At 38.8% G+C, this 57,671-nt stretch carries 60 protein-coding genes, 2 tRNA genes, 1 pseudogene, 2 riboswitches and 1 other annotated feature (2 of these 66 cut by a window edge); of the genes and pseudogenes, 46 read left to right on the top strand and 17 right to left on the bottom strand.

Going from position 1 to position 57,671, the window contains the following annotated elements; genetic code table 11:
- From cooS to GH808_RS03170, 20 genes are all read left to right on the top strand, one after another.
- Positions 1-1,099, top strand: partial view of an anaerobic carbon-monoxide dehydrogenase catalytic subunit gene (gene cooS, locus GH808_RS03265; protein WP_186841361.1) — the 3' portion only. Its footprint begins 800 nt before the window's first position; the window shows 1,099 of its 1,899 coding nt (coding positions 801-1,899); the start codon falls outside the window, past its left edge; it ends in the stop codon at positions 1,097-1,099.
- A gap of 28 nt (positions 1,100-1,127) precedes the next feature.
- Complete coding sequence (locus GH808_RS03260) at positions 1,128-1,913, top strand: ATP-binding protein (protein ID WP_186841360.1); 786 nt, start codon at positions 1,128-1,130, stop codon at positions 1,911-1,913.
- A 55-nt stretch (positions 1,914-1,968) separates the two neighbouring features.
- Positions 1,969-4,137, top strand: a complete 2,169-nt coding sequence (gene acsB, locus GH808_RS03255) for an acetyl-CoA decarbonylase/synthase complex subunit alpha/beta (RefSeq protein ID WP_186841456.1) — start codon at positions 1,969-1,971, stop codon at positions 4,135-4,137.
- A 168-nt stretch (positions 4,138-4,305) separates the two neighbouring features.
- Positions 4,306-4,875: a DUF8180 domain-containing protein gene (locus GH808_RS03250; protein ID WP_186841359.1), complete on the top strand. Its 570-nt coding sequence runs from the start codon at positions 4,306-4,308 to the stop codon at positions 4,873-4,875.
- Between the two features lie 175 nt (positions 4,876-5,050).
- The gene (gene acsB / locus GH808_RS03245; RefSeq protein WP_186841358.1) at positions 5,051-7,186 is read left to right on the top strand and encodes an acetyl-CoA decarbonylase/synthase complex subunit alpha/beta; all 2,136 of its coding nucleotides are present in this window, start codon (positions 5,051-5,053) and stop codon (positions 7,184-7,186) included.
- A gap of 115 nt (positions 7,187-7,301) precedes the next feature.
- A complete protein-coding gene (locus GH808_RS03240) occupies positions 7,302-7,499 on the top strand; it encodes a CooT family nickel-binding protein (protein ID WP_186841357.1) in 198 nt (65 codons plus the stop codon).
- A 3-nt stretch (positions 7,500-7,502) separates the two neighbouring features.
- On the top strand, positions 7,503-7,925 hold the full coding sequence (locus tag GH808_RS03235; protein ID WP_186841356.1) for a DUF3842 family protein: 423 nt from the start codon (positions 7,503-7,505) through the stop codon (positions 7,923-7,925).
- A complete protein-coding gene (locus tag GH808_RS03230; protein WP_186841355.1) occupies positions 7,926-8,150 on the top strand; it encodes a DUF8180 domain-containing protein in 225 nt (74 codons plus the stop codon).
- A gap of 175 nt (positions 8,151-8,325) precedes the next feature.
- A tRNA-Arg gene (locus tag GH808_RS03225) sits at positions 8,326-8,402 on the top strand.
- Positions 8,403-8,565: 163 nt separating this feature from the next.
- The gene (locus tag GH808_RS03220) at positions 8,566-8,751 is read left to right on the top strand and encodes a hypothetical protein (protein WP_186841354.1); all 186 of its coding nucleotides are present in this window, start codon (positions 8,566-8,568) and stop codon (positions 8,749-8,751) included.
- 34 nt (positions 8,752-8,785) lie between these two features.
- Positions 8,786-9,283, top strand: coding sequence for a GNAT family N-acetyltransferase (locus GH808_RS03215; RefSeq protein WP_207722244.1), 498 nt, complete (start codon positions 8,786-8,788; stop codon positions 9,281-9,283).
- Between the two features lie 234 nt (positions 9,284-9,517).
- On the top strand, positions 9,518-9,667 hold the full coding sequence (rpmG, locus tag GH808_RS03210; RefSeq protein WP_186841353.1) for a 50S ribosomal protein L33: 150 nt from the start codon (positions 9,518-9,520) through the stop codon (positions 9,665-9,667).
- Positions 9,668-9,685: 18 nt separating this feature from the next.
- Positions 9,686-10,066, top strand: coding sequence for a preprotein translocase subunit SecE (gene secE, locus GH808_RS03205; RefSeq protein ID WP_186841352.1), 381 nt, complete (start codon positions 9,686-9,688; stop codon positions 10,064-10,066).
- Positions 10,067-10,079: 13 nt separating this feature from the next.
- Positions 10,080-10,634 (top strand): transcription termination/antitermination protein NusG, encoded by a 555-nt coding sequence (gene nusG / locus GH808_RS03200; RefSeq protein WP_186841351.1) that lies wholly within the window; start codon positions 10,080-10,082, stop codon positions 10,632-10,634.
- Between the two features lie 70 nt (positions 10,635-10,704).
- Positions 10,705-11,130 (top strand): 50S ribosomal protein L11, encoded by a 426-nt coding sequence (gene rplK / locus GH808_RS03195; RefSeq protein ID WP_186841350.1) that lies wholly within the window; start codon positions 10,705-10,707, stop codon positions 11,128-11,130.
- 61 nt (positions 11,131-11,191) lie between these two features.
- On the top strand, positions 11,192-11,881 hold the full coding sequence (gene rplA / locus GH808_RS03190; protein WP_186841349.1) for a 50S ribosomal protein L1: 690 nt from the start codon (positions 11,192-11,194) through the stop codon (positions 11,879-11,881).
- 72 nt (positions 11,882-11,953) lie between these two features.
- Positions 11,954-12,072 (top strand) — a sequence feature (ribosomal protein L10 leader region).
- A 24-nt stretch (positions 12,073-12,096) separates the two neighbouring features.
- Positions 12,097-12,618, top strand: a complete 522-nt coding sequence (gene rplJ, locus GH808_RS03185) for a 50S ribosomal protein L10 (RefSeq protein ID WP_186841348.1) — start codon at positions 12,097-12,099, stop codon at positions 12,616-12,618.
- A 53-nt stretch (positions 12,619-12,671) separates the two neighbouring features.
- The gene (gene rplL / locus GH808_RS03180) at positions 12,672-13,055 is read left to right on the top strand and encodes a 50S ribosomal protein L7/L12 (protein ID WP_186841347.1); all 384 of its coding nucleotides are present in this window, start codon (positions 12,672-12,674) and stop codon (positions 13,053-13,055) included.
- 129 nt (positions 13,056-13,184) lie between these two features.
- The gene (proS, locus tag GH808_RS03175; protein ID WP_186841346.1) at positions 13,185-14,636 is read left to right on the top strand and encodes a proline--tRNA ligase; all 1,452 of its coding nucleotides are present in this window, start codon (positions 13,185-13,187) and stop codon (positions 14,634-14,636) included.
- Between the two features lie 20 nt (positions 14,637-14,656).
- Positions 14,657-15,235: a hypothetical protein gene (locus GH808_RS03170; RefSeq protein WP_186841345.1), complete on the top strand. Its 579-nt coding sequence runs from the start codon at positions 14,657-14,659 to the stop codon at positions 15,233-15,235.
- Between the two features lie 203 nt (positions 15,236-15,438).
- On the opposite strand, the gene folK is transcribed toward GH808_RS03170, so the two are convergent.
- From folK to folE, 4 genes are all read right to left on the bottom strand, one after another.
- On the bottom strand, positions 15,439-16,257 hold the full coding sequence (gene folK, locus GH808_RS03165; RefSeq protein ID WP_186841344.1) for a 2-amino-4-hydroxy-6-hydroxymethyldihydropteridine diphosphokinase: 819 nt from the start codon (positions 16,255-16,257) through the stop codon (positions 15,439-15,441).
- Positions 16,239-17,066, bottom strand: coding sequence for a dihydropteroate synthase (folP, locus tag GH808_RS03160; protein ID WP_186841343.1), 828 nt, complete (start codon positions 17,064-17,066; stop codon positions 16,239-16,241). Before folP ends, folK begins: the two co-directional genes overlap by 19 nt.
- Before the next feature lie 114 nt (positions 17,067-17,180).
- Complete coding sequence (locus GH808_RS03155; protein WP_186841342.1) at positions 17,181-17,663, bottom strand: HD domain-containing protein; 483 nt, start codon at positions 17,661-17,663, stop codon at positions 17,181-17,183.
- A 10-nt stretch (positions 17,664-17,673) separates the two neighbouring features.
- Positions 17,674-18,231, bottom strand: a complete 558-nt coding sequence (folE, locus tag GH808_RS03150; RefSeq protein WP_311135747.1) for a GTP cyclohydrolase I FolE — start codon at positions 18,229-18,231, stop codon at positions 17,674-17,676.
- A 140-nt stretch (positions 18,232-18,371) separates the two neighbouring features.
- A riboswitch (THF riboswitch) is annotated at positions 18,372-18,464 on the bottom strand.
- Between the two features lie 326 nt (positions 18,465-18,790).
- Between folE and GH808_RS03145 the strand changes: the two genes are divergently transcribed.
- The 3 genes from GH808_RS03145 to GH808_RS03135 are packed head-to-tail and all read left to right on the top strand — an operon-like array spanning position 18,791 to position 21,102.
- On the top strand, positions 18,791-19,078 hold the full coding sequence (locus GH808_RS03145; protein ID WP_186841340.1) for a MoaD-like domain-containing protein: 288 nt from the start codon (positions 18,791-18,793) through the stop codon (positions 19,076-19,078).
- Entirely contained in the window at positions 19,078-20,376 is a 1,299-nt protein-coding gene (locus GH808_RS03140; RefSeq protein WP_243166087.1) for a hypothetical protein, read from the top strand. Before GH808_RS03145 ends, GH808_RS03140 begins: the two co-directional genes overlap by 1 nt.
- A gap of 6 nt (positions 20,377-20,382) precedes the next feature.
- Positions 20,383-21,102, top strand: a complete 720-nt coding sequence (locus GH808_RS03135; protein ID WP_186841339.1) for a zinc ribbon domain-containing protein — start codon at positions 20,383-20,385, stop codon at positions 21,100-21,102.
- 178 nt (positions 21,103-21,280) lie between these two features.
- Here GH808_RS03135 and GH808_RS03130 read toward each other — a convergent pair whose 3' ends face one another.
- Entirely contained in the window at positions 21,281-21,814 is a 534-nt protein-coding gene (locus GH808_RS03130; protein ID WP_186841338.1) for a M48 family metallopeptidase, read from the bottom strand.
- A 206-nt stretch (positions 21,815-22,020) separates the two neighbouring features.
- Here GH808_RS03130 and thyX point away from each other — a divergent pair, with 206 nt between their 5' ends.
- Together thyX and GH808_RS03120 are read left to right on the top strand one after the other, a co-directional pair.
- On the top strand, positions 22,021-22,791 hold the full coding sequence (gene thyX / locus GH808_RS03125; protein WP_186841337.1) for an FAD-dependent thymidylate synthase: 771 nt from the start codon (positions 22,021-22,023) through the stop codon (positions 22,789-22,791).
- Positions 22,792-22,812: 21 nt separating this feature from the next.
- On the top strand, positions 22,813-23,652 hold the full coding sequence (locus GH808_RS03120) for a hypothetical protein (RefSeq protein ID WP_186841336.1): 840 nt from the start codon (positions 22,813-22,815) through the stop codon (positions 23,650-23,652).
- Between the two features lie 21 nt (positions 23,653-23,673).
- Here the strand turns inward: GH808_RS03120 and GH808_RS03115 are convergent, their stop codons facing one another.
- The 5 genes from GH808_RS03115 to GH808_RS03095 form a co-directional block, all read right to left on the bottom strand.
- On the bottom strand, positions 23,674-24,153 hold the full coding sequence (locus GH808_RS03115; protein ID WP_186841335.1) for an S-ribosylhomocysteine lyase: 480 nt from the start codon (positions 24,151-24,153) through the stop codon (positions 23,674-23,676).
- Positions 24,150-24,695 (bottom strand): Holliday junction resolvase RecU, encoded by a 546-nt coding sequence (locus GH808_RS03110; RefSeq protein ID WP_186841334.1) that lies wholly within the window; start codon positions 24,693-24,695, stop codon positions 24,150-24,152. Before GH808_RS03110 ends, GH808_RS03115 begins: the two co-directional genes overlap by 4 nt.
- 2 nt (positions 24,696-24,697) lie before the next feature.
- On the bottom strand, positions 24,698-25,678 hold the full coding sequence (locus tag GH808_RS03105; RefSeq protein WP_186841333.1) for an RluA family pseudouridine synthase: 981 nt from the start codon (positions 25,676-25,678) through the stop codon (positions 24,698-24,700).
- Between the two features lie 172 nt (positions 25,679-25,850).
- Positions 25,851-26,780 carry a class II fructose-1,6-bisphosphate aldolase gene (gene fba, locus GH808_RS03100; RefSeq protein WP_186841332.1) on the bottom strand — a complete coding sequence of 310 codons (930 nt, stop codon included), beginning with the start codon at positions 26,778-26,780 and terminating at the stop codon, positions 25,851-25,853.
- 212 nt (positions 26,781-26,992) lie between these two features.
- Positions 26,993-27,751: a folate family ECF transporter S component gene (locus tag GH808_RS03095; RefSeq protein WP_186841331.1), complete on the bottom strand. Its 759-nt coding sequence runs from the start codon at positions 27,749-27,751 to the stop codon at positions 26,993-26,995.
- 53 nt (positions 27,752-27,804) lie between these two features.
- Positions 27,805-27,898: riboswitch (THF riboswitch) on the bottom strand.
- 312 nt (positions 27,899-28,210) lie between these two features.
- On the opposite strand from GH808_RS03095, the gene GH808_RS03090 reads away from it, so the two are divergent.
- Both GH808_RS03090 and GH808_RS03085 read left to right on the top strand, forming a co-directional pair.
- On the top strand, positions 28,211-28,369 hold the full coding sequence (locus tag GH808_RS03090; protein ID WP_186841330.1) for a hypothetical protein: 159 nt from the start codon (positions 28,211-28,213) through the stop codon (positions 28,367-28,369).
- An 86-nt stretch (positions 28,370-28,455) separates the two neighbouring features.
- A tRNA-Thr gene (locus GH808_RS03085) sits at positions 28,456-28,531 on the top strand.
- A gap of 409 nt (positions 28,532-28,940) precedes the next feature.
- Here the strand turns inward: GH808_RS03085 and GH808_RS03080 are convergent.
- Together GH808_RS03080 and GH808_RS03075 are read right to left on the bottom strand one after the other, a co-directional pair.
- Positions 28,941-29,765: a flavodoxin family protein gene (locus tag GH808_RS03080; protein WP_083439578.1), complete on the bottom strand. Its 825-nt coding sequence runs from the start codon at positions 29,763-29,765 to the stop codon at positions 28,941-28,943.
- Between the two features lie 69 nt (positions 29,766-29,834).
- Positions 29,835-30,140, bottom strand: a complete 306-nt coding sequence (locus GH808_RS03075) for a pyridoxamine 5'-phosphate oxidase family protein (protein WP_050741026.1) — start codon at positions 30,138-30,140, stop codon at positions 29,835-29,837.
- Positions 30,141-30,264: 124 nt separating this feature from the next.
- Between GH808_RS03075 and GH808_RS03070 the strand changes: the two genes are divergently transcribed.
- Entirely contained in the window at positions 30,265-30,627 is a 363-nt protein-coding gene (locus GH808_RS03070; RefSeq protein ID WP_050741025.1) for a winged helix-turn-helix transcriptional regulator, read from the top strand.
- 100 nt (positions 30,628-30,727) lie between these two features.
- Here the strand turns inward: GH808_RS03070 and GH808_RS03065 are convergent, their stop codons facing one another.
- Positions 30,728-31,291 carry a DUF1638 domain-containing protein gene (locus GH808_RS03065; RefSeq protein ID WP_050741024.1) on the bottom strand — a complete coding sequence of 188 codons (564 nt, stop codon included), beginning with the start codon at positions 31,289-31,291 and terminating at the stop codon, positions 30,728-30,730.
- Between the two features lie 192 nt (positions 31,292-31,483).
- Between GH808_RS03065 and GH808_RS03060 the strand changes: the two genes are divergently transcribed.
- The 7 genes and pseudogenes from GH808_RS03060 (at position 31,484) to GH808_RS03030 (ending at position 37,181) form a co-directional block, all read left to right on the top strand.
- Positions 31,484-31,783: a ComEC/Rec2 family competence protein gene (locus GH808_RS03060; protein WP_050741023.1), complete on the top strand. Its 300-nt coding sequence runs from the start codon at positions 31,484-31,486 to the stop codon at positions 31,781-31,783.
- Between the two features lie 297 nt (positions 31,784-32,080).
- Positions 32,081-32,412, top strand: a pseudogene (locus tag GH808_RS03055) (CGGC domain-containing protein).
- A gap of 882 nt (positions 32,413-33,294) precedes the next feature.
- A complete protein-coding gene (locus tag GH808_RS03050) occupies positions 33,295-33,894 on the top strand; it encodes a type IV toxin-antitoxin system AbiEi family antitoxin domain-containing protein (RefSeq protein ID WP_115028155.1) in 600 nt (199 codons plus the stop codon).
- Positions 33,891-34,736 (top strand): nucleotidyl transferase AbiEii/AbiGii toxin family protein, encoded by an 846-nt coding sequence (locus GH808_RS03045; RefSeq protein WP_115028163.1) that lies wholly within the window; start codon positions 33,891-33,893, stop codon positions 34,734-34,736. The genes GH808_RS03050 and GH808_RS03045 overlap by 4 nt, the downstream gene beginning before the upstream one ends.
- Positions 34,737-35,249: 513 nt before the next feature.
- Positions 35,250-35,810, top strand: coding sequence for a DinB/UmuC family translesion DNA polymerase (locus GH808_RS03040; protein WP_050741984.1), 561 nt, complete (start codon positions 35,250-35,252; stop codon positions 35,808-35,810).
- Positions 35,811-35,824: 14 nt separating this feature from the next.
- Positions 35,825-36,067, top strand: a complete 243-nt coding sequence (locus GH808_RS03035; RefSeq protein WP_050741983.1) for a hypothetical protein — start codon at positions 35,825-35,827, stop codon at positions 36,065-36,067.
- A gap of 163 nt (positions 36,068-36,230) precedes the next feature.
- A complete protein-coding gene (locus GH808_RS03030) occupies positions 36,231-37,181 on the top strand; it encodes a hypothetical protein (protein ID WP_050741982.1) in 951 nt (316 codons plus the stop codon).
- A gap of 578 nt (positions 37,182-37,759) precedes the next feature.
- Here the strand turns inward: GH808_RS03030 and GH808_RS15755 are convergent.
- Entirely contained in the window at positions 37,760-37,909 is a 150-nt protein-coding gene (locus tag GH808_RS15755) for a helix-turn-helix domain-containing protein (RefSeq protein ID WP_420797518.1), read from the bottom strand.
- 192 nt (positions 37,910-38,101) lie between these two features.
- Between GH808_RS15755 and GH808_RS03020 the strand changes: the two genes are divergently transcribed.
- From GH808_RS03020 to GH808_RS15675, 6 genes are all read left to right on the top strand, one after another.
- Entirely contained in the window at positions 38,102-39,217 is a 1,116-nt protein-coding gene (locus tag GH808_RS03020) for a hypothetical protein (RefSeq protein ID WP_050741980.1), read from the top strand.
- A 480-nt stretch (positions 39,218-39,697) separates the two neighbouring features.
- Complete coding sequence (locus GH808_RS03015; RefSeq protein ID WP_050741979.1) at positions 39,698-40,921, top strand: hypothetical protein; 1,224 nt, start codon at positions 39,698-39,700, stop codon at positions 40,919-40,921.
- Between the two features lie 232 nt (positions 40,922-41,153).
- Entirely contained in the window at positions 41,154-41,297 is a 144-nt protein-coding gene (locus tag GH808_RS03010) for a hypothetical protein (protein ID WP_160316230.1), read from the top strand.
- A gap of 208 nt (positions 41,298-41,505) precedes the next feature.
- Positions 41,506-43,581: an ATP-dependent nuclease gene (locus tag GH808_RS03005; protein WP_050741978.1), complete on the top strand. Its 2,076-nt coding sequence runs from the start codon at positions 41,506-41,508 to the stop codon at positions 43,579-43,581.
- Positions 43,566-45,506, top strand: coding sequence for a UvrD-helicase domain-containing protein (locus GH808_RS03000; RefSeq protein ID WP_162800382.1), 1,941 nt, complete (start codon positions 43,566-43,568; stop codon positions 45,504-45,506). Before GH808_RS03005 ends, GH808_RS03000 begins: the two co-directional genes overlap by 16 nt.
- 92 nt (positions 45,507-45,598) lie before the next feature.
- Positions 45,599-47,419, top strand: coding sequence for a YecA family protein (locus GH808_RS15675; RefSeq protein ID WP_050740633.1), 1,821 nt, complete (start codon positions 45,599-45,601; stop codon positions 47,417-47,419).
- Between the two features lie 706 nt (positions 47,420-48,125).
- On the opposite strand, the gene GH808_RS02990 is transcribed toward GH808_RS15675, so the two are convergent.
- On the bottom strand, positions 48,126-48,740 hold the full coding sequence (locus GH808_RS02990) for a site-specific integrase (RefSeq protein WP_311135746.1): 615 nt from the start codon (positions 48,738-48,740) through the stop codon (positions 48,126-48,128).
- A 2,447-nt stretch (positions 48,741-51,187) separates the two neighbouring features.
- Positions 51,188-51,433: a hypothetical protein gene (locus GH808_RS02985; RefSeq protein WP_186841329.1), complete on the bottom strand. Its 246-nt coding sequence runs from the start codon at positions 51,431-51,433 to the stop codon at positions 51,188-51,190.
- A gap of 493 nt (positions 51,434-51,926) precedes the next feature.
- Here GH808_RS02985 and GH808_RS02980 point away from each other — a divergent pair, with 493 nt between their 5' ends.
- Together GH808_RS02980 and GH808_RS15750 are read left to right on the top strand one after the other, a co-directional pair.
- Positions 51,927-52,481 (top strand): hypothetical protein, encoded by a 555-nt coding sequence (locus GH808_RS02980; protein ID WP_186841328.1) that lies wholly within the window; start codon positions 51,927-51,929, stop codon positions 52,479-52,481.
- 371 nt (positions 52,482-52,852) lie between these two features.
- Positions 52,853-53,110 (top strand): integrase core domain-containing protein, encoded by a 258-nt coding sequence (locus tag GH808_RS15750; protein ID WP_186841327.1) that lies wholly within the window; start codon positions 52,853-52,855, stop codon positions 53,108-53,110.
- 138 nt (positions 53,111-53,248) lie between these two features.
- Here GH808_RS15750 and GH808_RS02970 read toward each other — a convergent pair whose 3' ends face one another.
- On the bottom strand, positions 53,249-54,700 hold the full coding sequence (locus GH808_RS02970; protein ID WP_186841326.1) for a PucR family transcriptional regulator: 1,452 nt from the start codon (positions 54,698-54,700) through the stop codon (positions 53,249-53,251).
- Between the two features lie 308 nt (positions 54,701-55,008).
- On the opposite strand from GH808_RS02970, the gene GH808_RS02965 reads away from it, so the two are divergent.
- From GH808_RS02965 to GH808_RS02955, 3 genes are all read left to right on the top strand, one after another.
- Positions 55,009-56,211, top strand: coding sequence for an IS110 family RNA-guided transposase (locus GH808_RS02965; RefSeq protein WP_186841452.1), 1,203 nt, complete (start codon positions 55,009-55,011; stop codon positions 56,209-56,211).
- A gap of 383 nt (positions 56,212-56,594) precedes the next feature.
- A complete protein-coding gene (locus GH808_RS02960) occupies positions 56,595-57,572 on the top strand; it encodes a uroporphyrinogen decarboxylase family protein (RefSeq protein ID WP_186841325.1) in 978 nt (325 codons plus the stop codon).
- A 75-nt stretch (positions 57,573-57,647) separates the two neighbouring features.
- A protein-coding gene (locus GH808_RS02955; protein WP_186841324.1) for a methyltetrahydrofolate cobalamin methyltransferase crosses the window boundary here: on the top strand, positions 57,648-57,671 show its beginning. Its footprint extends 774 nt past the window's final position; the window shows 24 of its 798 coding nt (coding positions 1-24); it begins with the start codon at positions 57,648-57,650; the stop codon falls past the right edge of the window.

Raw genomic sequence — 57,671 nt, 5'->3', positions numbered from 1 at the left:
GGTTGTTCTGGCTGCTGAAAACCCAGAAATGATTGAACTGGCCAAAGCAAAAGGTGCTAAAGGCATCAACATCGTTGGTATGTGCTGTACAGGTAATGAAATGACCATGAGACATGGTATCAAAATTGCCGGTAACTTCTACCAACAGGAACTGTGCATCATTACTGGTGCAATTGAAGCAGCTGTCGTCGATGTTCAGTGTATCTTCCCGGCACTTCCTGCATTAGCTAAAAAATACCATACCCGTTTCATCAGTACTTCTGAAAAAGCAAAGATTTCTGGCGATCTGTACATTCAATTCTCGGAAGCAACCGGTCTTGAAAATGCTAACGAAATCGTAAAAATTGCTGTTGAAAACTTTGTCAACAGAGATGCTTCAAAAGTTGAAATCCCTGATGTTAAATGCGATACAATGGTCGGCTATTCAGTAGAAGCCATCATCGATCATCTGGATAAAGTTGTTAATACCAATACAACCGATAAAACAGGAACCGTTAAACCATTAACCGATGTTATCTATGCTGGCGTTATTCGTGGCGCTGCCGGCGTTGTTGGTTGTAACAACCCGAAACAGGTACATGATTTGGCTCACGTTACTGTTATGAAAGAACTGATCAAACGCGACGTCATCTGTGTTACTACTGGCTGTGCCGCTCAGGCTGCTGCAAAAGCTGGCTTGTTACAGTTAGAAGCGAAAGAAATGTGCGGACGTGGTCTGAAAGAAGTTTGCGAACGTGTCAACATTCCACCAGTTCTTCATATGGGATCCTGTGTTGATATCAGCCGTATCCTTGATTTGGTTAACTTATGTGCACTTGAAAAAGATGTTGATACAGCTTTATTGCCAGTCGTTGGTATCGCACCAGAATGGATGTCAGAAAAAGCTGTATCAATCGCTAACTACGTTGTCGGTTCTGGTATTAATACTTACCTTGGCGTTATTCCACAAGTTTTGGGTTCACCAAACTTCACAAAATTATTGACAGAAGATTGTCAGGAATTCATTGGCGCTCATTTTGTATTTGAAAAAGATCCAATCGTCATGGTTGACAAAATCATGGAAGATTTAGAAGCGAAACGTACTGCTTTAGGAATCTAATTACTAAAAGATAGACAGGTGATAAAAAATGAAAATAGCATTAACAGGAAAAGGCGGTGTTGGGAAAACAACCATCGCAGCCAGTTTAAGCCGATATTTTGCCGACGAAGGATATAATGTACTGACAGTTGATGCTGATCCCGATGCTAATCTTGGCCTTGCCCTCGGCATGAGCGAAGAGATGATTGATACGATCGTACCGATTTCAGAAATGAAGGATCTTTGTGAAGAGCGAACAGCGGCCGATACCGGTTCTTTTGGTTCAATGTTTAGAATGAATCCGGAAGTTGCTGATATACCGGAACGCTATGCCAAAGAGTACAATGGCGTTAAGCTTTTAACCATGGGGACAGTTGACACAGGGGGATCCGGTTGTGTCTGTCCGGAACATGTTTTGTTAAAAACACTGATGAACCATCTGGTACTCTATCAAAAAGACGTCGTTGTAATGGATATGGAAGCGGGAATCGAGCATTTGGGCAGAGGAACTGCCGGCGCAGTCGATGCATTCATCGTTGTCGTTGAACCGGGAGTCCGCAGCATTCAGACCTTTCATAAAGTTAAATCGATGGCGATGGATATTGGTGTCAAACAAGTTTATGTTATTGGAAACAAAATCCGGAATGACGGAGATATCGCCTTTCTTAAAGAGAAAATCGGAGTAGAAAACATCATTGGTTTTTTAAATTACCGTGATGCCATTTCCGAATCTGATCGAAACAATAAATCACCCTATGACGACCCTGTTATGAAAGCAGACATTGCCGTTCTTGGCAAAAGAATTCAGGAAATCGTTCAGGAAAAAAAGAAGTAGAGTCAAAAATCTAATGTTAATTGAACCAATTTAAGGAGGAAAAAGTCATATGAATATGAATCTTTTAGATATTATTTACGACGGTCAGGCCCAATATCTTCAACGTGCTGAAGAAATGGTTGCTAAGGTCGTTGCTGAAAAGGGCAAAGAAACACCCGTTAAATTTCCAGGTACTGCTTACGCATTACCCTGCATCTATGCCATCACCGGCAAAAAAATCACCAATGTAGGTGAATTGGAAGATGCCTTGGCACTGGCAAAAGAATTCATTCATCCAGCCAAGAATTTACAAGCTGGTTTGGATGCTGGTACCGCTTCTGCAATGCTTGCAGAAATTATCGAAGCAGTTAAATTTGTATACGATCCAGTTCCATACAAAGGTCGTGATGCAGAAGATTTAAATACTGCTGATGTTCGTACATTAGGTCACTTGCCAGATGCTGAAGTTCGTTCTTTCGGTGTTGCGCTGGTTACTCAGGATATTCCTGGTGTTGCTGTTCTTATCGGTGAAGCTCCAGATGCTGAAACACTGGCAAATGTTGTTAAAGATTACCAGCAAAAAGGTTTGTTGACCTTCATGGTTGGTAAAGTAATTGATCAGGCAATTGAACAAAATATCAAAATGGGTGTCGACCTTCGAGTTATTCCTCTGGGATATGAAATCGAATCAGTCATCCATGTTGTATCGGTAGCTATTCGTGCCAGCTTGATCTTCGGTGCTACAGCTCCTGGCGATTTCCTTGCTCACAGAACTTATACAAAAGACCGTGTTAAAGCATTCGTTAACGTATTTGGCGGATGGGACAACAAAATCATCGCTGCTGGTGCTGCTGCCATCGAATTAGGCTTCCCGGCAACTGTTGATAAATACATCAACGAAGTACCAACATTATTATTATATCAACCAGATTACGAAAAAGTTGTTGCTACTTCTTTAGAAGCTCGCGGCATCAAAATCAAAGTTACCGAAATCAATTGTCCGGTATCTGTATCGTCAGCATTTGAAGGTGAACGTGTTCGTAAAGATACCATGTTTGCTGAATTCGGCGGTAACAGAACACCAGCTTGGGAACTTGTAACAAGCGTTGATTTAGCAGATATTGAAGATCACAAGATCACCGTTGTTGGACCAGATATCGACGATGCTATGTTCGAAGAAGGAAAAACGGTTCGTTTACCTTTAGGCGTACTTGTTGAAGTTGCTGGTAAAGATATGCAGGCAGATTTTGAAACGGTTCTTGAAAGACGTATTCACTACTTCTTGAACTATATTGAAGGTGCAATGCATGTTGGACAAAGAAACAGCTCTTGGATTCGTTTAACAAAAGAAGCATTTGGAAAAGGTTTCCGTTTGAACCATATCGGTGAAGTACTGTATGCAAAAATGAGAGACGATTTTGACAAAGTTGTTGATAAATGTCAGGTTACCATCTATACAAAACAAGAAGATGTTGACAGACTTTATGCAGAACGGGCTAAACCAGTTTACGATAAACGTGATACTCGAATGGCTGCTTTGACAGATGATAGTGTAGAGGAATTCTATACGTGTTTATTATGTCAATCATTTGCTCCAAGCCATGTTTGTATCGTTACACCAGAACGTTTAGGTCTTTGCGGTGCGGTTTCCTGGTTGGATGCTAAAGCAACCAAACAATTGGATCCGACCGGACCAAACCAACCAGTTGTTAAAGGAACTGCAATTGACGAACGTCTGGGAATCTGGGAATCAGTAAATGAAGCTGTTGCTACCAACTCACAAGGTGCAGTTGAATCTGTAACACTTTACTCAATCCTTGAAGATCCAATGACATCCTGCGGTTGCTTCGAATGTATCTGTGGTATTATGCCAGAAGCAAACGGCGTTGTTATCGTAAACCGTGAACATGCCGAAACAACACCAGTTGGTATGACATTCGGTGAATTGGCTTCCATGACAGGTGGTGGGGTTCAGACTCCAGGCTTCATGGGTCATGGCCGACAATTACTCGGTTCCAAAAAATTCATGTCTGCTGAAGGCGGCCTGGAAAGAATCGTCTGGATGCCAAAAGCATTAAAAGATGATGTTGCAGAACGTATGAATAAAGCAGTTAAAGAAATGACTGGCATTGAAAACTTCGCAGACATGGTTTGTGATGAAACAATTGCGGTTGAATCAGAAGCAGTATTAGCTTTCTTAGAAGAAAAAGGACATCCAGCTTTAGCTATGGATCCAATTATGTAATTAAATTTTAACAAGTGTTAAAATAAAAAGCCTGAAGGCAGAGCACATTCGTGCTCTGCCTTTTTTTATAGGATTAACTTAACGTGAAAATGCAGATAGTGCGTATATTTTTCAAATTAAAAATGGTATAATTAAGGTTATAAAATAAAAAAAACAGGAGGAAATGAAATGTCAGAAGATAAAGAACAACACAGCCACGGCGAGCATCACGAACATGCCGCAGGCCATCCCCATGAAGGATGCGCCGGGCACGAACATAAACACGATCATGACCATGGAAGTGAAGAAGGTCATGAACATGCTCACGAACATAGTCACGAACATGAACATTCCCATAGTCATCCCCACAGCGATGACCATGAACATGGCCATGCTCACCCCCATGGGGAAGAACACGAGCATGAACACACCCATCAACATGCGCATCCCCACCCCCATACCCATGAACATCCCCATCCCCATGAACACGGCGAAGGACACAGCCACGACCATGGTGATGCACATGCCCACACGCATGAAACAAATCCGGAGGTTGGCGACAAGGATCTGGAAATCATCACGATTCTGCTGGATCATTGGGTCTCGCATAACCAGGACCATGCTGCCGAGTACAAAACCTGGGTTGATAAAATGAATAAACTGGGCAAAAACGAAGTGGCAAAAGCACTGAGCGAGGCCATTGAGCTTGTCGCAGAAGCGGACAAACATTTAATTGAAGCAAAAAAAAGCCTGATTTAATTGCGGCGCCGAAAATGCTGGATTTAGAACATAAATCCGGCATTTTTTATTTGATACTTGTATATACTTGTCTAATAGTATATAATATAACAAAAAAAGTCTCAATATGAGAAAATGATGTTATTAAGATGCCTGAAGGCACCAAAATTCTTTAGAAAAGGAAGAGTGAATTGTTATGAGTTTGACAGATCTAATTTATGCTGGTTCAAATGCGGTAGCAGGTTTAACTGAAGGGGCAGTAAAAGAGGCCATAGAAAAGTATGGCGAGGGTCATCCCGTGCTTTATCCGGACACCGCATATTGTTTGCCGATTATTTATGCAGCAACAGGAGTTAAAATCAAGACTTTAGGTGATTTGCCGGCCGCAGTTGGTATTTTAAAAAGCTTGATTACAAATAAAGAAGATTTAGGTGAAGCGTTAAATGCCGGCCTTGCAACAGCGGTTGGTGCTGAAATCATCGAAGCTCTCCGCTATCTGGATGGCGATCCTTATGCTCAGGATTCTGGGATTGGTTTTGTACCTGATCCGATCATTCGTTCGCTGGGCGTGCCACTGGTTACCGGCGATATTCCCGGAATTGCCGTTCTGTTAGGCGAAGCATCTGATCCCAAAGAGTTAGCTGCCATTGTCAAAGACTATCAGGAAAAAGGCTTGTTGACATTCATGGTGGGAAACATTATCGAACAAGCTGCTGGAGCAGGCGTTAAAATGGGGCTTGATTACCGTGTGATTCCATTAGGACACGAAGTAACATCAGTTATCCATGTTGTGTCTGTTGCTATTCGTGCCGCTCTAATTTTCGGTGGTATTGAACCCGGAAAATTACCAGAATTCCTTGCTTATACTAAAGAACGGGTACCGGCTTTTGTTAACACCTTCGGTCCCATCGATGAAGTGGTCGTATCGGTTGGTGCCGGTGCCATTGCCTTGGGCTTCCCGGTTATTGCCGATGTAGAAGTGCCTGAAGTGCCGGGCGCATTGCTGACACAGGCTGATCATGCCAAAACAGTTGAGACTTCGCTGGAAACACGCGGAATTAAAATAAAAGTGACAAAAATTGATGTGCCAGTATCAGTTTCTTCTGCTTTTGAAGGCGAACGCGTGCGTAAAGATACCATGTTTGCTGAATTCGGCGGCAACAAAACAGCAGCCTGGGAACTGGTAACCACTGGGGATCTGGCAACGATTGAAGACCATAAAATCACCGTTGTCGGACCCGATATCGATGATGCGATGTTTGATGGTGTCGATGTTGTTCGTTTGCCATTAGGCGTTCTCGTTGAGGTCGCCGGTAAAGAAATGCAGTCAGACTTTGAAACCGTTCTGGAGCGACGTATTCACTATTTCATGAACTATATTGAAGGGGCTATGCATGTCGGACAAAGAAATACGGCGTGGATCCGTTTGACCAAAGAAGCCTTTGAAAAAGGCTTCCGTCTGAAACATATCGGAGAAGTGCTGTATGCAAAAATGCGTGCCGATTTTGATACTGTTGTCGATAAATGTCAGGTTACCATCTATACCAAAAAAGAAGATGTTGACAAAATTTATGAAGAACGCGTTAAACCAATCTATGCTCAGCGTGATGATCGCATGAGCGCTTTGACAGATGAAAGTGTTGATGAATTCTACACCTGTTTATTATGTCAGTCATTTGCGCCAAGCCATGTCTGCATCGTTACCCCGGAACGTTTAGGCCTCTGCGGCGCGGTCTCCTGGCTGGATGCGAAAGCAACCAAACAATTGGATCCGACCGGACCAAATCAGCCGGTTGTAAAAGGACAAGCAGTTGACGAACGACTTGGCATCTGGACTTCAGTTAACGAAGCAGTTGCCACCAATTCCCAGGGTGCAGTTGAAAAAGTTACACTGTACTCAATCCTTGAAGATCCGATGACTTCCTGTGGCTGTTTCGAATGTATCTGTGGCATCATGCCGGAAGCAAACGGTGTTATTATCGTCAACCGTGAATTCCCGGATGCTTCACCAGTTGGGATGACCTTCGGAGAATTGGCTTCCATGACTGGTGGTGGGGTTCAGACTCCCGGCTTCATGGGTCATGGCCGTCAACTGATCGGTTCCAAAAAATTCATGTCAGCCGAAGGCGGTTTGGAAAGAATCGTCTGGATGCCGAAGGAATTAAAAGATGACGTGGCAGAACGATTGAATAAAGCCGTTAAAGAAATGACCGGTATTGAGAACTTCGCCGATATGGTTTGTGATGAAACAATCGCCATTGATTCGGAAGCGGTTCTGGCATTCCTGGAAGAAAAAGGGCATCCGGCACTGGCTATGGATCCCATTATGTAATACTTAATTTAAAAAGAAAATAACGGATAAAATAGAGAAGCAGTCGCCCCTTAACTTGTGTTAAGGGGCTTTCTGTGTTAAAATAATATCAGTTAGAAGAAAGGAGACTAAGAATATGTGTGAATCTTCAGCTTATATGGTTACTCCTGAAGGAGAAACAAAAATAATGGACTATGTTGTCGATATTGTTCCAAATGATGACGGCAGTTTAACCCTGTCAGATTTATTGGGCGGGACAAAGATTGTCGAGGGCAGACTCAAAGAAGTAAAATTGCTGGCCCATAAAATTATCATTGAAGGTAATGTGGTTTAATTTATGAATATCGTTGTGCTAGACGGTATGGGAGGCGGCATCGGATCGCGAATTGTTGGAATTTTAAAAGAAGAAATGCCATCATATATTGAAGTATATGGATTGGGCACGAACTCCCTGGCGACAGCCTCTATGTTAAAAAAAGGTGCCAATAAAGGCGCTACCGGAGAAAATGCGATTGCCGTGACGGTTGCGAAGGCGGATTTCATTGTCGGATCAATTGCCATGACCATTCCCAATTCCATGATGGGAGAGATTACGCCGAAGATGGTTGAAGCCGTTGGAAACAGTGAAGGAATAAAAATCTATATCCCGATTTTGCCGGAAAATCATCATATTGTGTCATTGGAACAAAAGCCACTAATGCTCCAGATTAGAGAAGCAGTTGACTTTATCAAAAAAGAACTGAACCTGGGAGATGAGTAAATGGATGATCAATTAAATATTCAAAAAGCCGAAGAAATTTTCGTCGTGCTTCTTGCTCATTGGATTAATCATACTGGCGATCATATCGATGGTTATCTGGAGTGGGCAGAAAAGCTCAAAGGCACATCAAAAGATGCGGTTTCCGAAGAACTGTTTCTGGCGATTGAAAAAATGCGGGATGTCCAGAAGAAAATGATGGAAACAAAAATTCTTTTCAGAAGTTAAATACATAAACCCATGCTTGAAAGCAGGACTTATTTGGTGCTGTCTTTTTTTCTTAAGAGAACAAAAAAGACAGGACCTTTTTTCTTTTTGATGCCGCCATTTCAGTAGCAGCTTTTATTCCTAAAAAAATGTTTTCAAAAATTTGATTTATTGGTATAATGTCTAAGAATCCTGTGCGCCCGTAGCTCAGGTGGATAGAGCAGTAGTTTCCTAAACTGCGTGCCGGAGGTTCGAATCCTCTCGGGTGCACCATCAAACAAAATAACGAGTCGTTTAAAAACGATTGATCCGGAGCAACCTCGCAAGTGGTTGCTTTTAATTTCGCGGTTTAAGACTTGCGATAAAAATCTTGAAAAATGAGATCGCAGGGTTTATACTGCTAAATGTTATAAAATGAAAGATAGGGGTTGGATGCGTGGAAAATTATAAAAAAGTATTAATTGTCTTCGGATGTCTGCTGCTGTTTGCACTGATTACGCCAATTATTCTGGCCTGGTTAAACATCATCCTTTCACCTTATATTTCAACAGTCGGCTTTATTGCCATCATTTTTATAGCCACCATCATTATTGCCTGGTACGGAAAAGTCGGCCGGAAATAGATGACCACCATCGAAATACGAGTAGGAGATTAAGTTGAAGATAAGACTAGTAGAAGAAAAAGATTACCAGCGGGTATTGGATATACTGAATGAAGCCATTGCCGCCAGAAAATTCACGGCGCAGTTATCGCTGGCGACGATGGAAATACGCAAACCCTGGTTTGTTCACCATTCCGGCAAACGGCATCCGATGTTTGTTGCGGAGCTGGATGGAAAAGTGGTGGGGTGGATTACACTGACCGAATTTCGGTCCGGACGTGAAGGATTCCGTTTTACCTCAGAAGTCAGCTATTACGTTGACAGCAGTGTTCAGGGAAAAGGAGTGGGATCAATGCTGATGGAACGCGCCATCGAAGCCGCCCGTGAAATAGGCTATCGCAATCTGGTCGCCGTTATTTTCGACAGCAATGTCGCCAGTCAGTCACTTGCCAAAAAATTCGGCTTTGAGCGATGGGGACATATCCCCGATGCGGTGGATATTGACGGAAAAAAATTTGGCTGCGACCACTGGGGATTAAAATTGCAGAAATGAGAATTCTTGCTTGATTATTCGGGATAATGCTGATATAATAGCACTGTTGTTCAAAAGGCTATGAGCCTTTTTTTATTGTGAAAATTTTAATGAGAATACGCGAGAATTATCGATGTTAGTCTTGACAAAAATAAGCTAAACGTGGTATTCTATGTTAGTGACTATGAAAATAGGGAGCGTGCGCCTGCGTGTTCCTGCGGGTGTTGATATATAAAGGATGTAGGAGGTGCTGGAATGAGAGTAAAAGTTACTTTAGCATGTACAGAATGCAAGCAGAGAAATTATGATACCATGAAAAACAAAAAGAATAACCCTGATCGTTTAGAAGTGGAAAAATATTGCAGATTTTGCAAGAAGCATACACCACATAAAGAAACGAAATAATGGATAAAGAGGTATATCATGGCAACAAGTAAGAAAACGAAGAATGCCAGTAGTACACAAGAAAAAAAGGATAACACCCAGCAACAGGCGAAAAAAACCGAAGATAAGGCTGCTAACCTGGTAAAAGAGGATAAAAAGACGCCTCAGTCAACGGCGAAAAATGAGAAAAAATCGAAAAAGAAGTCAAGCGAAAAAGGAAATAAACCAAATATTTTTAAAAGAATGGTGGACTTTTTTAAAGGTGTTCACCACGAATTAAAAAAAGTTACCTGGTTAACAAAAGATGAGTTACTGCAGCGCACCGGCATAGTAGCAGGGGTTGTGGCAATCTTCACTTTTCTCGTTTGGGTTGTTGATTCAGGATTAGGTGGACTTGCCGCGTTATTAATGAACAAATAGGTAAGGGAGAACCATGGATAGTAATCAACACGATCAAAACGATCAACAAGATCAGGCTCAATGGTATGTCGCACATACTTATTCTGGCTATGAGAACAAAGTAAAAGCCAGCATTGAAGCCACTGTGGAAAACAGAAATATGGAGGATTTGATCCTTGAGGTTCAAGTTCCTGTACAGGAAATAGTGGAAAGCAAAAACGGCAAACGCGTCGTGAAAGAAAAGAAATTATTTCCTGGTTATGTTATGATCAAAATGTTCATGACAGATGATTCATGGTATGTAGTCCGAAATACCCGTGGTGTCACCGGGTTTGTTGGTCCGGCATCGAAACCTGTACCGTTGTCCAAAGGTGAATTAAAAAGCATGGGCATTCGTCAGCAGCGTGTTGAAATCAGCATGCAGGTTGGAGAAGAGGTTAAGGTTACTGAAGGACCGCTGGAAGGTTTCACTGGGATTATTGAAGAAGTGCATCCAGAAAAATCAAAAGTTAAGGTCAATGTTTCCATGTTTGGCAGGGAAACCCTTGCTGAGCTGGGATTTGAACAAATAGAAAAAATAAACACTTAAGGAAAAACTATTCTTCATGCTAACTCCATTTGGAGAAAAAATACTAAATTGAAATGAAGGAGGTGTTAATATGGCAAAGAAAGTAATGGGATTAATAAAATTACAAATACCTGCCGGTAAAGCAACACCAGCACCACCAGTTGGACCTGCATTAGGTCAACATGGGGTTAATATTATGGGATTCTGTAAAGAATTCAATGCAAAAACTGCAAATGAAGCAGGAATGATTATTCCTGTCGTTATTACTGTTTATCAGGATCGTTCGTTCTCATTCATTACGAAAACTCCACCAGCAGCTGTTCTGTTAAAGAAAAGCGCAGGAATCGAGTCAGGATCTGGCGTACCTAACAAAACAAAGGTAGCTAAGGTTACAAGTGAACAAATCAGAGAAATCGCAACATTAAAAATGCCTGATTTAAACGCAGCATCAGTCGAATCAGCAATGAGAATGATTGCTGGAACAGCCCGTAGCATGGGTATCACAATCGAAGAATAATTTTAGAAGGTAGAAACACCTTAAGTGGGAGGGAAACCGCTATTACCACAAGGAGGCAAAGATGAATAAAGGAAAAAAATATCAAGACTTGGTAAAAAGCTATGATAAGCAAGAACTGTTCGATATCGATGCAGTGATTCCGCAAGTAAAGAAACTTGCAACAGCAAAGTTTGATGAAACAATTGAAATGCATATAAGACTGGGTGTAGATTCACGTCATGCAGATCAACAGGTTCGTGGAGCTGTCGTTCTTCCACATGGTACAGGAAAATCAGTTAAAGTTCTTGTTATCGCCAAAGGTGATAAATTGAAAGAAGCTGAAGAAGCCGGTGCAGATTTCTTTGGTGAAGACGACATGATCGATAAAATTCAAAAAGAAAACTGGTTTGATTTTGACATCATGATTGCTACCCCAGATATGATGGGTAAAGTTGGTCGTTTGGGTCGCGTTTTGGGACCTAAAGGATTAATGCCGAACCCTAAGTCCGGTACGGTAACCATGGACGTTGCCAAAGCTGTCGCCGATACAAAAGCTGGTAAAGTTGAGTATCGTTTAGATAAAACCAATATTATCCATGTTATCATCGGGAAGGCTTCTTTCTCTGAAGAGCAATTGAAAGAAAACATGATGGTTATATTGGATGCTATTAAAAAAGCAAAACCAGCTGCTTCCAAAGGTCAATATTTCAAAAGTGTTACCTTGGCAAGCACGATGAGTCCTGGCGTAAAAGTCAACCCAGGAAAAATTTAAGGGTTCATTATTTTAATAATACCCTGAATCGACTTGACATAGAAAATGACTAATGATACAATAGCGTCGTTGTCAAAGAATATCATTCATCCATAGACAGTAGGTGTTCCATAAATCCTACCGAGGCTGAAGAGAAATAGCTTATAACAAAGCTCTCTTCACACTGTGGAGTGAGCTTTTTTGATACGATTTTTTAAAGGAGGTGCAAAAAATACATGCCAAAGATTGAAAAAAAACAAGTTGTTGTACAGGAAATTGCAGATAAATTTCGCAGCGCACAAACAGCCGTAATCGTTGATTATCGTGGGTTGAATGTTGAAGAAGTGACTGAACTGCGTGCTAAAGCACGAGCAGCAGGCATTGACTACAAAGTTTACAAAAACTCAATGATGCGGTTTGCAGCCAAAGAAACTGGTTTCGAAGGCCTTCTTGATGTTTTGGTTGGTCCAACTGCTGTTGCATTCTGTGATTCAGATCCAGTAGCGCCAGCAAAATTGTTAAGCGAATTTGCAAAAACACATAAAGCTTTAGAAATTAAAGCCGGTATGGTTGATGGTAAGGTTTTAGACGTTCAAGGCGTCCAGGATCTAGCTGAATTACCACCACGAGAAGTATTGGCTGCCAAGGTTCTTGGTGGCTTAAACGCACCAATTTCAGGTTTTGTCAACGTTTTAAACGGAAACTTACGTGGATTGGTTGTCGCTTTAAATGCGATTGCAGAACAGAAACAAGCCTAGTTCAATAGGTAAAAATTAAAATTTTAGAAAGAATATTTGGAGGTATCATAAAAATGGCAAGTGAAAAAGTAACACAATTAATTGAAGACGTAAAAGGTTTAACTGTATTAGAATTATCTGAATTAGTAAAAGCTTTAGAAGAAGAATTCGGCGTTAGCGCTGCTGCTCCTATGGCTGTAGCTGCTGCTCCAGCTGCTGGTGGTGCACCTGCAGAAGCTGAAGAAAAAACTGAATTTGATGTTGTTTTAACAGCTGCTGGAGATCAGAAAATCAAAGTTATCAAAGTTGTTCGTGAATTAACTGGTTTAGGCTTAAAAGAAGCAAAAGCTGTTGTTGACGAAGCTCCAAAGCCAATCAAAGAAGGCGCTACTAAAGAAGAAGCTGCAGAAATCAAAGCTAAAATTGAAGAAGTAGGCGGAAGCGTAGAAGTAAAATAATTACTCTATATCCTATACAAAAAATCACTTGCTTGCGCAGGTGATTTTTTTGTTTATCCAACAGCAGGTTGCGAGACGTAACCGCGACTTTGATTTACAGACTCAGATCTGGGAAAGAAGAACGAAAAAATGGGAAAAAAACAGTCGAATCAAGTTAAAGAAATCACACCCATGGAGGTGGATTTTCCCCAATGGTATACGGATGTCATATCCAAAACGGAACTGGTTGATTACGCGCCGGTAAAAGGTTTTATGGTGATCCGTCCTTATGGTTATGCAATTTGGGAATTAATCCAGAAAGCATACGACAAGCGTTTCAAGGAAACCGGTCATGAAAATATGTATTTTCCGCTTTTGATACCGGAAAGCCTCTTGAAAAAAGAAGCGGAACACGTGGAAGGCTTCGCACCTGAGGTAGCCTGGGTAACACATGGCGGCGATAAGGAGCTGGGAGAGCGTTTGTGCGTCCGTCCGACTTCAGAGACGATTATCTGCAGTATGTACTCTAAATGGCTTAATTCCTACCGGCAGTTGCCATTCTTATATAATCAGTGGTGCAATGTTGTGCGCTGGGAAAAAACGACACGACCGTTCCTGCGAACATCGGAATTTCTATGGCAGGAAGGCCATACGCTACATGAGACACCGGAGGAAGCGCAGGCTGAAACCATGCAGATGCTGGGGATTTACCGGGAAATTGCCGAAAACTATATGGCCATGCCAATGGTGGTCGGTCAAAAAAGCGAAAAAGAAAAATTCGCAGGTGCCGATGCGACCTATACCATGGAAGCGTTGATGCATGACGGACAGGCGCTGCAGTCAGGAACATCCCATAACCTCGGACAGCATTTCACCAAAGCATTTGATATCACTTATCTTGACCGGAATAATGAGCAGGCGTATCCATACCACACCTCCTGGGGAGTATCAACCCGGTTAATTGGCGGTATCATAATGGTTCACGGGGATGACAATGGCCTGGTTCTGCCACCGATGATTGCCCCAATTCAGGTTGTCGTCATTCCGGTCGCGCAGCATAAGGAAGGCGTTCTTGATAAAGCCTGGGAAATCGGCAAGACACTTGAGAAAGATTTCCGGGTAAAAGTCGATGATCTGGACGGCTATTCACCAGGTTGGAAATTCAATCAATGGGAAATGAAGGGCGTACCAATCCGACTGGAAATTGGACCGCGTGATATCGAAAATGGCCAATGTGTGCTTGCACGTCGCGATACCGGCGAAAAAGTTCAAGTCAGTCTGGACAATCTTACCCAGACAGTCGATGCTTTATTAAAAGAAATCCAGAAAAATTTATATGACAAAGCACTGAAAATGCGGGAAGAAAAAACATCGACAGCTGAAAACATGGATGAATTCAAAACAAGGCTGAAAGAAAATCCCGGTTTCATCAAAGGCATGTGGTGTGGCGAGCGCAGCTGTGAAGACAAAATCAAGGAAGATACCGGCGCATCGATCCGTTGTATTCCTTTTGATGATGAACAGGAAGTTCTATATGAAGGCAAATGCATCTGCTGCGGCAAGCCGGCGAAAAAGATGGCTTATTTCGCTCGTGCATACTAAATTTGGGAATGCGTGAACGCGTGAGCAGCATTGAACTGACTAACCTTGGATTTGTATTAAATGAAACTGAATTTTATGAACGCATCCGCATGGAGAGAGGAACGCGGCGAGCGATGCCGATTGAACGGATTCTGGATGCCGCCAGAAACATTCCCAAACCGAAAGCGATGTATTGTGTTTCCGAGGCGAAAATCATTAATGAATCACAGTTTACACTCGATGGTGTTTCATTTATCAGTAAAGCGTGTGTTGAGAAGATAACAAATTGTCAGTATGTCTTTCCTAATATTGTCACAGCAGGGGTAGAGATCGAGAATTACTGTTTAACCAGGGAAAACATCCTTGAACAATATATCATCATGGAACTGTGCAATTTTTCATGCCAGTATGCCAAAGATGCAATGATCAGGGATATCAAGAAACGTTTTGGATTAGAATTGAAAGACTGTATTTACCCTGGGGAAGAAGGATTCCTGCTCGATTCCGGGAAGAGAATATTTGATCTATTTGATGATGTTAAAGATAAAATTGGCGTTACTGTTTCGGAGCTGGGCCTGCCAACTCCGCATCAGACCGCCTATGCGATTTGTTTTGCTTAAATAAAAAAAGAGGTTCATTCAGAGCCTCTCAGGTTGTCGCTAAACCCGTACCGACCAATTGTTAATCAGTTGTTTGCTTGCAATTCGTACAGGCTATCGCCTGTTCGCCTTGATGCAAACAACACGATATAACAATTGTCGGTACTGCGCTAGTACTTTGTCAACAGTCTAAGAGACTCACGAGAGTCTCTTTTTTTAGTGCGTTAGGCTTTTTTAAGTTGTTCCCAAATATCAATCATGCGCTGATTGAAAACGGGGTGAACATAATAGGGGGCGATTTCTGCCATCGATTCCATGACAAAGGACCGCTCGTGAACTCGCGGATGCGGCAGCAGCACGTGGGGATCATTGCTGATCAGACGATCATAAAACAACACATCCAGATCGATGGTTCGCGGTCCCCAGTGAATGGTTCGTTCCCGCTTTAATTCCAGCTCGATCGCCAGCAGCCGGGTCATCAGCTCAGTCGGCGGCAAAAAAGTTTTGATTTTCAAAACGCAGTTCAGGAATGGGTCCTGATCGGTATAGCCCCAGGGTTCGGTTTCAATGACCGTGGATTGCACCAGAACCTGAATTCCATCGGTGCTTTTGATTGCTGCAGCAGCAGCTTCCAGATTCTGGGATCGATCACCCATGTTGGTGCCCAGACCGATAAAAGCTTCATGCCAGCTGCGATTGATTTCGATGGCGACGGTATCGAGTGATTTCAGGATCGGAGCCCATGGCTTTTTGATCATGATGCTGACCTGCGATACCATCGCATAATTGTTTAAAACATAGGTGGCAAGCATTTCACCGGCTGTTTCGATAAGATCGTAGCTTTCTTTTTTGAATTCAAGCTCCAGAGCCTGGCACAATTCACCGTAATGAACGGATTTTGACAAATCGCCGGTGATGGCAGCTTCCCGCATATCCAGGGTCAGGGTAACCGAGATAAGGAATTTCTGCCCCAGTTTTTTTTCTTCAGGAAAAACGCCGTGATAGGCAAAAACCTCGAGATCTTTTATATAGAGCTTGTCCATATTTTTCCTTTCACAATGCCTGCTGTCATTTGGGCGGCACGTTTGTTTTCTTTGATATCATGCACCCGAATAATGGAAGCACCTTTGATAATTCCGATGACGGTGGTCGCGACGGTGCCTTCCACCCGTTCGGTTACCGGCAGATCGAGGGTCTGACCAATAAAGCCTTTTCGTGATGTCCCGAGCAAAATCGGGTAACCCAGAGCTTGCAGCGATTCCATCCGGTTCATGGTTTCCATATTCTGATTGTAGTCTTTGGCAAAACCGATGCCGGGATCAAGAATGATCGCATCCGCAGCGATACCGGCTTTCAGGGCGATGACAATGGACTGCTCCAGATCGCGGTTGATATCGGCCAGCAGGTTTGTGTAATTCTGGTTATCCCGATTGTGCATCAGAACACAGGGCACCTTGTATTTTGCGGTGACCTCGGCAAGATAGGGGTCATACTTGAATCCCCAGATGTCGTTGATGAGATCGGCACCGGCTTTAAGGGCGGCTTCGCCAACCTTGCCTTTGTAGGTATCAACGGAAATTGGGACGTCAAAGCGCTGGTGAATGGCTTCAATGGCCGGCAGAATCCGCTCGATTTCTTCTTCCTCACTGATCATGGTATAGCCGGGACGGGTGGATTCACCGCCCAGATCAACGATGTCCGCGCCTTCGCTGATCATTTTCTCGACATGTCTGAGACTGGTGTCCAGGGAATTGTGGGTGCCGCCGTCAGAAAATGAATCCGGTGTGACATTGAGAATCCCCATGATGTAAACTTCATTTTTCAAATCAAAATTTTTATTTCCTATTTGCATTTTAACTCCTTTGTTGCGCGTTTCCGGTTTACGAGTGAATGTCCGCTGTTGCCGGATATCAATGGTATTCAGCAACAGCGGACATTCGAAGCGGTTATTTGCAGTATTCTTTTTCTAGTAACTTATTTCAAGGTTCTTTTTTTGCTTTGACCAGTCACATTCTTTTTCCGCCGGGCAGGCAAAACATTCCCGCGAAATTTTATCACTCTCGTAAAAAATTCGGCTGAAACCCTGCGCCGTCGGATTCCGGTGATTAAGGATGGCCGCCAGAATCGTGCTTTTTTCGGCTTCAGAATAATCGAGTGTGTCGAGCAATGGAATAGCCAAGGCATGGGAGGCAATTTCGTGCGGCGTTTTGTTTTCATACTGAACAAAACGACCGATATCATGCAGCAGTGCCGTTGTATAAATCAGATCCCGAGAAATGCGAAGCTCAGATTCCGTTACCTTAATTGTGGCAATTCGGGCTACTGCTAAAAAATGGGACACATTGTGTCGGCAGAACTTCCGCTGCGCTTCACAGCGTCTTATTTTCTCTAAATAGGTCTGATAGCTGTTATTGTGCAAGAGCTGGTTGGTGTTTCTTAAATGATCCATTAACCGGTTCCTACTTTATACTTAAAAGTTTATGCACTTCATCTTTCAATTCTTTATTATTGGTAAAAATACCTGCCTGCATGGCCGTGACGGTTCTGGTTCCCGGACGCTTGACACCACGCATGTTCATGCAGAGATGTTCCGCTTCAATGATAACCATGACACCGCGGGCATGAAGATAGTCCATAATGGCTTCACCAATATCGGTTGTTAAGCCTTCCTGAAGCTGCGGTTTTTTTGCGCATACATCAACCGTTCGAACAAGTTTTGAAAGACCGGCAACCCGTCCGTTGGGGATATAGGCAATATGAACCTTGCCGTAAAATGGCAAGAGGTGATGTTCGCACATGGAATAGAAGGGAATGTCCCGTTCGATAACGATATCATCGGATTTGACAGCAAAAGTTTTTGACAGATGAACTTCCGGTGTTTCATGCAGTCCAGAAAAAATCTCTGCATACATCCGGCCAACCCGGGCCGGGGTTTCAATCAGTCCTTCACGGGTCGGATCTTCTCCGATGGCTTCCAAAATCATCACGACAGCTTCTTGAATTTTTTTTTGATCAATCATTTTTCTCCTATCGCCAAACCAATTATGAGTTGATTCGGAATGGTTTTTACTAAAACCAAATAAAAAAAGCATTACTTAAATAAAACAAAATGTTTTAAGCAATGCTCCCGCAACCCTTAATTTGGCAGCTTAAGGGGACCAGCGGAAGCAACAAGATATCGCAATGAGTTCATTTCGTTTAAAGGCAACTTCCCATCCTCTAACACTTTACGCATCTTATCTACTCTGTAATATTTAATTGAGTGTATTTTAACATGCAGCCTTTAGATATTCAAGAGTAATATTAAGTATTCGAAAAAACGCATGAATGGATAACGATGCCAATTTGCCGTCAAAAAAACAGCAATTCAAAAAAATGAACACCGATTGGGTGTAAAGTGAAAAAATTTCACCCCTAAATCAGTGAGAGGATGATAATAAATGTAATCGAACATCACTAATTTTATCGGTAGTGACGAAGCAGCAAAATACAATGCGCGCAATTCATAATTTCATAGTTTAATTAAGAACCCTGTGTTAAAATGATAAGACAAAACAGGCAAAAAAGGATGAGGCGATGAGCTGTTCTGAAATAGAAGCAAGTGATAAATATACAGTTAAAAAGTTGGAAATGCGTGGGATTCCAAGAAGTGAGTTTGAACGCTATCTTAAGAAAACGGCAGAAAAAGTGATCAAGGACACATATTATGGCGATGGCTGGCAGGTAACCTTGTCCGATCAGCGACAGGAAGACTTTGGCTCTTTTTCAATTGTGGTCGTGGAGGTAACGATAACAGCAGAAAAGCATCAATTCGAAAGTTTTCTGCGGACCTTTCGAATAAATTTTTTGCGAGGAGGCGGCTGATGATGGAAGAAAAAAACCACCGGAATAAATTTTATTCGCTGGATAATGCCGGATTTTTGTATACGTCCATTGCTTCTTCACGGATGTCGACCGTGTATCGGATGACGGTTGGTTTAGCTGAAGCGGTGGATAAAGCGGCGCTCCAGCAAGCGCTGGAGCAGATCATCCATCGGTTCCCCTATTTCCAGGTGACACTGAAGCGGGGCCTTTTCTGGTATTATTACGAACACACAGAGGTGATTCCGCAAGTGGAGGAAGAAGCTTATTATCCGTGCAAAACCATGCGACAGCGACAGGGCAAGACCCTGCCATTTCGGGTACTCTATTATAAATCTTACATTCATGTTGAGTTCAATCACAGCCTTTGTGATGGCGGCGGCGGGCTGGTATTTTTCCAGACACTGCTGGTTGAGTATTTTAAGGTGAAAAAGGGAATCGTGCCAAAAGATTTGGGAAATGCGATGGATATCCATTCTGATGTTGATCCCAAAGAATTTGAAGATTCTTTCAAAGTGTATCACAAAGAAAAAGTGCCGCCGCCTCCCGGTGACAGAAAAGTTTACCATTTTCCCTTTGAGCTGCTTGATAAAGGGGAGTACCTTCTGCTCACCGGAATTGTACCGGTAGCGCCGCTTCTTGCGCTTGCAAAACAAAACAAATGCTCCCTGACCCAGTATCTTCTGGCGCTATATATGGAAAGCATTCAGGAATATATCCAGGGTCTGCCGATGAGTGAAAAAAAGAAACGCCATCAGCGCATTGCGATCAACGTGCCGGTTGATTTAAGAAAAATGTTTCCTTCCATCACGATGCGAAACTTCTTCATCAGTCTGAATCCGGAAATCGATTTGGCGTTGGGGTATTACACCCGGGAAGAAATCATCGAACAGATAAAAAGCTACATGGGCCTTTATATGAATCCAAAATACATCAATCGCTATATTTCCAGAAATGTGCGAAACGAGCAGTTCATTTTTTTAAGAATAATTCCGCTCTGGGTAAAGAAGCTGTTAATGCCGATTATTTATAATCGCTATGGCGAGCGGGGATACACCAGCGGTCTTTCAAATCTTGGCGTGATCACCGTACCCGAGGAAATCAAGCCCTTTGTTAAAAGTATTCAAGTATTTCCGGCGCCCAGTGCGGAGAGTCGGCTTAAACTGGTGACGGTGAGTTATGACGGCAAGCTTTCACTTTCATTTGGAAAAACCTCCGGCGTGACGGTGATTGAAAAAATATTTTTCAGAAAAATCAGACAGCTGGGGATTCCCGTAAAAATAGAAACGAACAAGAGGTGAGAAAGTATGGCTTATTGTCCAAAATGCGGTGTTGAAGTTGAGCACGGGGTAAAGAAATGTCCATTATGTGATTTCCCGATTCCCGATCTGGATGAAGCGGATGAGCAGGAGAACAGCAAATACCCGCAGGCGATCAATACCTATTCGGAAGACCATCTTGGTAAAAAGAATCTGGCATTCTTTTCGATTGGCATCATCGCCTTGAGCATGGTGGCGATTATCGGGGTGGTTTACATGGTTTATCCGTGGAATCATGTGCTGCTTAAATATATTGCCTTGAGCATCATCAGCGTATTTGTGATCGTTTTTTTTGCCATGAATTATTTAAAACCCAACTACAATTTTTGGGGCGCATATATTACCGTCGTGATAACCTGCTATTGCATTTACCGGATCGGGGAGACTCAGAATGGCTGGTTTTTGAATTATGCCCTGCCCATTGCGACACTGGTATATGTGGGAATCAGTTTGTTTCGTTTTGTCTATCACCATACCCGGCATAAAAGTAAATTTGTCTTCATACCAACGAATCTCATTATCTTTATCATTATTATGGCGATCGGCCTTGACGGCATCATCAGCCTGAACACGCAAGGCTGGCTTCACTTAACCTGGTCTTTGATTGTGGCGGCATCCGGAAGCTGTATCATCGTGATACTCCAGACGATTTATCATCGGATTCCGGAAAAAACCCGAAAAATCATCGAAAAGAAAATGCATCTTTAGAACTGAATAAAGCTGGCCTACGGCCAGCTTTATATTATCGGCAGAGCACTAACATAGTACCGACAATTGTTACATCATGTTGTTTGCATCAGAGCGGACACGGCGAAAGCCTGTCCGATTCTGCAGCATACAACCGATTAACAATTGGTCGGTACGGGGTTTATCGTCAACCCTAATTTTAATTTAGACGATATTTCCGGTTCAGCATGTCTTCCCGTTCTTTCCAGTCAGACATCAGCGTGGCCAGAGCACTGTAGAACGAGACATTATGGTTGGGAAAACGAAAATGAAGCATCTCGTGAAGCGCAATATATTCGATGCATTCCTTGGGCGTTTTAATCAACTCAAGATTAAGAATGACACGCTGACTTTTGGGAGAACAGGAGCCCCAGCGGTCATCAAGTCGGTAGATCTTCAAATCAGGAAAACTCACTTTGTATGGCGCGGCTTTGACAATCGCCGAAGCCATTGCGTCAACAAAAATATCACGGGCCTGTTCGCGGTACCACATATCCAGAACGAATTCTTTCTGGGAAGTCGAATGAATGTCCTGAACCGCAAGAATCATATTATAATTTTCAATCAATACGCCAGTTTCATCGGACTGCTCAACCATCAGACGGTAGTAGTCACCGAGGTATTTATGTTCTTCGCCAGTTTTGAACTGATAATTTTTTAAAAGTTCAGGGACGGTATCAAGATTGCCAAACATTTGGTTACCTCCACTTTTTTGTAACGGATTGATAAGGCTATTATATCGAAAAAAAGTGCCAATCAGAATGAAAATAGTTGTCAGTATAGGGCAAGAATTAGTGATCAGATCGTAAATTTTTGCTTTGGGTGTACAATTATGAGAAAAATGTTATAATGAGATACTAAAACGAAAAATCAAAAATAGCTTTAATGAAAGGAGAATTTATGGAAACAAAACTAAGTGTGACGCTGATCCAGCATACCCCGGAACCGGAAAAGCTGGTGGCGGCAGCGGCAAAGCTTTGCTATTCGAAAGCGGGTGCCGGGGAGATCATGGAAGATCTTACGGATGAAAATGTCGATCGTTTTTTGTCCCGATTAATGGACATGGGTCATGCATCGCCGATCGAACATGCCACATTTACCTTTGCGATTGAGGGCGTCAGCCGTTCGCTGACTCATCAGCTGGTGCGTCATCGGATGGCCAGTTTCAGTCAGAAATCACAACGCTATGTGAGCGAAGGCCAGTTTAACTATGTCATTCCACCGGAAATAAAAGCACTGCCGGATGGGGAAAAAGTATTTGTTGAAGGCATGAAAAATGCTCAAAAAACTTATGATCTCCTGGCAGAAAAACTCATTGAAAAATACACAAGGGATTTGGTTGCGGCCGGCATTCCAGAAAAAAAAGCGGTCATGGCGGCTGAAAAACAGGGCATTGAAGATGCGCGGTTTGTCCTGCCCAATGCCTGTGAAACAAAAATTGTGGTGACGATGAATGCCAGAGAGCTGCTGCATTTTTTCAATCAGCGCTGTTGTAATCGTGCCCAATGGGAAATAAGAGAGCTGGCGACTCAAATGCTGGTTGAATGTAAAAAGGTTGCGCCACTTTTGTTTAAAAACGGCGGTCCCCGGTGTGTTGAAGGTCCCTGTCCGGAAGGCAGCATGACCTGCGGACACATTAACGAAGTGCGGGAAAAGTTCGGAAAAATTTAATCGAAAAGGTTGTGAAAAAGTATGCTGGAAATTAAAAATCCTGAGAAACAAAACATTGTGTTATCTCTTATGGCAGCTGTTTTAGGGATCATTGTTATTGCGGTTCCGTTTATTTTTGCAAGTATGGCTGTTTATAATTTTTATTTTATCTACTGCGGAGCGATTGTGGTGATCATTGCCCTTGGCTATGGTTATTCTTTTTATCGGCGTTATCGGGAATTCAATGCTTTTCTGGAAAAACAGGATCAAGCATTGGTGTGGGAATACGATGAAGCACAATACACTTCATTTATTGGAGAAATGAACAGCATCCAGAAAACGTCTGACAAGAAACAGGTTTGGATACTGCTGGGAATTGAACTGATCATAGCGATTTTGCTGGCCCTGACCTTTGATGGGGTTATGAAATTGTGGGGTGTCGCATTTTTTGTTGTTTTTGGTGCCGGTTCTTTGCTGTTTACCCTTGTGCTGCCGCATAGTTACGAGACGCGTGCGCTGGTTAAACCGTATGTCACCATTATCAATGAAGACAGTGCCTATATCATGGGACATTTTCATAAATGGATGAAGGCCGAAGCGAAAATTAAAAAGACGGAGAATGGCGAAAAGGTGTATAAGGTATTGGCCATTAACTATGAAAAATTCACCAGAAATGGAAGAATGTACGAAGAATGGTCGGCTTTAATACCAGATTCAGACGATAAGGAAATACTGGCCGAAGCAAAAAGACAGGCTGGCCGGATTAACAAGCTGTCAAGACAGCGTGAAAAAGAAGGCGCAGAAATCAATACCTTCCAGAAATGGTTTGGAAAAAACAAAACGAAAGAAGCAAAATCAACCGAAACCAAAGCTTTAAAATAAAAAAAGCCCGCAAGGGCTTTTTTATTTGGGATAAATCATGTTTTCCGGCTGGATGTTCTCAAGCACTTCGGTGAGAAATTTACTGGCTTCAAAGCGGGCCATCGGCAGGTTCATGTCCAGGTAGTTACCACAGTCTCTCGGAGCAGCGCCGGGAATTTCGGCATCAAATTCAGCCATGAAAGTGAACAATTTTCTCAGCAGCGGCAGGATATCCGCAGGACTCAGTTCACCCTTCATCAGCAGATAAAAGCCGGTCCGACAGCCCATCGGCCCAAAATAGACGATCTCGTCACTGAGAATCGGATCATTTCTGAGAAAGGTGGCGCCCAGGTGTTCCATGGCATGGAGTTCGGCCGTGTTGATAACCGGTTCCCGGTTCGGCTCCTTCATGCGAATATCGAAGGTGGTGATGCAGTGGTCGCCGCAGTAGTCCTTTCGGGATACGTAGACGCCGCGCAATAAATCCAGATGATTGACGGTGAAACTTGCTATTTTTTTCATTTCTGTTCTTTTTCCTTTCCGGTAAGATAAAGATTGATGGCCTCCAGATAATGGAGGCGGATATTATGTGAGGGATAGATCCGCAGGTTCTGATCAAAATCAGCATAGGGAATCGACTTGCGACCGTCATTCTGGGCATGATCCCAATAGGTTTTTAAGACTTCAAAGGGCAGCAGGAAGGTCTCATTGCAGAATTTAAAATGAACAATCAGAAAAGAGAGGCCTTCCTGTTTTTTGAAAGCTTCCATGAATGCGATCTGATGCCGGTGAATATTGGCGATCGGCAAGCGTTTCTGATTGGTTTCCTTGGCATCGAAACAGACCGGGATGCCCTGGATATTTCCTAAATAATCGACCGTGCTTTTCTCTTCAAAATACGCCAGCTTGATGGTTCCCTTGCCGGGATCCAATTCGACCGGCTTGATGGCAGTCGGTATTTTTTGAACCACGGCCAGTCCCTGCTCCAGATAGATTTTATTGGTAATATTTAAATTTTCTTCAAGCTGGCTTCCCCGAAGCCCGCGGCTGGTCCAGTAACCCATATCTAAACCTCGGTCAGAAAAGCATCATCGAATCCGAAATTCTTCAGTGATTTCAGGAAAATAGGCGGAAACGGCGCGACAAAGGTTTGATCCATCGTCGTCAGTGTGAAATTCGCACTGTGAAGCAGCTGGCTTTTCACCCCGAAATTTTCGTATAGGCGGCTGTTGACCTGGCGGTTTCCGTATTTGGGATCTCCGAGGATCGGGTAACCCACGGTGGAAAGCTGAACGCGGATCTGGTGCGAACGGCCGGTCATTAGAGCGATTTTCAGCAAAGAATAATCCCCGCGGCTTTCGATGGTCTGATAGCTGAGCACCGATTTTTTATCCGTGGCGGAGGTCTGCTTTTCGGAGAACGTAACCATGTTTTTGACAGGATCTTTTTTCAGGTAGCCGATAATTTCGCCAGCCTCTTTCGGTTTTCCCAGCACCAGCGCGTAGTAAACCTTCCGGGTCTGATCTTCCCGGATTGCTTTGGTGACTTCCTGAAGGAATTTGTAATTTTTCGGAACCAGGATAATGCCGGTGGTGTTTTTGTCGAGACGGTTGGCGCAGGCCGGGGTGAAAGTGAGATTGACTTTTGGATCGTAATCTCCTTTTTTGATGAGATAATCAATCGCATAATCGACGAGCGACGCCGCTCCAGTTTTATCCGGCTGCGTCAGCATTCCGGCAGGCTTATTAAGCACCAGAAGATTAGCATCTTCAAATATGATATCCAAAGGGCTGCTGGTTTTGGAAAGATTCTTTTTGGCGGCATCCGGCGACCTGAAATTGGCGATGGTTTCCTCTGAAAAATAAAGATGAAGGACATCGCCGGTTTCAATTTTGGTGGCCGGTTCGGATTTTTGGCCATTGAGCTTGATTCTTTTTTTACGCAGCATCTTCTGGAGAAATCCGGTGGATGCCTGGGGCATGAGTTTTTTCAGAAAGCGATCCAGTCGCTGACTGCTTTCATTTTCGGTTATAATAATTTCTTTCATAGTTATCCTTTTAGTTATTTTGTGCTTATTATACCATGGAATCAGTGAAAAGAAACGTGTTTACGCATCATCATGACAGCGACTAAAAAGAGCGCATCGCATTCTGACTTCAAAAGTCATCCTGCAATACGCCCTAAAACGGAGAACCATAGTAATTTGTCAGGGATACAATTTATCGTTTATTACTGCAACCCAAAACATTTTTGATTTTATGAGCAACCATTGCTTTGATGGCGGCACGACCTGGTCCAAGATACTGACGCGGATCAAACCAACCGGGATTTTCGACAAAGACTTTTCGAATTGAAGCCGTCATAGCTAAACGCAAATCCGTATCAATGTTAATTTTGCAGACACCAGATTTGGCAGCTTTTCTGAGCATTTCTTCAGGAACACCCTGAGCGCCAGGAATTTGGCCACCGTATTGATTGCACAAATCCACAAATTCTTTTGGAACCGAAGAAGCACCATGAAGAACCAGAGGATATCCAGGCAGAAGATTTGAAATTTTATCCAGTCGTTCAAAATCCAGACGAGGTTCGCCTTTGAATTTAAAAGCGCCATGACTCGTTCCGATTGTTATTGCCAACGAGTCGCAACCGCTTCGTTCAACAAACTCAACCGCCTCATCCGGATCAGTAAAGGTAGCATTGGGAGCACTTACATCAACGTCGTCTTCGACACCGGCCAGTTTTCCAAGCTCAGCTTCTACCACGACACCGTGATCATGCGCATATTCTACGATATGTTTAGTTAAAGCAATATTTTCTTCAAAGGGATGCTCAGAGCCGTCAATCATGACTGATGTAAAGCCGGAATCAACACACGCTTTGCAAATTTCGAAATCGAAACCGTGATCCAGATGTAAACAGATATCCAAACCGGTGACTTCGATTGCAGCTTCAACGAGTTTTCTTAAATAAACTGGATTGGCATATTTACGGGCACCAGCAGAGACCTGAAGAATAAGCGGCGCTTGTTCTTCACCGGCAGCTTCAACAATACCCTGGATAATTTCCATGTTGTTGACATTGAAAGCGCCAACTGCATAACCACCCTCGTAAGCTTTTTTAAACATGTCAGTTGATGTTACTAATCCCATTTTTGGAAAACCTCCTAAGTGTTATTCAAATTTTACAACTTTTTTTTTGTGACAATGTTAGTATACTCTCTTTTGGGGCAATACTCAAGCATTGAGATGAAATTAACAAAGAAATTAGAGATATTAAAAAAGTGTCCTGTACAGCGATTGTTATCAATGGTGACAACAAGCCATACGGGACACTAATTGAACTTTGAAACAGAAATTAAAAACTAGCTTTGTCTGATAAATCCTGGAAGTGTTTTCAGCAATCCGACCAGAATGATGGTATAAAGCGGAATCAGAAAGATATTGGTAATGATTCGCGCAGGGAGCAATACGGCAATTGCCTGTCCATAAAGAATACTTAAAAACCACGTGTTCAATAAAATTGATGTGACCATTTGTGAAACACTAACGATAAACAGAATGTGATCGCTTCGATATTCACTATCAAGATTTGATTTCTTTACAACAATAATGGGGAAGACAGCAAAAGCAATCATTAAAGCAATAAAGATGACAAAGAAAACCAGGTTAAGTGGTTCCCCCGCATAATAAACACTACCATTTTCAAAACTGAATACACCAAAAACAGCCAGAATAATCCCTGCAAAAGCGACAAAGACTAAGTTAAACCATTCCAGGTATTTGGTTTCCTTCTTTTTCAAAATCATGAAAAGAAGACCCGGGATAAAGCCTGTAAGGCCACTGGCCAGGGTGAAGCCAATAAAAAACGGACCGCCCGGCTTAATGATAAAGCACATAAGGTCTGAGATGAAACCAACAGCGAAACCAGCAATGGGGCCGAGTAGAATACCACTGAGCATAATGGGCAAAGCAGTAATATTTAGCCTTAATGATGGAAAACCACCGAGAGGAATATACACCTCAAATAAAATCTTCAGCACGATGCTGACGGCAATCAGCAGACCACAATTGACAACTACTCTTGTTTTTGTGGGACTACTAATAAAAGCATTACTTTTCATAAAATCCTCCTTCGATTTCAAAGTAATGCTTCCGCGCCTACAATTTGCATTGTATCAGCGGAAGCGACAAGATATCGCAATGGTCACATTTCGTTTAAAGGCAACTTCCCATCCTTTAACACTTTACGCATCTTTGTCTACTCTGGTATTAAGTTAAGGCCATTCTAACACGAGGATAGGGCCAGTACAAGGATAAATAATCAACGAAAAAGTTTAGAAAGATTGTTAGTTGATCATTAATTAGGTACATAAATTACTATAGTTGAAAACATTTACGAATTTATAAGTGATGGAGGGTAAAAAATAAAGGTACTTTGGAAATCAGGGATATACGGTTACACAAATGGCAGTGCTGCAGCGCCGGAAAACTGTCCGAAATACAGAACTGTTCCGGAAAAATGCATAAAAATAAAGAATGATTCGGCAAAAAAAGCTGATCCATCTCAGCATTCTGGTGAGATGGATAGGGAATGGACCGATTTATCGGATGATTTGGCTGATTTTGCAAAGACCAGGCATCATATTAATTTAGATCCTCCTTATGTCGCAGTTTTTCAAAGCGCAGAAGAATTAAGCGGTCTGATCGAAGGAAACAAGAAATCGAGAATGGCCGGCTAGATTGGAAAAGAAAAGAGAAAAGAAAAACGAAAAAGATATTGAATTGAAGTGAGGGTTTGTGTTATGATAGATCAGTAAGTTTTACTGCTGGCGTGGCACAGATGGTAGCGCAACTGATTCGTAATCAGTAGGTCGGCGGTTCGATTCCGCCCGCTAGCTCCAGTAAGATCTATCGAAAATGGCTTTTTAAAGCCATTTTTTTTATGTTTGGTTAGTGTGTCAAAAGTATTTTCAACCTCATTGATAATTCTCGCCAACTGAGGTGTGAATTTTTGGTAAAATAGACACAGAATCAAATACAGCAGAGGATACATAACGATGTCATTTAAGAATCCATCCTTTAGTGGCATCAAGAACCTCGTTTGTTAGTTTATCCTATACATTATGTGCTAATGGATCAGCAAAAACCATTTCAGGCATCATTGAAAATAGAAATATGTTGCTTAATTTTTCCTGATTTCCAGACAGTTGCGCAAATTAAGAAAAGGCCCAATCCCAACAGAACCATATAGGTTCATAGCTGGGACTGGACCTTTTCTAAAATTATACAGGATGAATAAACTACAAACTGCTAATTCTTTTTTATTTGCATATTGACTTTTTTCAGTTCATCTTCTCGCCACTGTCGCATACCCTGATCCATCACGGGCATGATCTGTCCCATCATTTTGTTAATATTCTTTTGGTATCCTTCTTTATCAAAGGCAGGATCATTTCTAAGGTAATCGCCTAATAATTTTCCAAGTTTCTTTCCTTTTTCAAAGACGCTTTGAGTTTCAACATCAAAACAATTGGAATCGGATACGATCCCATTTTCACCTACCTGCATAGGGGCGGCAGAATTGCCACAGATGTCTCCCTTACCACAGGTAAAGCAGGGAATGGTGCCATTAATAACGAGCTGATCGAGTAGGATGAATTTTTCCATGACCATTTCCATCATGATCTGCTGGTTGACTTGTTCAGCGGTATTTTTATTAGCAGATGTTACCACGGTAATGGCAAACTTGCCGCTGTTCAGGCTATTGATATGCCGCATTGACCATAATCTTTCAAGCAGCGCTTTTGAAAAAGCATCAATCATGCCATAGGGTGTGTACACGCCAAAAATAACGACCTCTGCCCCTAAAATAAGATTGCTTATTTCCTCAAAATCATCTTTCTGAACACATCGATTGGTTGTAACACAGGCTTTACAAGCCAAACACGGGCGGACAACCCAATCACTTAGTTTAATAAAATCATATTCAAAACCGGTTTGATCGGCAATGGTTTTAAGCATTCGATCAGTGTTGCTATTCTTAATCGGTGATCCACTGATACATAGTATCTTTTTAATATTAACCTCCAGAGTTATAGTTTGAACGCACATTATAACAGAGATATTTTTAAACACCTATACTTCTGGGTAATATTCTACTTTTCCAGTGTCAAGATCATATCTGGAGCCGGTTAAATTGACGGCTTATATCAGAGCGTCCACTTTTATCGGGGTAAAAATAAGCTGCTTATCTTTGACTGTAGCTGTGCCAGTGAGACGATAACCTTCAGGACCGTCATTCATTGTGGCTCCTACAACCCATGCGTTTATGTTAGTCTCCAAATTCTTCTGTGTTGTTTCCATTTTGTAAATGCCAAAGACCACTGCATCATCGATAACTTCACCTTTGCCTGCAATAATTGGGTGGGGAGTGCCATCTGCACCCAGTGTGACAAGAGAGAGGAATGCTGAGCCCTCAATAACTGCTTTTATTTCCTTACTAATAACCATTTCGCCATCTCCTTAATATTTTTTTTAGATAGTCATATACTTTGGTTTTACTACCTGGTATAATAATACTACGGAATATTTGATATTTCAAGTACGCAGAATATTATGAGTAGGTGAGAAAAAAATGACTTTAATTGACGATCAAAATAATAGCCCTTGTAAAGACAATTGTCCGTGCATGGACTATTGTCCATTAGGAAGTGCGTTAAGTCTAATTGGCGGAAAATGGAAGATACCCATTTTATGTGCTCTTTTTCAGGACGGAACAACGAGATTTAATGAGCTGAAACGCAAGATCAGAGGGATAACAAATACTATGTTGGCAAGTTCATTAAAAGAGCTGGAAGAAGAGGGGCTTATATCCCGGGAACAATTTATGGAAATGCCATTGCGGGTCGAATATTCTTTGACTGACGATTGTCGTGATTTGATGCCGATTCTTAATCAACTCGCACATTGGGGAGCTCAAGTACATATAACAAAATAATCATAAGTGCATTGAAAAAATGGTTACTACGATTCCAGATAAAGAAATCTCATTTTCTTATATTTTTGAAAATGAGATTTCTTATCTTGGTGGGTGTATTTTATTTTTTGTATAAAGACATGATTTGTGCTTTGAAATGATCAAGTGAAGTTTCATATGGTTCAATCGGTACTTGTGTATACTCAAAAAAGTCAAATTGATCTTCATCCGAAACTTCACCAATTCCAGTATCCACAAAGACTACTCTTTCATATGACCCAAAATTCTGGCGGGCATCGCAGGCATCCCATTTCAACCCATCAACAAAAATATTTCGCCAATTCTCAAGCCATCCGCATGAAACGTAAAAACTGTTACACTCTGAATCCAGCTCTTTCATCTTATCACCAAGTAGAAGATCCGTGCAGTTTGCTTTTGGGGCTATTTTTGCCTCATATTTTTTCGCGATTTCCATCATCTTAGGATGGCAGCTCGTACCAATTAACAATCCGATTTTATCATTTCTGCTTTGTGCTTCATTTAGTTTCTCAATCAATGCTGCTTCTAATAGCTTATCATCAATATGCAAGGCTGGATCAATAAAAATGACCTCATCTTGTATTCCCAATTCTTTCATGGCACACTTTATTTCTTCTGCCAGAATGGCACATGCAACAAAAACCATTTTATCCCTTCTTTCATAATAGTTATTTTGTAAAAGTTCCTTTTTGGAAATTTAATACCGCATTCATCAATCCTTTCATTTAAATTTGGTAGTAATACATTTTTAATACCTGATACAATGATACTACCGATAAACTAACTTGACAAGTACGCAGATAATTGTTATTAGATAAGAAAAGAATGACTTCACAAAATGTATAAATTAGTCATGACATCTGGAAAAAGCAAAAAGACCATCTTAGCTCCTAAAGGAACCAGATATGACGATGCAAATGATTACTCGATCGTTGTAAAAGCAACCTATGAGAATACATCACTCTTATTAACAGGAGATGCAGAAGCGGTCTCAGAAAGGCAGACAGTATCAAACGGTTCAGATTTAACGGTAACTGTCCTAAAAGTCGGGTATCATGGCAGTCGAGCATCCACAGGTGACAGATTCCAGGATAAGGTCAATCATAAGGTTGTTGTTATAAGCGTGCAAAGGGAATAACTATGGTCATACGACACAGAAAGTGATGAATAGACTTCAAGCCAGAGGTATACTGGTTTACAGAACCTATGTGAATAGAACCATTGTCGCTACCAGCAATGGAAATGAGGTGACATTCAATACTGATCCTGGGAGTCACAATGGTATGTCCTCTGAGCCCGCCGAAGTGCAATATCTCAATCTGTATCAGTGCCAGAGCTAGTTCCGGTTGCTGCACTCAGTGAAGATCAAAGTGTAACGGTCTATGACACGAGTACTGAAACTAAATATCAGCTACCACAGAGAGAGGGTCTATTTATGAAGATCGGATTAATCAGATGTATGCAGACGGAAGATATGTGCCCGGCAACAACGTGTTTTAAAGTAATTAATACTAAGAAGCTGGCTTTTGAAGGAATTGAGGAAGATAACGAAGTTGCCAGAATGAATACCTGTGGTGGATGCCCAGGGAAAACGCTGTTACAAGAGCTGCTGAAATGATTAAAAGAGGTGCGGACACGATTGTTATTGTTTCATGTATCACAAAGGGCAATCCCATTAGGTTTCCGTGTCCGAATGCAGAACAGATGATAGCTGCAATAGAAAAGAAGGCTGGAGGATCAATTAGAATCATTGATTATACACATTAATTTTAATGAATAAAACCAAGGAAAGAATTAAAGGCCACTGAAAAAGTGGTCTTTTTCTAGGTGTGAGCATAGGCGTAATCGAACGGGTGAAAGTTCCGAACATGGGTCAAGTGCATAACCATGGGCAAGGGTGTTCCCGCCGACGAGGAATCTGAATTATCCCAATAATCTCTAGAAAATATCGGAATTTTCTTATATATAAAAAAGTTTCTCGGATAATAAGTACGGTTTTATTGGCTAATTTATTTTGAAATTAATTCAAGAAAAGGCAGTGATGGGCAGTGTAAACTAATTGTATCCTTTTTATTGACTTGCCGGAAAATCGATGTATAATGCAATTAAGGGACAAATTGTGGTTTGTCGCCATTTATTCATTAAGATTAAATCCCACTATATCAGTTTTGAGAGTTTACACAAAACTTGAAACATTCCCAATTCGTAAGCATACGATTTATTACTATTGCTTAATTCTTGGTGGTATACCATTGAATCAGATAAATATGTTGAACATATGATTCGACTGACACATGGTCAGGATTAATCGGTTCATCTTCCACTATTTTGAATATTCAATAAATCACACATATTAAAAGCATGACAATTCCAGAATTATGTTCAGTTGAACAAGGAATTTACTCAAATATAAGGAAGAACCACTATCAGATTGGAATACTCATTCCGGCAATGATTTTTGGCATTTCTGAGTTTTTTCTGTTTCTCAAGGGAGGAATTACGCTTTTCCAGCTGGCCATTTATATGGATGTTTCCAGAATTAATAATTGGTATTTCACAGGTAGAAAGAATAAGTGAAAAATTTCGATAAACCTGTACGTATGAACTTCGAAATGATAGAATAGAAGTGTGCTAGTACGGAGGTGCGTTATGGGACAGAAAGATCAAATAATGGATTTAATTAGACGTAAAAATGGTCAGATTAAGACAAAAGATGTAGTAGATCAAAAGCTGCGCAAAGAGGTATTGTCACGGCTAGTTGAAGAAGGGGCGTTGATTCGGGTTAAGCGAGGTGTTTATATGCTGCCGGAAGGAACAGTGGATGAGTTACAGATCATTCAACTCAAAATTCCGGATGGGATATTCTCCTTTGGAACCGCCCTTTATTTTAATGGTTTATCCAATCGAGTCCCGGAAATTTATCATATCAGCGTACCACATGGTAGAAATATGACGCGTATCAAAAGGGAAAACTCAAATATTGTTTTACATTATCCTAAACAAGAATATTTCGAACTCGGGAAAAAAACGGCTCAAACTACCTTTGGTGCATTCATTTTTATATATGATGCCGAACGCTGCATTCTAGATTTGATAAAATATCGCAAAAAAATGGATATGCAGTTATTTAATGATGCATTGAAGCTATATTTTGAAAGTGAGGAAAAGAACTTGTTAAGGTTGAGCATTTATGCGCAAAAATTGGGGCTGGAAAATGCTTTGAGGGTATATACGGAGGTGTTATTATGAAATCGCCGGAGCAATTAAAAGGGGCCATTCGAAAGATGGCGAAAGAAAAAGAAATTGGGGCTGGTTCTTTACTCCAGATGTTTCTGTTTGAGCGGATTCTTGAGCGACTAGCGCATTCAAAATATCGTGATGCATTTATTTTAAAAGGTGGACTTCTGATCGCATCAATGATTGGTGTAAATCAGCGAACAACAATGGATATGGATACCACTATTCGAGGTTTACCAGTTAATGAGGAATTGCTGACAAAGATTTTAACAGAAATTTTACGGTTTGAATCCGATGATGAAATCGTATTTTCCCTCCAGGGACTTAAATCGATTCGTGAAAAAAGTCAGTATGAGGATTATTGTGCAACAATATTTGCGGATTATGGAAAGATTCACGCTGTTCTTAAAGTCGATATTACAACAGGTGACGCAATCACCCCCAGGGAAGTCGCCTATTCATATCCATATTTATTCGGTGACGGCGAAGCTTCAATTATGGCTTACCCGGTTGAAACGATTTTGGCAGAAAAATACGAGACTATCTTGAAACGTAATATCTTAAACACTCGAGCAAGAGACCTGTATGACTTATATATGCTTTATCATCTTTATTACTCGCGAATAGAAGTAAAAACGCTGGCATTGGCGATTGAAAACACGGCAAAAATACGGAATTCTCTTGAGGAGATTCGTTTATATGAATCAATTTATGAACTGATTAAGACAAACTTGGCACAACAGTCTCTTTGGGAAAATTATCAAAAGGAGAATGAGTTTGCCAGAAGCGTAAAGTTTGAGGATACTCTTGATTGTGTGATGAAAATAGGCCAGATCATCAAGATAAGTGGTTAATGCGTTTTATAGTCAAATGAATTAAGAGGATACGACTGACGACAGAGACTTCCCAATCCACTCACGAACCGGAAAGTCGGGAGTTCGGATCCCGCAAGGAACGCCATATAGATGAATGATTAATTCAGATTAATAATGTCGATAATATTTAATACAAATTGTCATCTTAAACCGGTACGGACCGCCTCCATCAAATAAAGTGACAATGAAGATATAGTGATTTTAAATTAATTTGCATATTTCCTTTGGCAACAAGTGTCTGACATAAAGGATGACGACCCCTATGTGTTAGCAATTGAAAAAAAGAGATAAGATGTGTCTTAAAAATGTAGCAAAAGGCAAATAAATGGCTTTAATATGCCATTTTACTGCTGATTCGTAATCAGTAGGTCGGCGGTTCGATTCCCCCCGCTAGCTCCAGTAAGGATATAATATTTTGTTAAAAGAATGGCTTTAATTAGCGATTCTTTTTTTATTTTTGTTTTATCTTTCCACTTAAAAGTATGACCGACTGTGAAAAATCGAAAAATTCTGGCTATTTCTGGCTATTTTGCCCCTATTTTTGTCTCACTTTTATCCTACTTTTTTAAGACCTTTTGGATAATCAGTACGTTCGCTAATGACGTAAATATCTTCATTTATATGCTCACCGAAAGCGTGGCCATGCGGTTAAGAGAAACCGGATGCTATTGCCAGACAGTGGCCATTCACGTTCGAAATAAAGAGCTGCACAGCTTCACCAGGCAAATGAAGCTCCAGAAACCATCGGATCTCACCAATGAAATTGCCAGAGCTGCCATTGATCTGTTTGTGAAAAGCTATGATTTCAGTTCGAACATCCGCTCCATGGGCGTGAGGGTTACGGATCTGGTACCGGATTCAACACCCATACAGCTGGATTTGTTTGGTAATGAAGAATTACGGGTGCGACAGGCAAGACTGGATGATACCATTGACGGACTGAGGAAACGATTTGGCAATTTGTCCCTCCGCAGTGCTATAACGATTGATGATCCGATGGGCTGCTTGGATGCTAAAAAAGATCATGTCATCTATCCTATTTCATATTTTTAGAAGGAGATATGTTTATGGCCGTGAAGAAGTTTGTACCGGTGATTGCAAAATTTGAAAAAGATGGAAAGATCATTCCAATGAAAATTTTATGGGGATATGGCCGGGAGTTTGACGTTGACTTTATATTTGATATCCGGCCTAGATCGTCTTTGAAGATTGGCGGACAGGGGACCCGGTATCTCTGTCGAATTAAGAATAAAGATGTTTATGTTTACTATGAAAAACCGAGATGGTTTGTTGAGGGCAAAGAGCATTAGTTTCATGATTAAATTCATAAGTTGACAGAAACGCGCATTAATCTTACAATGAATACAATACTGATGTGAAGCATAACTTAAAAATAATATACTGCAATATTTACGGTATGTTTGGACAGGCTATTTATTCAGTCAGAAATATTCAATTTGGAGATATTGAGTTATGGATAATATATTTAAATCAATTGCGAATGGAGATTATTTAAAAACGGTTTATTTTAATGTTTGCGTTCTAGAACGCTATTTTAGTAATCCAAAATATTATATATCTTATTCTGATTATCGAGGTAGTATATCAGTAAAGGATGAGTTTAATAATAAACCTGAAGACAGCGAATATATAAAAAATTTTGGCCATGCTTATGAGAAGGATAATCCAGAGAAAAGATCTATCGTAGCATTTGCATCTGATTTGGCAAAATTATCAAAAAAAGCACAAGGACATTGGTATTCACATTTACTTGAAAATTCCGAGGATTATTATCCAAACAATGGTTTTATAAAAAATCTTATATATGGTGAATGGGTAGAAGATATTTCAATCTTCGATGCTCTGCTAATGGAAATTCATTATATTAACAAAATGTGTGAGTGTATTAATATTCCAAAAATCTATAAAGAAGAATTTGAGTATAATACTATGGATAAAGAAGATAGGCCAATTAATTATCATATTATTCTATTGCCAACGCGAGATAATTATTATAATTTTATAAACACTTTAGAGAAATTAGTTATTAATAATTTAGAACCAGAAGCATTTACTAGAGATGCAAATCTTATAGTATCAGTTGAAAGAAAAACTGAGGAAGGTTTTAATAAGGGAACACTAGTGTTGATGAGTGAATGGTTTTCTAAAAATGTATCGGCTGAAAAAATAGAAGAGACCATTATTAGACCATTGAAAATGCTTAGGAAAATCAGGCAAAAACCAGCACATCAGCTATATGATAATCTGTACGATGAAACAATATGGGAAGATCAAAAAGAATTAATGCAGAGTGTTTACTCAGCTGTAAGAGCGATTAGATTATTGTTAACGAATCATCCTGATTGTGAAAAGGTAATAATTCCAAAAATTCTTTTCGAAGGTCGAAATATAGTTCAATATTAAACTTTAATGAATTGGATAAGCATATTGAGATCATGTATGGACATGTTATTGTTATAATAAAGTGAATTATAAAATATTTGAAAGGTGCTTTAGTTTTTGATGAAAAATCGGAAAATAATTACAATATTCTTTAGAGATGTACTCGTTCATATGTCCGATAATCCTTGATGATAAATTTCACAGTGAAATGTTTATGGACGCTTCCGTAAAAGATGATGTGAAGCCCCTTTTGTGTTAATCTGAAGTATTAGAATAAAAAGAGTCAAAAACGGCCGTTTTGATTCTCTTTGGTTTTGAATGTTACTAATGCAATTTCTGGATATATAGAAGTGTTGTAACAAGTGTCATAATCAAAGGGTTATTAGAACGCTGCACGTTTTTGACACTTTTTAAACTGTACGTTTATGATGACATTCCAGTTCCGGTGGTTTGGGAGGTAGGTCATTCGCAAGTGTTTTGCTATTTCTTTCGTCGCTTTACAAAAAAAAAGTGCATCCTGGAAAATCTCAATTTCCTCGTAGGCTACCAGTAATTCTTTTTCGAGTTGCCATTGGAACATTCCTACGTACTGCAGCAAATCAGGTCTTACCATTTTTGGCTTTGCTAATCCAGGAATACAATGTGTCCAACTTAATACCTAACCGTTCTGATGCAGCTCGGTTTTTGATTTCATCCGCTAGTTTTAATGCTAACAAGCGTTCTTTTGCGCTATATGTTTTTTTATAAATAATCAGACCTTTTTTCTTTTACCTCATTTCATTGCAATTTGGGACTGCACTTTTATGATATCACTCCACTTATATTACACCAATTACAGGAGGAGAGGAAATTTATATAGATTCGCGTAAAAACAAACTGATAGCAATGGGTTTTGGCATTTCGCAAATGACTAAAATAATATTACATAGGAGAGAAACATAATGGACTTGAAATTTGAAGATTTCAATGGTAAATATAATACTTTAAATGGAATCAAAACGATGGATATTAATAGATTAGAATTGTGTCGACATATTATGCAAGTAGGGTATAATAATCGGCGTAATTTTATTGGAGCATCGTGGTATAAGCACTTACAATTATTTTTTATGGTATGTGCAAATGTTAAAGAAGAAAACGGAAAACTAGTATTAAAAGATGATTATTTTGATCTGGATCAGTCTGAAAAGGTATGTGTATCCTATCAATTAGGTCAAGGATTAACAAAAGCAGTGGCAGAAGAGTATTTAAAAATTCCTTGGGTTACGCATTTTAAAACGATGAAAACTATGGGGTGTACATTTAATGTTGGAGGTAAAAAAAAGAAAATTATTGATTCTAACGAAAATAGTGGCAGTGAGCCTGATTTAGTAGGATATGATAAAAATGGCGCCATACATCTCTTAGAATCGAAAGGTTCTTCACGTAATACTACGACTGATAAGATAATTCAAAAGGCTATTAACCAAGTTTCTAATATTGTCGACATTACAAATTCAAAGGTTAGATCTAATTTTTCCACACGAAGCGCGTGTATTTTTAATTTTAAAGATAACTTTCATGGGAGAATTATTGATCCTCCTGTTGATGGAAATGAAATTAACGAAAAAAAATATTTTGGGCTAATGCAGTGTCTATATGATTACTATTATGACTTTTTCTATGAATATAATAACGGAAAAATAGAAACTATAAATATATTGGATAGGAAGTGGGAAGGGTGTTATTTTTCCTTCGGAAATGAACAATATTTTTGGGGGATAGATTTATCATTTCGCAAATTTCTTATGGATCAGATATTTGGAAATCCTGATTTAATAGAAAAAATTATTTCTAAGCCTAAGCCTTCCAAGCCTTCCAAGCCTTCCAAGCCTTCCAAGCCTGAGCAATCAAGTGAATCAGAAGAGTGTGAAGGATATTATGATGCTGACAAAGCGAAGAAGATATTGGATTTTTTCAATAAAACGGAGATATTGGATTTTTGCGAAAAAAAGGATATGGATCGGGACCCTAATACTTCGGTAGGACTTGACTTCTTTATGTTGCATCGGATTTAATGATTAAAAGTGTTTTTGACCTGTTGAACGGGGTTTGTTACTATGTTAATAGAAAGTGGCGTTCAAAATAAAGGAAAACGGACATTTTTGACACGTCAAAGGCAGTACAACTGACAATATTAGCATTGAACTGTTTTTCCGATCTTATATGTGGGACGTCTGTATTTATTGTACCCGGAAACCGTCACTGAAGTGAGAGCCATGACAAAGGAATAAATCTACTAAATATAACCATGAATGAGGTCACCAACGATTCGATTATAAAACACCGGCAGCTATATTTTATGACAATATGGCATTAGCTGATTATTCAAAATGCGAATGGAATTTTATCTAAAAAAATTCTAATTTCGTGTCTTGACAAGCGTGTGCATTATAACGCCAATTGTCTTCTCAGACCGGTACGGGACGGTGATGAAACTAACAATCTTTTGACAGTTAATGATTATTGCCGGGAATATAATCAAAGGGAGAAAAGTGATGAATCAATTTACTGAAAATGACTTAATAAATAACATAATCTCTGCAAATAATTTTGCAGAGATTATGTTAATTTATCATGATAATATTGAACAATTATGGGATTATACGATACTTATATTTGATGACCCGATGACACAATCAATTAATAAGGAACCGCCGTTAGCGCAAACAATGAAGTTGGAAGTAGTGAAAGTAGTATCCATTTTCAAAAGTAGTTTTTGTTTAATAAATAATGTGGTTTGTAAAGAAATGATGCGTAATTCATGTGCGGATTTTGAATACAAAAATTGCTTTGATTTAGATGTGAATATGATGAATATGTTAATTGAAATCCACGATAATAGAAAAAATTCAAAATCAAACCCTATTATGACAGATTTGAATTTATTTTGTAATGATGTAACTTGCTTTCCATATATGTTAGAAAATGCGGGAAAAATAAGCGATAGTTATGTAGAAGAATGTGCAATTCGAACACTGCTCATATATAATAAATTCAAGCATTCCGATTTGCATTCATTTTCAGTAGATTATCAACATGAAGAGCAGGACTTTCAAGATACCAAGAAGTCGATTGATTTTATGAAAGGAATTTCCAATGGAGAAAATGAATTTGATAGAATTCTTTTGTTACAGAAATCAATTTATGCTTTAATATTAAAAACTACAATAATTTCATTTCATAACAAGAATGGAATTAAAAAAAAGATAACAGAACTTTTAGAATTCGTAAACAAGGACTTGGGGATTTTTTTAGAGCGAGAAATAGTTTTTTGCTATTGGTTTTTAAAAAACAGAAATGATGACCGAATTAAAGAGTTTTTTAAAAAAATACAAACTAATGCGAATAATATTGTTGAAACAATACAAGGTATGTCATGGGATTTATTTCACTTGAGGTTTTGTACTGAAATTGGAATGGCAAATGATATTGATGACGGTGCAATATGTATGCACTATTTAGTTACTAAAGATAAAGGATTAGCTAGATTAGCTAATGAACATCCAATAAAATATTTTATTCACAAAAAAGGAGATATATTACCTACAATAGTTTTTGAAAAACCGATATATGAAGTAATAAAAGAAATTGATATTATTAAGAATCTTTCGGAGAATAAAACGGAAAGAAATGAAAATTTTAAAAACGGAAACATCGATCAGTTAATCAAATTTTTAGAGAATCAGCTTATTTTAGGAAATACCGATATCATTTTATGAACAAATGGCAATATATCAAGTACTGCTAGTATCATTATCGATTAGGGTGTATTTGCCTACTCTTAACGTTTTTTTGCAGGAAGTTGCAAGTAAAAATACAGAAGTGGTCGATTTACTTGACCATCAACAGAGGAGAATACCGAATGGAAAAGAAATTACCAGTATATACTCAAAATCAATAAGTTGGAAATAGGTCCGCGTCAATATTAAATATGATTGATGATTATCCGGGATGGGTTTAAATGAAAGTCATTTTGATTATAAAGTGGAAGATGGTTGGGTTGGTTGTGGGAATTTTAAGATGGGATTAGGAAATCCTGTTGATGGCTATGAAAAAACATTTGTAAAAATTGAAGATACTTGGATATATTTATAAAAGGTGGAGTGAAATATAAAATACGTATAGATGGAACTTACAAAATAGAAATTGAGTAATAGTGAGATTATATAATGCATTAACCAAACTTCAAAACAGATAAAAGTATTGCATCTTGATATTCTTATCGACAGTTTGTTAAAAATCAAGTACAATTTAATTAACAAAAGTTAATTTATTCTCGATTTTGTTCAAGGAGGGATAGTAATTGAAAATTAAAACCATTCATATATCCAATTATCGAAAATTTGATAATGTTAAATTAAATATGGAAGATAATATCACTGTTATCGCTGGTGCGAATAACAGTGGGAAAACTTCACTTGTCGAACTTTTTAATTCTATATTCAATAACACTAGAAGTAAATTATGTTGTGATGATTTTTCAATTATTGAATGTCAAAAATGGAGTAATAGCATATATCCTATTGTCTATTCTGCTTTTACAACGGGGAAACCAAAAGAAGATGTAATAACAGATATCTGCAAAGAAGTCTTGTCTGTTACGAAATCAGAAGAGGTAGCGTTGATGCCCCCAATCGAAGTGAAAATTCAGGTGGATTATAATGGAAATGAAGATGATATTCGGCATTTTGCTGATTATATCATGGAATTTGAGCCAAACAATACGAGTTTTTATTTTATCTATCGTTATGCATTGAATGTTGAACTCTTCAGAAAAACCTTAGATAATGAATACGAGAAGTTTTTAACACGGTTTATTAAACTAACGCGCGATGAAAATAAGGAGATTGATGCTATTCGCATTATTAAAGAAATGCTCGTTCTGCTATATGCCAACTCATGTGAGGAAACAGCAAATTTTTCCGATAAGGCATATAAGAACATAGTGGCTATGGACATGTCGTCGTTCAAAAGCCTATTTAATTATCATAATATTATGGCTGGGCGAAATTTAGATGACGAAAGTTCTGATAGAACAAAAATTTTGAGCAAAAACATGATTGATATTGCCAGTCAGGAAGATGACTGGAAGGATTTGATTAAAAACCTTCCAGATCAGATTATTCAACCTATTCAAGACGCAAAGATTCAGGAAAAAGTACGGATCGCTTCACTTGATACTCTGAGTGAAACAATGGAGGCAATTTCTATAACTAATGGTGGTCATGCGGGAAACATAGTCATTGATATGAATGTGACTGAGGAAGCAGTCCACTCTTTACTAAAAAGCATTACATGTGCTAAGTATCAAGCGGATGATCATTATTTAAGCGAATCTTCACAAGGTCTAGGATATAGTAATCTTATCTATATTCATCTTCAATTAGAGAAATTCAGGAAAACAATTGATCCGCTAATTGTGAACTTCTTTGTAATTGAAGAACCAGAAGCACATATGCATCCTCAGATGCAGAATGTCTTTTCACAATATCTAATTAACTATTATAATCGTGAAAAAGGTATTCAGGGCGTATTAACTACGCACTCGCATGAGGTTGTTCGAACTGCTTCAATTTCTCAACTCCGAGTGTTACGACAAGTTAGCCCTTTCAAATGCAACACATATGATTTGCGTGAGTTCCAAAACTCAATTGCGTCAAATAAGGAATTGTTGGATTTTTATGATTGGTTTTATACCATCAATTTTCCCGACATTATCTTTGCGGATAAAATTATTATGTATGAAGGGGATACTGAGAGGATGTTAATAAAGTACATATTGCGCTCAAAAGAATTCGAACTGTTGAGAAGTCAATATGTTTCTTTTGTTCAAGTCGGAGGAGCATATGCATATAATTACAAGCCTATTATTGAATTTTTGGGTATTAAATCGGTCCTAATAACTGATTTGGATTATGATAAAGATTCGTCTAATATCGCAGACGTTTTGATTTCTGGAACTACGAATACAACAATTAATAAGTTTTCAGAGATCATTCTAGATAATCCAGCGCCAACGGTACAAGTGTTGTATGACTGGAAGGAAAAGTCTCCTCTTATTGTAGTGGGGTGTATTTGTCTTGCCTTTCAAGGAAAAAGAGACTACTATTCTCGAACACTTGAAGAAGCAATGCTTGCGCGACATTATGGTGTTACAGCTTTAGATGTCAAACTCAAAAAAGAATGGATAGAGAAACGAAATAAAGACAAATTGAAGTTTGTTATTCCTCGAGAGGGAGATGAATGTAGTATTCGTACGATCGTTTTACACACATCAAATAGAAAGACAGATTTTATGTATTCAGTCATTCTCAATAATCTGGTAGATTCTATGCTGCCTGCGTATATAAAGGAGGCATTATTGTGGCTGACAGCTTGAAAAACTGTTTTCTTGTTAATGCCCCTGCTGGGAGTGGGAAAACGACACAAATAAAAGCAATGGTAAAGAAGTGTATCCTCGAGAATCCGAGAGATAATATTTTATGTATAACATATACAAACCGAGCTGCCGATGAGCTGTCCAGAGATGTAGATGCGAAGAATGTTTTTATTGGAACGATTCATTCATTTCTCAATAGCTTCATGAAAAGCTACTTCTCACATCGTGATATTTTGGATTTGTATTATGAAGTATATGAGGACAAGATCAAACAACGCATAGATAATTCAGGTCAAGATGATCACATTATGGCAAGTAACAATAAGTATAAAGACAAATATAGTGAACTTGACTTTGAAACCGTTAAGAAGAATATAGAGAAGATTTCATATAATAAATCTCCATTTAATACGTTATATTATGGAGGGCTATCACACGATGACTTAATAAGCTTTTCAAAAAATATTTTTGATCATTACCCTATTATTAGTAAAAGAATATCATCTAAATATCAATTTATTTTCATAGATGAATACCAGGATACCATGTCTGATGTTCTGAAAATATTTTATAATAGTGTTGCTGGTTCAAACGTTCAATTGTATTTGTTTGGCGACCGAATGCAGCAGATTTATAAAAATTACGATGGATCATTTGAAGAACAATTCGAATGTTTTGACACAACACAAGCCTTATTAACAAACTATCGCTCTGTTACAGATGTTGTGCTATTATTAAACAACATCTATAATGATTCGCCTTTTAACCAAGACAATTCACCTGAAATGAAACTACTAAGCGCTGATTTTCAACCCCGAATAGTCATAACTGATAATATTTCAACATCGATAGACGATATAAAAAAATCTGATTCAAATACTTTAGTTTTATATCTATTTAATAAAGAGCGCTTTTCTGATATAGGCGCACTTAACCTTTATCAAGCATTTGATTGCATGGAGAAATATTCATTTGGTAAAACCTATTCGGCAGTAAATGTGTTGACTACGCACTATGATGACAACCCAGACCCTTTGATGAAGTTATTGTATTGTTTAGTAGAAATGGTAGACAACTATCAAACGCAGAAATATGGTTTGATAGTTCAAACCTTCAAGTCCTATAAGTCGATATTTTGCGAAGATGGATGGTATATTAAGACACATAGTGACAAACAAAGGCTATTTAATATCTTGAAAGAAATCTTTGATGTTTTTCAGGATGAATCAAAAACTATATCTGAATTACTTACTGTACTTGAAAGAAATTCAATTGTTGATAGTGTATATATGGAGGGCGTTCAGTCTGATGATGAAAACAAAGAAGCTTTTAACGTACCAGTTATTGAGCTGATACGGGTTGTTAAATATTTGAGAAACCCAAAGGTATCAACCCAACACGGTGTAAAAGGAGAAAGTCATGATAGTGTTTTATTTGTCGCAGACGACAGTTACAAAAATCCGATAGTACATATGTACCGATTTTTCGAAATGTGGGGACAATTAAGTATTTCATTAAAAGAGTTTCATCAATTCTATTATGACTATATTAATGAATTGTCTGATTTGCAAAACACTATTGGTATGAAAATAAGCGAATTGAAGAAAGATTCTTTTGTTAAACATGAAAAAGTAATTTGCGAAAAGATATCTTCAATATTGGATCAGTTTAGGTGTAATCCTTATTTTGAGTTCATTTGTAAGGAAAGATACCGTCAGTTTCTAGTAAAGCCAGGAGTAACTAAAGCCAAAGATTGTTTAAAAGAAAGCTCAGTATTCGGTGTTCTTAGCGCTTACAAATTATTTTATGTTGGCTGTTCCAGAGCGAGAAAGAATTTGACTATACTTATGGATCAATCAAAAATAAAAGGTGATTTTGAACCGCAGAAAAATAAATTCACTGAGATAGGGTTTAAGATAGAATGAACCAATTATGGCTTCAAGTCATTTCACGGGTTTTGAGAGGCTTTATGAAAAATGATATTAATAAACACTGTGCTTTATAGGAGTGTCATATAATGGAAGAAAAAATTAACGCGTTAAAAGAGAAATTGCAATATAAAAGCACACGTGAATTGTTGGGGATGATTGGTATCCATTTTATAACATTTGCGAATGGTAAGAAGGGTTTTGCAGAACAATCTGATATATTTAATAAGACGAAATTAATCTCGCCTCAAAAGCAATATACATATCTTGCGGGCTTGCTTATGAGTACAGAGGATAAAAGTGAGGTACACACTACAAAGGATAAGGATAAGGATAAGGATAGTAGGATATACGATGAATTAGAAGATGATGTTCAAGAGATTACTTTAGAATATACAAAAAACTTTCTTGGCATAAATACTAAATTGGATAGTGTTGATATAAAAAGGAACTTAATATCAATGCAGGCGTTTACATCTTATTTTGATACAGGAATACTGAGATATCCGGAACAGACAATAGATCTAATTCGAATATTGTATAGTGGATTTGATTCAGAATTGGAAGATTTAACAGGATTAGTAACAGAAGACTATATAGCATTCTATCAATTAGTTTGGGATACATTTGAGACTGCGATGAGTTCATCTAAATGCGCAGTAGAGAATATAAAAAACTTTTTATATTCTCTAAATCCGCATGCAGTTGATGTGGAAAAAGAATATGAACGTTTAATGAAATTTGCTCAAGGATCTGCAGGTGACAATCTTCAAAATGCAATGGATGGGTTAAGTACAATTAAGGAATCATTAGTCCTGGAAGCTTTTGGAATTGAAAAAGGGAAAAGCCTGTTAGAGATTTTTGGACTGCACAGACAATCACGAGATTTTTCTTATTACAATGGAAAAAATCCTTTTGCAGAACATCCACTATGCTGGATTGATGAAGGAGAAAACTTATTTATTGTCCATCCGCAATTTCTATTAAACGCAATTTATAATTATATTACTGAGATATTAGAAAAACCTCAAAATAAATTTGCAGATAAATACAAAAAAGCAAAAGCGGAAACGGTGGAAATTCAATTTCTTAAGTTTTTTAAGGATTTATTTGGTGATAAAGCAAAATACCACGCGAGTGTGTGCGAGGAAAGAGGAACTAAAGAACATGATATATTAATTGAATTTAATAACTATATTTTAATAGCAGAAGTAAAAGCCTCAAAAGTTAGAGAGCCATTCTTTAACCCAGAAAAAGCTTGCAAACGAATCCAAGATCACTTCAATTCGGATACTGGAATTGGAGGTGCTTATAAACAAGCAATAATCCTTAAAAAGTTTATTGAAAATAAAAAAGATGTTGTTTTGTACGAAAACAAAACTAACAGATTCGCAATCGAAAACGCAGATGAAAAAAGGATATTGCCAATAGTTCTAACATTGAATCAATTTGGTAGTCACGCAGTGAACACGACTCTATTATTGGAAAAAAACGAAGAACAACCATATCCGTGGGTATGCAATTGGCATGATTTTGAAAATATTATTGAGATACTCCGGTATTTGAATAAATCAGCACAGGATTTTATAGATTATCTTATTTGGCGAATCGAGAACCATCCCAGTGTGCTGTCTTCAGATGAATTGGATATAATAGAAGGGTATTTTTTAGATTCGCAATTAAAGGACAGCATAAAAAAAAGTGCGATATTTTTTCCGCCAAATGGTCCAAGTATTATCGATAAGATTTATTTTGAAAAGCAAGGTATACCATATGGGGCATACGAGCATCAGGTAATAAAGCCTAATACTATTCGAAAGAAGAAAAAAATTGGTAGAAATGATCCATGTCCTTGTGATAGTGGAAAGAAGTTTAAGCGATGCTGTATTGGGAAAGTCATTTATGATTAGCAAAGCAAGGGAGAAAGATATGTTGTTTCCAGCAACGAATGAGAGAATGAAAATAGTGGTAGATTTAGTCGGGCTAAAAGTTAAAGTGAAAGTGACTACGAAACTAAAATTGGAGTGACATCATAAAAGTGCAGTCCCAAATCGTAAGGAAATGTGGAAGATCAACACTTTTTCGGACAAAAGAATAAGCAAATTTAATAGAAAGGTTATAATAAATAAACTAGACACAGAGTTAAGAGAAAATAGTGGATTGAATAGTGAAAAGTTAGTTTCGATATTACATTTCTTTATGTCTATAATCCCCAATATTAATTGTCACCTTGAACTGGTACTGATCGCCTCCACCAAATAAAGTGGCAATGAAGATAAAGTGATGCTTAATTTATTTGTATATTTCTTTTGGCAACAAGTGTCTTACATAAAGGATGACGGCCCCCTATGTGTTAGCAATTGAAAAAAAGAGTAAAACGTGTCGTAATAATGTCGTATATCATATATGGATGTATGTAATATGCCATTTACCTACTGTTTCGTAATCAGTAGGTCGGGGGTTCGATTCCCCCCGCTAGCTCCAGTAAGAATCGCATGAGAGAGCCGAATAGGTTCTCTTTTTTTAGTTAAGCAATAGTTGCCGAAGCTGAAAATTAATTATTTGGCGTCCGCTTGGCGTCCGTTTAAAAAAAAGCGATTCTACGGTTTGTGTACGCTATTCGGTTTTGGGGGGAGAAATAAGAATATCTTCCAGCGAATCGCTTGCCTTGGCATCAGCAGATTTTATAAAATGAGTGTAGATGTCCATTGTAGTAGACATATTTCCATGGCCAAGTCGATTAGAGATTGATTTAACATCCAGCCCACTTGCGATTAGAATTGATGCATTGGAGTGGCGTAAGGCATGTGAGCGAACTTTTTTTAAATTATGTTTTTCTGATAACTGTCCCATATACCAGCCAATCGTATCAAGGTTCATCGGTAATCCATTAATCTGAGTAAAGACATATCCAGTTTCATACCATTTATCCCCCATATTAGCTTTCAATTCCAGTTGAATTAACTGATATTCTTTGAATAACTCAAAAATGAACGCAGGTAATTTAACACTTCTGATTGAGTCTTGATTCTTTGGAGGACCAGGGAAAGCAGGCGAACCTGAAATTTTTTTTAATGCTTGTTTTACTGTAATAGTATTTGACACATAATCTATATCAGTCCACTTCAATCCTCCAATTTCACCACGTCGTAAGCCGCTGAAAATAAGTACATTTATAGCTAATTTGTATTTTAGAGGTCCCTCTTCGAGAGTAGCTAGAAATTCAAGAATGAAAAAAATGATGGGTGCGTGTCATGTCAAGTCAATGCTTTATGTGATTTGAATAGTTAAAACGAGTGATTTTTGAGTGATAGAATTAAGTTAAAATGCATAACTGTTAGAAATGATAAATCTATTCAGTTGTGTATTTTTTATGGGCAAAATTTAATTGATCGGGTTTCAAGGGTTATTAAATCTAATCCAGATACGTTGATATTTTCAATTTTTCATTCTTGTTGCAGTAAAACAAATTAAGAAGCAACAGTCGTCAGGCATTCGATTGATTAAAAAACAGCTAAATAATTGTTCGATTTAAAAGAAAAATATCTGAAAAAATTAAAATTCAAATGGAATATTGTAGCTTTTTAATTTTAAAAATCCCGAACAACATCTTAAAAATATGCGTTTGTCAGTTCCAGATTTTGTTTATCTGCGATTATTTTCTTTCGTGAAAAGAGAAAAAGACACCAACTCCAATTAGATTTTTGCGGTAAAAATCTGTTTCATAAAGCAATAATTCTATAGTAAGAAAGTCAGTTAATAAAGATATTTGCCAGGATTTGAAGCAAAAAAGGGGTTGTGAAATTATAAAAAACAAAAAAAGACATTGAAAAATTTAATAAAAATTATTAAAGGAACAATAGCATGTTCTTTTTAATTTGATTATCCGGCATAAAATCTCTTGATTCAAAATAGTATATTCAGTTAATTAAAAAAATATTTGGTCTACACAAACATAGAAAAATGAAGAGATCCGTCTTAATAAAATAATTTTTGAAAATTATTTGAAGGGGAAAAATCAAGCCAAAATCTTTAAAAGAATTAAAAAGCAGTGTTAATATTGAATGAGAAGTATGCAAAAATTTGAGTGAACGCTGATAAAAAAATAAATATTTGTGGTGGGTATTTTGATGATGCTGTCATTGTTGATCATTGAATTACTTAATCAAGACCCGTATCAAATAAAAAAATATTGCAATTAACAGAGTCTAAATCATCGTGGTAATAAATAATTCGATTGTGATTTAGTTATAAATGCGTACGGTTTAGCTTGTTATGGCTAAGAGCGTTTTTTCAAAACCGTAGTACAATGCAACGAAAATCTATATAAATAACATTTGAATAAAAACAAATTAAATATGATTTATATGACGGAATTCAACAATCATAAGCAGAAAAGAGAATAAAGTGAAAGTAGAAAAAAATCGAAGGCGTGTGGAAAAAACGTGGGTTTGGCATGTAGAAAAAACAGGGCTTAGGCATGTGGAAAAAAGTGGGGTTAGATGTGTGGAAAACACACTAATTTAAAAAATCGGTTTTCCACACGCGTTATAAGACCAAATTTGGCATAAGAACACAAAAAAACGATGAAGAAAATGGCGATTTAGGAAGAGGTGGATTGGGTTGGTTCCTAAATTGTAGAATTATCTGTTTAGTGGCGAGGGGTCAGAGATGGTCGTATGAAAGTTTTTTTGTGTTGGAACACTGCTATAAAGTAGCTGAAGAACTGTTTATATTATTGACAGAAAAATTTGGTCCGCGCATATTATGCAGCATGGTTTACTAAGCAGATTTTGATTTTATCGAAGAACCTGAAGGTGAGATAGAAAAAATAACGGAGATTTTGTTCCAATCTACAATATTCAATTTGAGGAGTGTATAGATAATCGTCAGCAATCAACTTATCGGGAGGTTGTCGATTTTATTGAAGAATTAGTTGATATATAAATAGGAGTTAAAATTAGATGCGTTTTAATTAATTCAACAACGTAATGAGTTCCCATCCATAGTATGAATGGCTGGTATCAACCTTTGACTTATCGTATGGCTCTTTATCAAAATGAACAACAAGTACGCATAGCGTTTAAAGTGTTTATTATTGGTTCGAATCAAGGATGTATTCATCATCTAAGAATATAGGATAGATAATTTTGTAGGTTTTGAATGAACTTAAATTCACAATTCCACTGCAAACCTATATTATCCAGAAACAGACGTCGACTGTTGAGCTAAGGCTTGACCTCCTGTCAAAAAGAACGATATCCATGATTAACTGAGAAAGAGCACAAAGCCTGTCTTTCACAGTTTTTTTTGATGGAATGATAAATTTATACTTTATTGGCAATGCAGTACACTGCTCTGGCTTCGGTGATGCCGTCAAATTAACTCAATACGGAAATGAGTTGTTCAGTATTCCAGAAACAATCCTTCAAATGGGTACAGGGGACAGGGAATGTGATAATCAGGCAGGCAGGCAAGGCCACTGGTGGTGGAACGGCCAATGATTGCCCACAGGGATGATCGGATTTCGATGTGAATTTCATCATGACTGCTGTGGTGTTTAAGGTTGATGATTTGGCAGTTCTAGACTTGTGATATCTGATATATGAAAAGTTCATTTTATTATCGGGTCTTTCAATGACAACTTGGATTAAATGATCAGTTTCAGCATATAATCATCAATCAGGTGTTTTGCCTACTGGGTACCGAAAATCAGGCACTGGGTACAAACTTTGTTGATCAGTCGAGTCAGACCACCATTGTTTCTTGAAGATTTCTTTGATGATGGCCGCTGTAAAGATTTCACCGGTTTGTCCGGCATAATGCAGATGGCAGGCAGATGGAGGCACATACTTGGGAACAATCAATATCAATACACTGTCGGATGGTGGCATAGGATTACAACTGGAGTCGATGCTTTCCATACCATCGCCTACAACAACGTCGGTATCACCGGTTTTTATAATCTGGGTAGCCATTAAGATTGTTTTAAGTAAGTCAATCACAGAATTTATTGATGGTGAGGACGGGGACGCTATGTGGAAATAGGGATAACTATCACGACATCGATATCAAAATCAATTCAAGAAGATAAAGAAATGCCGATGATTAAAGTGCGACTAGCTGTGAAGTATTAGTACCTGCTGGATTTATATGAGGTGGCATAATAAATATTTTAAGCGTATAAAGTTAGACGATGCTGGAGCATGTATATTTCTCAGTTTACAAAAGAAATTTGAGAAAATTCTTAAATAAAAATTAATAAATAAAGTGCTTAAAATAAAAATAACTTTTTGGCGAATTGATCTGGTAGCATTATATTAACAACAGTATCGTTTTTATTTATTGTTAAAAAAGTAAATAAGAATAATTTTTACGTATGTTGAATCTAAAAATCAAAAAAAGAAGGAATAAAGAATGAATAAAAAAATGAATTATTTAGATTTCAACTATGATGCAGTGGCATGTTATGATGCAGAATATAAAAGTCTAGCATTAAGTACTGCTCAAATAGACGAAGGAATTAGAGAATTAGCTGATGCGATTAATCAGTGTAAATGTCTAGTGACGATCAATTCATGTCAAGGATTTTTAATTGAAAACGAAAAATCGAAGCACTGTCCAATTGCGTATGTTGATTTTTTTGTTTTGGAGCACTGTTATACAGTGGTCGAGGCACTTTTTATGTTATTAGTTGAAGAATTTCGGTCTTGTATTATTTGTAAAATGGAATATCAAGCAGATTTTGATATTATTGATGATCCGGGAGGAGAAATTGCAGAGGACAACGGATATGTGATTCCCAGATATCATATCGAATTTGAAGAATTAAAAGATAATCTTCACGAATTAATGTATCAAGAGGTCGTCGAATTAATTAAAGCATATGTAATAAGTGTCAATAAATGGTATGAATTAGAGTATCCTGATTTTTTTGAAGAGAATGAAGAGGACCACATGGCTAGTTTATGAGTGATCAATATCAAGGTGCCACAAATCAGTATATTCCAGAGTTAGATTTAGTCTTGCTTTTTATTGACGTCGCTGAAAAAGCCTTTGCGGCCAATGATTTTTGCCGAGATGCTTTCGGAATTTCACACTACTTTGGGCTATCTTTTCAACGCACAGTGGGATCAATATATTGCCATTCGTGAGAACATCGTATCGAAACCCGAATATCCGAAGAGTCACTGACCACCGCTTCAAGTGGTGGTTTCAGAGCGAAGACAAACCCGACTACAGCTTTGTTTGCTTGTAATCGGGTTTGTCTTCGTTCTGAAGGGAGTAATCCCTTTTCTTTAATCGATTACGTTTCAAAAGAATAACAGAAAGCAACGGCAAAAATGCAGCGTAGTTATTCTAAAAAGGCATTTACTAGGGATAATGCCTGCATTGAATCCTTTCATGCAATCATTAAACGCGGCTGGCTCAATCGTTTTAAAATCCTTGATTATAACCATGCTTACCGGCTGATCTTTGAGTATATGGAAACCTTTTATAATACAACCCGTATCCATAGTTATTATGATTATATGTCGCCGGATAACTTTGAAAAACTCCTTACTAAAACGCAAAATGAAGATTTACGAATAGCAGGTTAAAATGGGGGTATCAAAATTCTCATTTTAATTTGTACTAAATCTTGACATAGGACCACTTTTTGTGGGCCAGTGAACGGTACTCACTATTTTTATTTGTTCATTCTTTGACATTATTTACCCAGCTGATCTGCAAACTATTCAGGAATAGTAATCGAGATAGCATGAAATCAACAGATGAAATCGGGTTTCCGCATCATCAAGGGAGATACCAGTGATTTCCTCGATCCTGGAAATACGGTAGGCAAGGGTATTTTTATGAATAAATAACTGTTTAGCGGTCTCTGTATAATTTCTTTCATTAAATAAAAATAGCCAAAGTGTTTTTGATAGGTTTGAATTGTGGAGAGTATCATAGTTGTTCAACTTTCGAATGCCCGGATGTCGTAAATCGGCATGACTGGTAGAGCGTAAGAGATTGATACTATATTCGACGGCACAATCGTTACAGGATTGAATGTCACCGGGAATATTTGTACCGTAGGTGATGGCAATTTCCGCTTGGCTGTAAGCATCTTTTAATTGATTGATATCCTGAAAGACAAAGCTTGAACCACATCGACTGGCAGCTTGCTTCAATAGGAACTGCAACTGTCTGATTAGAACATCATGGTTAATCAGCGTCAAATTTGAGATAAGAATAATACTTTCATCGTGATGAAGGAGAATGCACCCGGTTAGGGCAGCTTCCAGCTTTCGCAGCAAAGCCAGGCTCAGATCTCTGTTTTGATTGCAGTCGATGATTTTAGAGATAAGTTTGTCATCATCAGGTTGCCAATTAATAGCCATCATTTTATGATTGATGGAATCAGGCATTTCGGTATCATCGAAAAGAATATCCACAAACATTTTCTGATAGGAGAAAATTTCATTAACTTCCTGATCGTAACGGGCGTAATCTCCTTCGATGATATCGCCAAGGATATCTAAAAACTGGATTCTTCCAGGTGTGATTAAATGTTTTATTTCGACCAAGATCAACCAACCGATGTGTTCATGGTCAAGAAAAAGATTACGGCTGATGGTCCGCTTTGGTAGGGTGGGATAATCCACCACATAAGCACGACTGGCAGCATTTTTGATGCGATCATCATTGTTGAGCACTAAAATTCTATCCATGGGTATCATGTTTTCTGCTAATATTTTTTCGACTAATTCGATTTCTCTGTTTTGGGGAGTTTCGCAACAATGCCCTTTGAGTAAATAACCGGAATCGGTAACAAAAGTAAAATCATCTAAAATATGGCTGCTTTGATCAAGCAGAACCTGGACGGTGCACCCATCATGAATGGCACGCCTGATATGATCATGCCAATTCCAATAAAATTCAAAGGCATCTGAAATTTCGTTAAAGATCGCTTCAACATCACTCGTTTCCAGCAGAATCAGATCGTCACCACTGAAACAGCTTACCTGACTAGATGAAGCGGCCGCCATATTTTTTGAATGACCAACGAAAACACAGGATTCGTACCGGTGTTGTTCATCAGTAAGAAAACGAACCCGTTCCAGCACACAGGCTCCCTCTTTTATATGAATCTCCGGATTGTATTTCGTTAACCAGTCTGCCAATATCCACATACTAAGTTTCATCAATAATTCGATCCTTTCTACTACAATATATTTATGGTCATAGTACCTAACAACCAGTTAGGACCTTATCCATCTTGTTGCTTAAGCTGTTAGAATGTAAGAGCAATAGGTATATCGTCTGCCTTTCTTGGACTTCGCGTCCGTAAAAAAGACTGATAACCGGCTCCTCATTCGCAGCGTTCGTTTTATGCAGGTTGAACTGCTGTCCCACAGTACGTTCGTGTCACACCACAGTAGATTGAATAGGCAATGAGTCAAACTGGTATTTATCCATTGCAATAATTTTAAGGAGTGACAAATTTATGAACATGAACGCAGTAGGTATTGATGTTTCTAAGGGCAAAAGCATGATCGCTATTATCCGCCCGTATGGTGAGATTGTTTCTTTGCCTTTTGAGATTCGCCACACTTCCAATGAAATCAGTTCTCTCATCGCTCAGATCCAATCCATTGACGGCGAATCCCGCATCGTTATGGAGCACACGGGTCGTTATTATGAACCTCTGGCACGTGAGCTTTCTCAGGCAAATCTTTTTGTGAGTGCCATAAATCCTAAGCTTATTAAAGATTTCGGTGACACTTCTCTACGCAAAGTTAAATCTGATAAAGCAGATGCCATAAAAATAGCGCGTTATGCTCTTGACAGTTGGAATGATTTGAAACAGTATAGTCTTATGGATGAAATACGTAATCAGTTAAAAACAATGAACCGTCAGTTTGGTTTTTACATGAAGCACAAAACGGCTATGAAAAATAACTTTATCGCGATACTTGATCAAACCTATCCGGGTGTTAATACTTACTTCAACAGCCCTGCTCGTGATGATGGCAGCCAGAAATGGGTTGATTTCGCTACTGCATACTGGCATGTAGACTGTGTTCTTAAAATGTCTCTTCATGCTTTCACCGTCCATTATCAGAAATGGTGTAAGCGAAATAAGTACAACTTCAGTCAATTAAAAGCTGAAGAAATCTATGGAGCAGCAAAGGAACTTGTTCCTGTACTTCCTAAAGATCATTTGACCAAACTCATTGTCAAACAAGCGGTCGATCAATTAAACATTACTTCCAAAACTGTAGAATCACTTCGTACTCTGATGAATGAAACCGCATCCAAACTTCCAGAATACTCAATCGTCATGGGAATGAAAGGTGTTGGATCATCTCTTGGCCCTCAGTTAATTGCTGAAATCGGCGATGTTACACGGTTTACACATAAGGGTGCTCTTACTGCCTTTGCAGGCGTTGATCCAGGTGTTAACCAATCTGGAACCTATGAACAAAAAAGTGTCCATACTTCAAAAAGAGGTTCTTCGTCTTTGCGTAAAACGTTGTTTCAGGTCATGGATGCTCTTATCAAGACCAAGCCACAGGATGATGCTGTTTATCAGTTTCTCGATAAGAAACGTGCCCAAGGCAAGCCTTACTATGTTTACATGACCGCAGGCGCTAATAAGTTTCTGCGTATCTACTATGGACGAGTAAAAGAATACCTGCTATCTCTTTCATAACACTCACCACAAATATTCTTATCTTCAGACCAACGATAGTTGCTGGTCTTTTTGTCGTGCTTCATTATCTTGAATATAACTTTTTACAAAACTTTCAATTTCCTATTGACTTTTTATTTGCAGGCTTTTTTAAAACAGTTTTAAGCGCCGTTAATATTTATCGGGCTTGTATTTGTGTGTTTATCACAAATTGAATCATGAAGATTAAATTGTTTTTCAGTATAAATGAATAAAGCATTTTTGTAATCGTTTTGATATACTCGTATTATAGTTAAAGAGATTGAAAAAAGCAATGAATTACGAAAATAAAGGTATAACTATTATTTTTTCATTCTTTGGTTCAATCATACAAATCCAATATTACGAAAGCGAAGGAGTTTATTATGTTAACACCGAAACAAAATCTTCTTGAAGTATTGAATTGGGGAAACCCGGAATATGTACCGCTGACATTCGAAGCCATGAAAATTGTTGGCTTTCTTTCTAATGGACCAATTGAATCACCAACTGACAAAGATGGGCTTGATCCTTTTGGCGTATTATGGCACGTTACCTCAGAAGGGTGTATTCCTGATTCGAGTAAATTTATATTAGAAGACATCACCGAGTGGAAAGAATATATCAAGTTTCCGGATACTGATGCAATTGATTTAAAACCATTTGCAGAGGCTGAGTTAAAGGATTTTGACTCAGAGCAGCAAATGCTGACTTATTATCATCCCAATGGTTTATTTGAAAGACTCAGTGCTTTCATGGGATTTGAAGAATGTCTGATTTCACTCGTTTCTGAACCGGAAGCCTGCATGGAGTTCTTCGAGGCGCTGGCCGATTATAAAATCGCCTGTATGAAAAAAATCCATAAAGCTTACAAACCTGATATTTATGTCTATCTTGATGACCTTGCCACGGCAAGAGGAACATTTATGTCCCCACAAACCTATCGCGACGTGATCAAACCAGCGCATAAACGAATCGTCGATGCCTGCAAAGAATTGGGGATGATTTTCTTCCAGCACACTTGCGGAAAATGTGAAGATCTGCTAGAAGATTATGTAGATATTGGCATTGGCGTTTGGAGTTCGGCTCAGATCATGAACGATTTGACCGGTATTCAGGAACGTTTTAATGGACGGATGGTGATTGAAGGCGGCTGGGATACAGTTGGAAAATGCAGTCAATTGGGATCATCTGCTGATGAAATTAGAGCGGAAACCCGTCGAGCCATCAATGAATATGGTCCTCGAAAAGGATTCATTCTTCAACCGACATTGTTGAATGAGCGCGGAAATTCACTGTTTGTTGGAGATGATCGATTAGCGGGTTTGTTTGAAGAATGGGCGATGAATTGTCGAATCTACTAAGAGTATTTTGACAGGCAGAAATAGTTGTCTATCAGAACTGTATGGAAAGTGAAATTGAGAGGAAATTAAAACAACATGATTATTATCGGAGAAAAAATT

This window comes from Acetobacterium fimetarium, assembly GCF_014284475.1.
Lineage (GTDB): Bacteria > Bacillota > Clostridia > Eubacteriales > Eubacteriaceae > Acetobacterium > Acetobacterium fimetarium.
Note: the sequence above shows the minus strand (reverse complement) of the source record. Positions and strands in the feature narration are given on the sequence as shown.

Bases quoted from the DNA above. Each gene is read 5' to 3' on its own strand.
- GH808_RS15675 (WP_050740633.1), top strand. From the start codon at position 45,599: ATGGAAGAAAAAATTAACGCGTTAAAAGAGAAATTGCAATATAAAAGC.
- folP (WP_186841343.1), bottom strand. From the start codon at position 17,066: ATGCAAATAGGAAATAAAAATTTTGATTTGAAAAATGAAGTTTACATC.
- rplJ (WP_186841348.1), top strand. From the start codon at position 12,097: ATGCCAAAGATTGAAAAAAAACAAGTTGTTGTACAGGAAATTGCAGAT.
- GH808_RS03090 (WP_186841330.1), top strand. From the start codon at position 28,211: ATGGATAGGGAATGGACCGATTTATCGGATGATTTGGCTGATTTTGCA.
- GH808_RS03020 (WP_050741980.1), top strand. From the start codon at position 38,102: ATGGACTTGAAATTTGAAGATTTCAATGGTAAATATAATACTTTAAAT.
- GH808_RS03015 (WP_050741979.1), top strand. From the start codon at position 39,698: ATGAATCAATTTACTGAAAATGACTTAATAAATAACATAATCTCTGCA.
- GH808_RS03115 (WP_186841335.1), bottom strand. From the start codon at position 24,153: ATGAAAAAAATAGCAAGTTTCACCGTCAATCATCTGGATTTATTGCGC.
- GH808_RS03065 (WP_050741024.1), bottom strand. From the start codon at position 31,291: ATGGTTTTTGTTGCATGTGCCATTCTGGCAGAAGAAATAAAGTGTGCC.
- GH808_RS03030 (WP_050741982.1), top strand. From the start codon at position 36,231: ATGGATAATATATTTAAATCAATTGCGAATGGAGATTATTTAAAAACG.
- GH808_RS03235 (WP_186841356.1), top strand. From the start codon at position 7,503: ATGAATATCGTTGTGCTAGACGGTATGGGAGGCGGCATCGGATCGCGA.
- GH808_RS02965 (WP_186841452.1), top strand. From the start codon at position 55,009: ATGAACGCAGTAGGTATTGATGTTTCTAAGGGCAAAAGCATGATCGCT.
- rplA (WP_186841349.1), top strand. From the start codon at position 11,192: ATGAATAAAGGAAAAAAATATCAAGACTTGGTAAAAAGCTATGATAAG.
- rpmG (WP_186841353.1), top strand. From the start codon at position 9,518: ATGAGAGTAAAAGTTACTTTAGCATGTACAGAATGCAAGCAGAGAAAT.
- GH808_RS03050 (WP_115028155.1), top strand. From the start codon at position 33,295: ATGGGACAGAAAGATCAAATAATGGATTTAATTAGACGTAAAAATGGT.
- folK (WP_186841344.1), bottom strand. From the start codon at position 16,257: ATGGACAAGCTCTATATAAAAGATCTCGAGGTTTTTGCCTATCACGGC.
- nusG (WP_186841351.1), top strand. From the start codon at position 10,080: ATGGATAGTAATCAACACGATCAAAACGATCAACAAGATCAGGCTCAA.
- rplK (WP_186841350.1), top strand. From the start codon at position 10,705: ATGGCAAAGAAAGTAATGGGATTAATAAAATTACAAATACCTGCCGGT.
- GH808_RS03060 (WP_050741023.1), top strand. From the start codon at position 31,484: ATGTATAAATTAGTCATGACATCTGGAAAAAGCAAAAAGACCATCTTA.
- rplL (WP_186841347.1), top strand. From the start codon at position 12,672: ATGGCAAGTGAAAAAGTAACACAATTAATTGAAGACGTAAAAGGTTTA.
- GH808_RS02980 (WP_186841328.1), top strand. From the start codon at position 51,927: ATGAATAAAAAAATGAATTATTTAGATTTCAACTATGATGCAGTGGCA.
- GH808_RS03240 (WP_186841357.1), top strand. From the start codon at position 7,302: ATGTGTGAATCTTCAGCTTATATGGTTACTCCTGAAGGAGAAACAAAA.
- acsB (WP_186841358.1), top strand. From the start codon at position 5,051: ATGAGTTTGACAGATCTAATTTATGCTGGTTCAAATGCGGTAGCAGGT.
- GH808_RS03155 (WP_186841342.1), bottom strand. From the start codon at position 17,663: ATGGATCATTTAAGAAACACCAACCAGCTCTTGCACAATAACAGCTAT.
- GH808_RS03010 (WP_160316230.1), top strand. From the start codon at position 41,154: ATGGGTTTAAATGAAAGTCATTTTGATTATAAAGTGGAAGATGGTTGG.
- GH808_RS03045 (WP_115028163.1), top strand. From the start codon at position 33,891: ATGAAATCGCCGGAGCAATTAAAAGGGGCCATTCGAAAGATGGCGAAA.
- secE (WP_186841352.1), top strand. From the start codon at position 9,686: ATGGCAACAAGTAAGAAAACGAAGAATGCCAGTAGTACACAAGAAAAA.
- GH808_RS03105 (WP_186841333.1), bottom strand. From the start codon at position 25,678: ATGAAAGAAATTATTATAACCGAAAATGAAAGCAGTCAGCGACTGGAT.
- GH808_RS02960 (WP_186841325.1), top strand. From the start codon at position 56,595: ATGTTAACACCGAAACAAAATCTTCTTGAAGTATTGAATTGGGGAAAC.
- GH808_RS03070 (WP_050741025.1), top strand. From the start codon at position 30,265: ATGACTTTAATTGACGATCAAAATAATAGCCCTTGTAAAGACAATTGT.
- GH808_RS03250 (WP_186841359.1), top strand. From the start codon at position 4,306: ATGTCAGAAGATAAAGAACAACACAGCCACGGCGAGCATCACGAACAT.
- GH808_RS02985 (WP_186841329.1), bottom strand. From the start codon at position 51,433: ATGGAAAGCATCGACTCCAGTTGTAATCCTATGCCACCATCCGACAGT.
- GH808_RS03120 (WP_186841336.1), top strand. From the start codon at position 22,813: ATGCTGGAAATTAAAAATCCTGAGAAACAAAACATTGTGTTATCTCTT.
- GH808_RS15750 (WP_186841327.1), top strand. From the start codon at position 52,853: ATGCAGCGTAGTTATTCTAAAAAGGCATTTACTAGGGATAATGCCTGC.
- GH808_RS03130 (WP_186841338.1), bottom strand. From the start codon at position 21,814: ATGTTTGGCAATCTTGATACCGTCCCTGAACTTTTAAAAAATTATCAG.
- GH808_RS02970 (WP_186841326.1), bottom strand. From the start codon at position 54,700: ATGAAACTTAGTATGTGGATATTGGCAGACTGGTTAACGAAATACAAT.
- GH808_RS03140 (WP_243166087.1), top strand. From the start codon at position 19,078: ATGATGGAAGAAAAAAACCACCGGAATAAATTTTATTCGCTGGATAAT.
- GH808_RS03035 (WP_050741983.1), top strand. From the start codon at position 35,825: ATGGCCGTGAAGAAGTTTGTACCGGTGATTGCAAAATTTGAAAAAGAT.
- GH808_RS03110 (WP_186841334.1), bottom strand. From the start codon at position 24,695: ATGGGTTACTGGACCAGCCGCGGGCTTCGGGGAAGCCAGCTTGAAGAA.
- proS (WP_186841346.1), top strand. From the start codon at position 13,185: ATGGGAAAAAAACAGTCGAATCAAGTTAAAGAAATCACACCCATGGAG.
- GH808_RS03230 (WP_186841355.1), top strand. From the start codon at position 7,926: ATGGATGATCAATTAAATATTCAAAAAGCCGAAGAAATTTTCGTCGTG.
- GH808_RS03075 (WP_050741026.1), bottom strand. From the start codon at position 30,140: ATGGTTATTAGTAAGGAAATAAAAGCAGTTATTGAGGGCTCAGCATTC.
- GH808_RS03145 (WP_186841340.1), top strand. From the start codon at position 18,791: ATGAGCTGTTCTGAAATAGAAGCAAGTGATAAATATACAGTTAAAAAG.
- acsB (WP_186841456.1), top strand. From the start codon at position 1,969: ATGAATCTTTTAGATATTATTTACGACGGTCAGGCCCAATATCTTCAA.
- GH808_RS03260 (WP_186841360.1), top strand. From the start codon at position 1,128: ATGAAAATAGCATTAACAGGAAAAGGCGGTGTTGGGAAAACAACCATC.
- thyX (WP_186841337.1), top strand. From the start codon at position 22,021: ATGGAAACAAAACTAAGTGTGACGCTGATCCAGCATACCCCGGAACCG.
- fba (WP_186841332.1), bottom strand. From the start codon at position 26,780: ATGGGATTAGTAACATCAACTGACATGTTTAAAAAAGCTTACGAGGGT.
- GH808_RS03095 (WP_186841331.1), bottom strand. From the start codon at position 27,751: ATGAAAAGTAATGCTTTTATTAGTAGTCCCACAAAAACAAGAGTAGTT.
- GH808_RS03135 (WP_186841339.1), top strand. From the start codon at position 20,383: ATGGCTTATTGTCCAAAATGCGGTGTTGAAGTTGAGCACGGGGTAAAG.